48 protein-coding genes, 1 tRNA gene and 1 riboswitch (2 of these 50 running past the window's edge) are annotated in these 56,803 nt (G+C 68.8%); of the genes, 26 read left to right on the forward strand and 23 right to left on the reverse strand.

Translation table 11 applies throughout. The features are described from left to right. On the reverse strand, nt 1-642 hold the 5' portion of the coding sequence (locus H6A07_RS06750) for a hypothetical protein (protein ID WP_204814174.1). 306 nt of this gene lie to the left of the window's left edge; the window shows 642 of its 948 coding nt (coding positions 1-642); it begins with the start codon at nt 640-642; the stop codon falls past the left edge of the window. A gap of 99 nt (nt 643-741) precedes the next feature. Next, nucleotides 742-1,032: a hypothetical protein gene (locus H6A07_RS06755; protein WP_204814175.1), complete on the reverse strand. Its 291-nt coding sequence runs from the start codon at nt 1,030-1,032 to the stop codon at nt 742-744. 149 nt (nt 1,033-1,181) lie between these two features. Between H6A07_RS06755 and glpK the strand changes: the two genes are divergently transcribed. After that, on the forward strand, nt 1,182-2,672 hold the full coding sequence (glpK, locus tag H6A07_RS06760) for a glycerol kinase GlpK (protein ID WP_204814176.1): 1,491 nt from the start codon (nt 1,182-1,184) through the stop codon (nt 2,670-2,672). Nucleotides 2,673-2,690: 18 nt separating this feature from the next. Here the strand turns inward: glpK and H6A07_RS06765 are convergent, their stop codons facing one another. From H6A07_RS06765 to H6A07_RS06780, 4 genes are all read right to left on the reverse strand, one after another. Beyond that, nucleotides 2,691-3,896: a CapA family protein gene (locus H6A07_RS06765; RefSeq protein WP_204814177.1), complete on the reverse strand. Its 1,206-nt coding sequence runs from the start codon at nt 3,894-3,896 to the stop codon at nt 2,691-2,693. Between the two features lie 183 nt (nt 3,897-4,079). Further along, nucleotides 4,080-5,483 (reverse strand): asparagine--tRNA ligase, encoded by a 1,404-nt coding sequence (gene asnS, locus H6A07_RS06770; RefSeq protein ID WP_342636574.1) that lies wholly within the window; start codon nt 5,481-5,483, stop codon nt 4,080-4,082. A 76-nt stretch (nt 5,484-5,559) separates the two neighbouring features. Continuing rightward, nucleotides 5,560-6,111, reverse strand: coding sequence for a helix-turn-helix domain-containing protein (locus H6A07_RS06775; protein WP_204814179.1), 552 nt, complete (start codon nt 6,109-6,111; stop codon nt 5,560-5,562). Continuing rightward, the gene (locus tag H6A07_RS06780) at nt 6,098-6,904 is read right to left on the reverse strand and encodes a hypothetical protein (protein ID WP_204814180.1); all 807 of its coding nucleotides are present in this window, start codon (nt 6,902-6,904) and stop codon (nt 6,098-6,100) included. Before H6A07_RS06780 ends, H6A07_RS06775 begins: the two co-directional genes overlap by 14 nt. A gap of 121 nt (nt 6,905-7,025) precedes the next feature. Here H6A07_RS06780 and pyrE point away from each other — a divergent pair, with 121 nt between their 5' ends. Next, on the forward strand, nt 7,026-7,688 hold the full coding sequence (gene pyrE / locus H6A07_RS06785) for an orotate phosphoribosyltransferase (RefSeq protein ID WP_204814181.1): 663 nt from the start codon (nt 7,026-7,028) through the stop codon (nt 7,686-7,688). A 49-nt stretch (nt 7,689-7,737) separates the two neighbouring features. Here the strand turns inward: pyrE and H6A07_RS06790 are convergent, their stop codons facing one another. Together H6A07_RS06790 and H6A07_RS06795 are read right to left on the reverse strand one after the other, a co-directional pair. After that, complete coding sequence (locus H6A07_RS06790) at nt 7,738-8,982, reverse strand: polysaccharide deacetylase family protein (protein ID WP_204814182.1); 1,245 nt, start codon at nt 8,980-8,982, stop codon at nt 7,738-7,740. A 198-nt stretch (nt 8,983-9,180) separates the two neighbouring features. Further along, nucleotides 9,181-9,696: a nitroreductase family protein gene (locus H6A07_RS06795; RefSeq protein WP_204814183.1), complete on the reverse strand. Its 516-nt coding sequence runs from the start codon at nt 9,694-9,696 to the stop codon at nt 9,181-9,183. A 75-nt stretch (nt 9,697-9,771) separates the two neighbouring features. On the opposite strand from H6A07_RS06795, the gene H6A07_RS06800 reads away from it, so the two are divergent. Further along, nucleotides 9,772-12,363 carry a DEAD/DEAH box helicase gene (locus H6A07_RS06800; RefSeq protein WP_204814184.1) on the forward strand — a complete coding sequence of 864 codons (2,592 nt, stop codon included), beginning with the start codon at nt 9,772-9,774 and terminating at the stop codon, nt 12,361-12,363. 208 nt (nt 12,364-12,571) lie between these two features. Next, nucleotides 12,572-14,686 (forward strand): HelD family protein, encoded by a 2,115-nt coding sequence (locus tag H6A07_RS06805; protein ID WP_342636575.1) that lies wholly within the window; start codon nt 12,572-12,574, stop codon nt 14,684-14,686. 116 nt (nt 14,687-14,802) lie between these two features. On the opposite strand, the gene H6A07_RS06810 is transcribed toward H6A07_RS06805, so the two are convergent. After that, nucleotides 14,803-15,600, reverse strand: a complete 798-nt coding sequence (locus H6A07_RS06810; protein WP_204814185.1) for an HAD hydrolase family protein — start codon at nt 15,598-15,600, stop codon at nt 14,803-14,805. Between the two features lie 109 nt (nt 15,601-15,709). Here H6A07_RS06810 and H6A07_RS06815 point away from each other — a divergent pair, with 109 nt between their 5' ends. Beyond that, a complete protein-coding gene (locus tag H6A07_RS06815) occupies nt 15,710-17,074 on the forward strand; it encodes a DUF711 family protein (protein ID WP_204814186.1) in 1,365 nt (454 codons plus the stop codon). Nucleotides 17,075-17,168: 94 nt separating this feature from the next. On the opposite strand, the gene H6A07_RS06820 is transcribed toward H6A07_RS06815, so the two are convergent. Both H6A07_RS06820 and murB read right to left on the reverse strand, forming a co-directional pair. Continuing rightward, nucleotides 17,169-17,783, reverse strand: a complete 615-nt coding sequence (locus H6A07_RS06820; protein WP_204814187.1) for a hypothetical protein — start codon at nt 17,781-17,783, stop codon at nt 17,169-17,171. Between the two features lie 162 nt (nt 17,784-17,945). Continuing rightward, on the reverse strand, nt 17,946-18,866 hold the full coding sequence (murB, locus tag H6A07_RS06825) for a UDP-N-acetylmuramate dehydrogenase (RefSeq protein WP_204814188.1): 921 nt from the start codon (nt 18,864-18,866) through the stop codon (nt 17,946-17,948). Between the two features lie 76 nt (nt 18,867-18,942). Next, nucleotides 18,943-19,085, forward strand: a riboswitch (FMN riboswitch). 5 nt (nt 19,086-19,090) lie between these two features. Between murB and H6A07_RS06830 the strand changes: the two genes are divergently transcribed. The 6 genes from H6A07_RS06830 (at nt 19,091) to H6A07_RS06855 (ending at nt 28,738) form a co-directional block, all read left to right on the forward strand. Beyond that, the gene (locus tag H6A07_RS06830; RefSeq protein ID WP_204814189.1) at nt 19,091-19,672 is read left to right on the forward strand and encodes an ECF transporter S component; all 582 of its coding nucleotides are present in this window, start codon (nt 19,091-19,093) and stop codon (nt 19,670-19,672) included. Nucleotides 19,673-19,687: 15 nt separating this feature from the next. After that, on the forward strand, nt 19,688-21,412 hold the full coding sequence (locus H6A07_RS06835) for an ABC transporter ATP-binding protein (RefSeq protein WP_342636576.1): 1,725 nt from the start codon (nt 19,688-19,690) through the stop codon (nt 21,410-21,412). Further along, a complete protein-coding gene (locus tag H6A07_RS06840) occupies nt 21,412-22,206 on the forward strand; it encodes an energy-coupling factor transporter transmembrane component T family protein (RefSeq protein ID WP_204814190.1) in 795 nt (264 codons plus the stop codon). The genes H6A07_RS06835 and H6A07_RS06840 overlap by 1 nt, the downstream gene beginning before the upstream one ends. A gap of 222 nt (nt 22,207-22,428) precedes the next feature. Further along, nucleotides 22,429-26,175, forward strand: a complete 3,747-nt coding sequence (locus H6A07_RS06845; protein ID WP_204814191.1) for a phosphoribosylformylglycinamidine synthase — start codon at nt 22,429-22,431, stop codon at nt 26,173-26,175. Between the two features lie 184 nt (nt 26,176-26,359). After that, entirely contained in the window at nt 26,360-27,265 is a 906-nt protein-coding gene (locus H6A07_RS06850; RefSeq protein ID WP_204814251.1) for a DMT family transporter, read from the forward strand. A gap of 210 nt (nt 27,266-27,475) precedes the next feature. Beyond that, nucleotides 27,476-28,738, forward strand: coding sequence for a serpin family protein (locus H6A07_RS06855; RefSeq protein WP_204814192.1), 1,263 nt, complete (start codon nt 27,476-27,478; stop codon nt 28,736-28,738). 138 nt (nt 28,739-28,876) lie between these two features. Here H6A07_RS06855 and H6A07_RS06860 read toward each other — a convergent pair whose 3' ends face one another. Beyond that, nucleotides 28,877-29,050 (reverse strand): hypothetical protein, encoded by a 174-nt coding sequence (locus H6A07_RS06860; RefSeq protein WP_204814193.1) that lies wholly within the window; start codon nt 29,048-29,050, stop codon nt 28,877-28,879. A gap of 87 nt (nt 29,051-29,137) precedes the next feature. On the opposite strand from H6A07_RS06860, the gene H6A07_RS06865 reads away from it, so the two are divergent. Together H6A07_RS06865 and H6A07_RS06870 are read left to right on the forward strand one after the other, a co-directional pair. Further along, nucleotides 29,138-29,698: an RNA polymerase sigma factor gene (locus tag H6A07_RS06865; RefSeq protein ID WP_204814194.1), complete on the forward strand. Its 561-nt coding sequence runs from the start codon at nt 29,138-29,140 to the stop codon at nt 29,696-29,698. Beyond that, nucleotides 29,679-30,713, forward strand: coding sequence for a hypothetical protein (locus H6A07_RS06870; protein WP_204814195.1), 1,035 nt, complete (start codon nt 29,679-29,681; stop codon nt 30,711-30,713). The genes H6A07_RS06865 and H6A07_RS06870 overlap by 20 nt, the downstream gene beginning before the upstream one ends. A gap of 80 nt (nt 30,714-30,793) precedes the next feature. On the opposite strand, the gene H6A07_RS06875 is transcribed toward H6A07_RS06870, so the two are convergent. Together H6A07_RS06875 and H6A07_RS06880 are read right to left on the reverse strand one after the other, a co-directional pair. Further along, the gene (locus H6A07_RS06875; RefSeq protein WP_204814196.1) at nt 30,794-31,972 is read right to left on the reverse strand and encodes an NAD(P)-dependent malic enzyme; all 1,179 of its coding nucleotides are present in this window, start codon (nt 31,970-31,972) and stop codon (nt 30,794-30,796) included. A 363-nt stretch (nt 31,973-32,335) separates the two neighbouring features. Next, entirely contained in the window at nt 32,336-32,869 is a 534-nt protein-coding gene (locus H6A07_RS06880) for a hypothetical protein (RefSeq protein WP_204814197.1), read from the reverse strand. A 113-nt stretch (nt 32,870-32,982) separates the two neighbouring features. Here H6A07_RS06880 and galE point away from each other — a divergent pair, with 113 nt between their 5' ends. The 8 genes from galE (at nt 32,983) to pth (ending at nt 40,651) form a co-directional block, all read left to right on the forward strand. Next, nucleotides 32,983-34,038 carry a UDP-glucose 4-epimerase GalE gene (gene galE, locus H6A07_RS06885; RefSeq protein ID WP_204814198.1) on the forward strand — a complete coding sequence of 352 codons (1,056 nt, stop codon included), beginning with the start codon at nt 32,983-32,985 and terminating at the stop codon, nt 34,036-34,038. A 15-nt stretch (nt 34,039-34,053) separates the two neighbouring features. Beyond that, nucleotides 34,054-35,097 (forward strand): polyprenyl synthetase family protein, encoded by a 1,044-nt coding sequence (locus tag H6A07_RS06890; protein WP_204814199.1) that lies wholly within the window; start codon nt 34,054-34,056, stop codon nt 35,095-35,097. Between the two features lie 27 nt (nt 35,098-35,124). Next, a complete protein-coding gene (locus H6A07_RS06895; protein ID WP_204814200.1) occupies nt 35,125-36,042 on the forward strand; it encodes a peptidoglycan-binding domain-containing protein in 918 nt (305 codons plus the stop codon). A gap of 40 nt (nt 36,043-36,082) precedes the next feature. After that, nucleotides 36,083-37,363, forward strand: coding sequence for an AlbA family DNA-binding domain-containing protein (locus H6A07_RS06900; RefSeq protein ID WP_204814201.1), 1,281 nt, complete (start codon nt 36,083-36,085; stop codon nt 37,361-37,363). 86 nt (nt 37,364-37,449) lie between these two features. Continuing rightward, nucleotides 37,450-37,524: transfer RNA gene (locus tag H6A07_RS06905), tRNA-Gln, on the forward strand. 59 nt (nt 37,525-37,583) lie between these two features. Continuing rightward, nucleotides 37,584-38,978: a bifunctional UDP-N-acetylglucosamine diphosphorylase/glucosamine-1-phosphate N-acetyltransferase GlmU gene (gene glmU / locus H6A07_RS06910; protein ID WP_204814202.1), complete on the forward strand. Its 1,395-nt coding sequence runs from the start codon at nt 37,584-37,586 to the stop codon at nt 38,976-38,978. Then, nucleotides 38,979-39,977, forward strand: a complete 999-nt coding sequence (locus tag H6A07_RS06915) for a ribose-phosphate diphosphokinase (RefSeq protein WP_204814203.1) — start codon at nt 38,979-38,981, stop codon at nt 39,975-39,977. A 98-nt stretch (nt 39,978-40,075) separates the two neighbouring features. Further along, nucleotides 40,076-40,651, forward strand: a complete 576-nt coding sequence (gene pth, locus H6A07_RS06920; RefSeq protein ID WP_204814204.1) for an aminoacyl-tRNA hydrolase — start codon at nt 40,076-40,078, stop codon at nt 40,649-40,651. Between the two features lie 16 nt (nt 40,652-40,667). Here pth and H6A07_RS06925 read toward each other — a convergent pair whose 3' ends face one another. Beyond that, the gene (locus H6A07_RS06925; protein WP_204814205.1) at nt 40,668-41,390 is read right to left on the reverse strand and encodes a HepT-like ribonuclease domain-containing protein; all 723 of its coding nucleotides are present in this window, start codon (nt 41,388-41,390) and stop codon (nt 40,668-40,670) included. A gap of 245 nt (nt 41,391-41,635) precedes the next feature. Between H6A07_RS06925 and H6A07_RS06930 the strand changes: the two genes are divergently transcribed. Together H6A07_RS06930 and gltA are read left to right on the forward strand one after the other, a co-directional pair. Further along, nucleotides 41,636-42,478, forward strand: coding sequence for a sulfide/dihydroorotate dehydrogenase-like FAD/NAD-binding protein (locus H6A07_RS06930; RefSeq protein WP_204814206.1), 843 nt, complete (start codon nt 41,636-41,638; stop codon nt 42,476-42,478). Continuing rightward, entirely contained in the window at nt 42,466-43,866 is a 1,401-nt protein-coding gene (gene gltA / locus H6A07_RS06935) for an NADPH-dependent glutamate synthase (protein ID WP_204814207.1), read from the forward strand. The genes H6A07_RS06930 and gltA overlap by 13 nt, the downstream gene beginning before the upstream one ends. A gap of 331 nt (nt 43,867-44,197) precedes the next feature. Here the strand turns inward: gltA and groL are convergent, their stop codons facing one another. Together groL and groES are read right to left on the reverse strand one after the other, a co-directional pair. Further along, a complete protein-coding gene (gene groL / locus H6A07_RS06940; protein WP_204814208.1) occupies nt 44,198-45,835 on the reverse strand; it encodes a chaperonin GroEL in 1,638 nt (545 codons plus the stop codon). Nucleotides 45,836-45,880: 45 nt separating this feature from the next. Next, nucleotides 45,881-46,171: a co-chaperone GroES gene (groES, locus tag H6A07_RS06945; protein ID WP_075278909.1), complete on the reverse strand. Its 291-nt coding sequence runs from the start codon at nt 46,169-46,171 to the stop codon at nt 45,881-45,883. A 466-nt stretch (nt 46,172-46,637) separates the two neighbouring features. Here groES and H6A07_RS06950 point away from each other — a divergent pair, with 466 nt between their 5' ends. Next, nucleotides 46,638-47,204: a hypothetical protein gene (locus H6A07_RS06950; RefSeq protein ID WP_204814209.1), complete on the forward strand. Its 567-nt coding sequence runs from the start codon at nt 46,638-46,640 to the stop codon at nt 47,202-47,204. A gap of 17 nt (nt 47,205-47,221) precedes the next feature. Here H6A07_RS06950 and H6A07_RS06955 read toward each other — a convergent pair whose 3' ends face one another. Then, complete coding sequence (locus H6A07_RS06955; RefSeq protein WP_204814210.1) at nt 47,222-49,162, reverse strand: NAD(+) synthase; 1,941 nt, start codon at nt 49,160-49,162, stop codon at nt 47,222-47,224. A 154-nt stretch (nt 49,163-49,316) separates the two neighbouring features. Here H6A07_RS06955 and H6A07_RS06960 point away from each other — a divergent pair, with 154 nt between their 5' ends. Then, on the forward strand, nt 49,317-49,997 hold the full coding sequence (locus tag H6A07_RS06960; protein ID WP_204814211.1) for a zinc ribbon domain-containing protein: 681 nt from the start codon (nt 49,317-49,319) through the stop codon (nt 49,995-49,997). 99 nt (nt 49,998-50,096) lie between these two features. Here the strand turns inward: H6A07_RS06960 and H6A07_RS06965 are convergent, their stop codons facing one another. From H6A07_RS06965 to H6A07_RS06975, 3 genes are all read right to left on the reverse strand, one after another. Then, nucleotides 50,097-50,873 carry an amino acid ABC transporter ATP-binding protein gene (locus H6A07_RS06965; protein WP_275100622.1) on the reverse strand — a complete coding sequence of 259 codons (777 nt, stop codon included), beginning with the start codon at nt 50,871-50,873 and terminating at the stop codon, nt 50,097-50,099. A gap of 1 nt (nt 50,874) precedes the next feature. Then, the gene (locus tag H6A07_RS06970; protein WP_204814212.1) at nt 50,875-52,122 is read right to left on the reverse strand and encodes an amino acid ABC transporter permease; all 1,248 of its coding nucleotides are present in this window, start codon (nt 52,120-52,122) and stop codon (nt 50,875-50,877) included. Nucleotides 52,123-52,209: 87 nt separating this feature from the next. Beyond that, nucleotides 52,210-53,133 (reverse strand): transporter substrate-binding domain-containing protein, encoded by a 924-nt coding sequence (locus H6A07_RS06975; RefSeq protein ID WP_204814213.1) that lies wholly within the window; start codon nt 53,131-53,133, stop codon nt 52,210-52,212. 208 nt (nt 53,134-53,341) lie between these two features. Here H6A07_RS06975 and H6A07_RS06980 point away from each other — a divergent pair, with 208 nt between their 5' ends. After that, complete coding sequence (locus H6A07_RS06980) at nt 53,342-54,628, forward strand: L-cysteine desulfidase family protein (RefSeq protein ID WP_204814214.1); 1,287 nt, start codon at nt 53,342-53,344, stop codon at nt 54,626-54,628. Nucleotides 54,629-54,863: 235 nt separating this feature from the next. Here H6A07_RS06980 and H6A07_RS06985 read toward each other — a convergent pair whose 3' ends face one another. Next, complete coding sequence (locus tag H6A07_RS06985) at nt 54,864-55,403, reverse strand: methylated-DNA--[protein]-cysteine S-methyltransferase (protein WP_275100623.1); 540 nt, start codon at nt 55,401-55,403, stop codon at nt 54,864-54,866. Nucleotide 55,404: 1 nt separating this feature from the next. Further along, nucleotides 55,405-56,803, reverse strand: partial view of a tRNA (adenosine(37)-N6)-threonylcarbamoyltransferase complex transferase subunit TsaD gene (tsaD, locus tag H6A07_RS06990; RefSeq protein ID WP_204814215.1) — the 3' portion only. Its footprint extends 1,037 nt past the window's final position; only the last 1,399 of its 2,436 coding nucleotides appear in the window; its start codon lies beyond the right edge, outside the window; the stop codon is at nt 55,405-55,407.

Consider the following 56,803-nt stretch of genomic DNA (forward strand, 5'->3'; position numbering starts at 1 on the left):
GTCGTCCTCGCTCAGGGTGACGTCCAGGTCGGCGGTCTTCTCGACGCCCATGGCATAGAGGTCCTGGCCGAGAATCGCCTCGTCGGTGAACCGCTCGGCGAGCTCGTCCAGGGTGCCGTCATCGATGCCCGGGTCGTCCGGGCCGTCCGGGTCCTTCTCGTCCTTGTCGTCCTTGTCGTCAGCGACGTCGCCCACGTTGTCCTCGGGCTGACGGTCCATGTCGGGGACGTCCGAGGTCTTCTCGAAGACCATGGAGCTCCCGCCGCTCTCGACGGTCAGTTGCTCGTTCTCGAAGGGGGCCTCCACGGTGGCGTCCCCAATCTTGAGGGTAAGGGCGCCCTCGTCCTTGACCGACCAGGAACCCTCCTGCTGGTTGCCCGTCTCGTTGTAGATCAGGTTGCCGTCCTCGTCGAGGTCGAGCGTCACGAGCGTCCCCTTCTCGGCCAGCTCGTCGACGTCCTCCTCGCTGAGGGTCGTGCTCTCGGACTCCATGGAGACGAGCTCCCACGTGCCCACGAACTCGTCGCGCAGTTCGCCGAGGTCCGGGGTCGCCGACCCGCCGCCACCGCTCCCGCACGCCACAAGCGAGACGCTCAGCGCACACGCGCCCAGCAGCGCGCCCAAAGATCTTCTCATGCTCATGATCGGACACCTCCCGTACCGCGAATCATGCTCCGAGCAGCGTAGCTGAAAGAAAGCTGCGGGCGGGGGTACGCGGCGCGGGATTCGGCGGGCGGTCGGCTATTTGCCGGACTCGCGGCCGCGACGCCAGCCCCGGCGGTGCGGGACGCCATGGGCGTCGCGCGGGAGGAGGAAGCGCTCGCAGACGTTGGAGGTGCGCAGGTACTCCGCCCCAAAGGGGTCGATCGTGGGGACCAGCCCCTCCGGGCGCTCGGCGAAGTGGTCCTCCGGGCTCGTGCGCACGTGGGGGTTGGTGAGCGTGTACCCCCGGCTGCAGGCGCCCTGGTACAGGCCGGACTCCGGGTGGAACGTGAACGTTGCGTAGGCGCAGTCTGAGCAGTGAAGACCCATGGGACCTCCTCGCGTGCGGGACACCCCTGATGGTACTACTCCCGCGCGGACGGCTCGTTCTGACCGGCGGGCGGCGCGGGCGGGCGCGCGGGCGCCCGGAGGTGGATACTGCAAGGCACCGGCCGCCGCCAAACGACAGGAGGACGCGCATGGGCGAGAAGTGCGTGATCGCGCTCGACCAGGGGACCACGAGCTCGCGCGCCGTCCTCGTGGACCGCCGGGGCCGGATGGTGGACGTGGCGCAGCGGCCATTCCAGCAGATCTTCCCACGGCCCGGCTGGGTCGAGCACAACCCGCAGGAGATTCTCTTCTCGCAGCTGGGCACGCTCATGGAGCTCGTGGCGCGCCACGACCTCACGGCGGCTGACGTGGCCGCCATCGGCATCGACAACCAGCGCGAGACCACGATCGTCTGGGACCCGACGACGGGCGTCCCGGTGGCCAACGCCATCGTCTGGCAGTGCCGGCGCACGGCCGAGATGGTCGAGCGCATCTGCGGCGCGCCCGGGGTCCGCGAGCTGGTGCGCGCCAAGACGGGGCTGCTGCCGGACGCGTACTTCTCGGCCAGCAAGATCGCCTGGATCCTGGAGAACGTGCCGGGCGCCCGCGCGCGGGCCGAGTCCGGCGAGCTGCTCTTTGGCACCGTGGACACGTGGCTCGTATGGACGCTCACGGGCGGCCTGGTGCACGCCACCGACCCCACCAACGCCAGCCGCACCATGCTCTACAACATCCACGAGGGCCGCTGGGACCAGGAGCTGCTGGACCTCTTTGGCATCCCGGCGGCCATGCTGCCCGAGGTGCGCCCCAGCTCCGGCTTCTTTGGCGAGACGAGCTACCCGGGGCTGCCGGCGGGCATCCCCCTGTGCGGCGTGGCGGGCGACCAGCAGGCGGCGCTCTTCGGACAGTGCTGCTTTGCGCCGGGACAGGCCAAGAACACCTACGGCACGGGCTGCTTCATGCTGCTGCACACCGGAGGCGAGGCGCGCACGAGCGAGCACGGCCTGGTGACCACGATCGTGGCCGCGCCGCCGGGCACCGCCGAGACGCAGTACGCGCTCGAGGGCTCGGTCTTCGTGGCCGGCGCGCTCGTGCAGTGGCTGCGCGACGAGCTGGGCGTCATCCGAGACGCCGCCGAGACCGAGGCGCTCGCGCGGAGCGTGCCGGACACGGGCGGCGTCTACGTCGTGCCGGCGTTCACGGGGCTCGGCGCGCCCTGGTGGCAGCCGGACGCGCGCGGGGCGATCCTCGGCCTCACGCGCGGCACGGGGCGGGCGCACCTGGCGCGTGCGGCGCTCGAGGCCCTCGCCTACCAGATCCGCGACCTGGCGGACGCGATGGAGGCGGACGCCGGCGCTCCCCTCGACGTGCTCAACGTGGACGGCGGCGCCTCCGCCAATGACTTCCTGATGCAGTTCCAGGCGGACGTGCTGGGGCGCGAGCTGCGCCGGCCCGCCAACACCGAGACCACCGCGCTCGGCGCCGCGTTTCTCGCCGGGCTGGCCTCCGGCTTCTGGAGCGGCACCGACGAGCTGCGCGGCCTGCGGGCGGACGACGACGTGTTCCGTCGGCAGATGGACCCGGCGCGGGTCGAGGTCCTTCTCGCCGGGTGGCACGACGCCGTGCGCCGCGTGCTGTGACGTGACGCGCCGCCGGGCCTAGGGCTCCCAGACGAGCCGGCAGGACGCCGCGTCAAAGGCGTCCCCCAGGCGCTCGGCGCAGAAGTCGACGCACCACTGGAAGGAGAAATCGCCGCAGCCGGACATGCCGCGGATCTGGTTGGCCGCGGCCAACTCCTCCGTGTAGTCGGCGAGGCGGTAGGTGGTGAAGGCGGTGCCCGCCGCGCGGTGCGTGACGAGCGGCGTGAGCGCGCACGAGGTCACCTCGCAGGCGCCGTCGCCGTCGAAGCGCAGCGAGACCTGCGCCATGGCGCCCACCATGGTGTCCTTGCGCGGCTGGGTCGAGGTGAAGTTGCCCACGGACCAGAAGACGGGCACGGCGCGGCCCTCGGCGCTCTCGATCACCTCGAAGGGCTGCACCACGTGCGGGTGCCCGCCGATGATCACGTCGGCGCCGGCGTCCGCGAGCACCTGGGCCCACCGGCGCTGGTCGTCGCTCGGGACGGCAGCGTACTCGACGCCCCAGTGCGGGCAGGCGACGATGGCCTCCGCGCCCGCCTCGCGCACCGCGGCGGCGTCTGCGGCGATCTGCGCCTCGTCGAGCTGGCGGACCGCCCAGGGCTGCGGCAGCGGGATGCCGTTGGTGCCGTAGGTGTAGTTGAGCACGGCGATGCGATGTCCCTCTCGCTCGACGATGGGGAGGGCGTCAAAGGCCGCCTGGCTGTCGGCGATGCCGGTGACCAGAATCTCGGGGTGGGCCGAGCGCCAGTAGCCGAGCGCGGCCTCGATGCCCGCCATGCCCTTGTCGAGCGCGTGGTTGCTCCCGCAGAGGGCCACGTCAAAGCCCGCCGCGACCTCGGCGTCGCCGATCTCCTGCGGGCTGTTGAACGTGGGGTAGCCCGAGATGCCCAGCGCGTCGCCGCCGAGGATGGTCTCCTGCCCCACGAGCGCGAGGTCCGCGGCGGCCACGTCGTCGGCGACCTGCGCGAAGAGGTGGTCGTAGCTGCGCGTGCCGTCCGCGCGCTCGCCGCTCTGCCACACGCCCGTGTGCACGAGGACGTCGCCGACCATGAGGAGAGAGAGCTCGTCGGGGGCGGCCTCGTCGTAGACGGTCGCCCGCTCCGAGGCGCCTGTGTCCGGCGCGGCGGGCTCCGGCGCCGAGCAGCCTGCTAGCGCCCCCAGCCCCGCAAGGCTGGCCAGCGAGAGGAACTCCCGACGCGTGAGCTGCGGGTTCTGAGCGGCCATGGTGCCCCCTTCGACGCCGACAGCCCAACTCTACGTCATGGCGGACGGCCCCGACGTCAAAACCTCACAGGTGGTCTCTCTAAAATCGCTTTCTGACGAAGTTCTTATCGCCTTGCTTTGTAAGAGAGACAGGACCTGTGAGGTTTTAGAAGCGCGGGCGAGAAGAACGCGCGGCCCGGGCGCCTAGAACTCCGCGTTGCCGACGGTGCGCGGGTGCGGGATGACGTCGCGGATGTTGTCCACGCCGGTGAGGTACATGACCATGCGCTCGAAGCCCAGGCCAAAGCCCGCGTGCTCGCAGCCGCCGTAGCGCCGCAGGTCGAGGTAGTACTTGTACTGCTCCGGCTCCATGCCGAGCTCAGCGATGCGGCGCTCCAGCACGTCCAGGCGCTCCTCGCGCTGAGAGCCGCCCACGATCTCGCCGATGCCCGGCACGAGGCAGTCCACGGCCGCCACGGTCTTGCCGTCATCGTTGAGGCGCATGTAGAAGGCCTTGATCGCGGCCGGGTAGTCGGTCACGAAGGTCGGGCGCTTGAAGTGCTCCTCGGTGAGGAAGCGCTCGTGCTCGGTCTGCAGGTCGCAGCCCCACTCCACGGGGTACTCGAAGACGTGGCCCGCCGCCGCAGCCTCCTGCAGAATCTGGATGGCCTCCGTGTAGGTGACATGCGCAAAGTCCGAGGTGGCCACGTGCGTGAGGCGCTCGACGAGACCCTTGTCCACGAACTTGTTGAAGAACTCCATCTCGTCCGGGCAGGCGTCCATCACGTAGGTGATCACGTACTTGAGCATGTCCTCCACGCAGGCCATGTCCCCGGCGAGGTCGCAGAAGGCCATCTCGGGCTCCACCATCCAGAACTCGGCCGCGTGACGGCGCGTGTTGGAGTTCTCGGCGCGAAACGTGGGGCCAAAGGTGTAGACGTCACCAAAGGAGAGCGCGAAGTTCTCGGCCTGGAGCTGGCCGGACACGGTGAGGTTGGCCGCGTGGCCGAAGAAGTCCTGGCTCCAGTCAACGTGGCCGTCCTCGGTGCGGGGCGGGTTCTCCACGTCGAGCGTGGTCACGCGGAACATCTCGCCCGCACCCTCGGCGTCGGAAGTGGTGATGATCGGGGTGTTCACGTAGACGAAGCCGCGCTCCTGGAAGAAGCGGTGGATGGCGAAGGCCGCCACGCTGCGCACGCGGAAGACGGCGCGGAAGAGGTTGGTGCGGCTGCGCAGGTGCTGCTGGGTGCGCAGGAACTCGCGGGTCTGGCGCTTCTTCTGCATCGGGTAGTCCGGCGCGGAGGCCCCGGCCACCGTGATCTGGGCAGCCTGGAGCTCAAAGGGCTGCGGGCGCTCCGGCGTGAGAGCGAGCGTGCCCGTGACTACGAGGGCCGAGCCCACGCCCGTGGCGGCGATCTCGTCGTAGTTGGCGAGCTTCTCGCGGTTCATGACGACCTGCAGGTCCTTGAAGCAGGAGCCGTCGTTGAGCATCACGAAGCCAAAGTTCTTCATGTCGCGGACCGAGCGGACCCAGCCGGCCACCGTGACGGTGGTGCCGCCGAGGGCCTCCATGTCGGCAAAGAGCTGAGAGATGTGGGTGCGTTCCACGGGCGTTCCTCCGAGGTTCTTCTCGCCTGTTTTCCAGCCACTTACTCTAGCGCATCGCATGCGGCGACGCTGGCGCTCACGTGAACTCGACGCGCAGCTCCCGCCCCAGGGCGCGCGCCAGGCGCTCCAACGTGCGCATCGTCGGGTTGCCGCCGCCGCGCTCGAGCACGCTGATCGCCTCCTGGGAGATGCCGCTTCGACGCGCGAGCTCCTCCTGAGACAGCCCCGCTGCGGCACGCGCCGCAAGAAGCCGCCTCCCCAGCGATCGCCCGCCCAGGTACGGCTCGCCGACCTCCCTGAGATAGAACCCGTCCTGCGTGCTCCTCCCCCGTCCGCTGGCGAGAAGCGCGGCGGCGTCGTAGGCCTCCAGCCCATGCGAGCGCAGCACCTCGCCGACGTTCTGGCGCGAGGGCGGGGCTATGCGCTCGGCCACCCAGGCCTCGACCCAGCGGGCAGGGACCGTTCGCTGGCCGCGCGCGACAAAGGGGGCGAACATGGCCGGAACGTCACGCGACGTCGCGTCCGACGTCGCCACAAACGAGAAGGACCGCGTTGCGGGGTCATAGGTCAGCTCGCCGCAGGGACGCCTGGTCCGGCCCTCCCCGTTGATGACCTCAAAGCGACGCATACCAGCACCACCTCTCCCAGACGATCTGCCAGATCTTGTCGAGAAGAACCGGCGAGGCCGCGCCCTCGAGCCCCGCGAGCAGGAACTCCCGGTCCCGTGCCGCGAGGGGCCGCGCCACCTCGACGGGAGCCACGGACCTGACGTTCTCCTCGAGGGAGCGCGACCCGAGGAAGTTGGTGGTCGCAACCGGCATCAGCGGGTCAAACGCCGCGATACGCTCCACGTCGTCGCCATAGGGCGCCACGAGCGAGAGCCCGTTGTCGAAGATGGGCGCGAGGCGCGGCTGCCCGGCGCGGTCTATGAGGACCTCGATGTTGGAGCCGTGGCGGTCTCGGTTCGCGATGAGGTAGTCGACCAGCATCATCTGCGCGACACCGGCCGCCCAGCCCATGCGCTCGCAGAAGGACAGCGGGCTCTCGTCCTTCTCGCGGTAGAGCTCGTAATAGTTGCCAAGACCCATCTTCTGCTCCCCGGGCCGGCGGAAGTTCCGCGACGAGTTGAGCCAGGTCTCGTGCTCGGCACCATCGATCGTCACGCGCGCGTGCACGAGCCGATAGGGAACATGGTCGATGCCGAGGAGCTCCATGAGACGGCTCGCGACGAGCTCGTTTATGCACTCGGTCCCGTCTATGCGCGCCCCGTTATAGCGCGAGAGCTTGAGGTAGCGCGCCCGCGCGCCGCTCCCCACGCGCGCCTTGAGATAGGTCCCCGCCGTCCCGGAGCTGTTGACCCGCTCGCTCCAGAGGATGTCACGGTAATCCTGCAGGCTGGAAACAACGTCATAGCGCCTCATATCTCCACCTCATCACCATAGTGAGTCTTCACATAATATAATATATACATATGCACCATGTTGGACGGCGGGCAAGGGGATAGAATTACACTGACCCCGCCACGCCCCCGGAAGGAGCAGCATGGAAGCCTACAAGCGCGAGTTCATCGACTTCATGGTCGAGTCCCAGGTCCTCAAGTTCGGCGAGTTCACGCTCAAGAGCGGCCGTAAGTCCCCGTTCTTCATGAATGCGGGCGCCTACGTCACCGGCAGCCAGCTCAAGCGCCTGGGCGAGTACTACGCCCACGCGATCAACGACAACTTTGGCCTGGACTTTGACGTGCTCTTTGGGCCGGCGTACAAGGGCATCCCCCTGTCCGTGACCACCGCGATCGCCCTGCACGACCTCTTTGGCAAGGAGGTCCGCTACTGCTCCGACCGCAAGGAGGAGAAGGACCACGGCGCGGACAAGGGCGGCTTCCTCGGCTCGGCGCTCGCCGACGGCGACCGCGTGGTCATGATCGAGGACGTGACCACCTCGGGCAAGTCCATCGACGAGACCTACCCCAAGGTGACCGGCGCCGCGAACGTGGAGGTCAAGGGCCTCATCGTCTCGCTGAACCGCATGGAGGTCGGCAAGGGCGGTGTCGTGACCGCGCAGCAGGAGATCCAGGAGCGCTACGGCTTCCCGGTGGCGAGCATCGTCTCCATGGCCGAGGTCGTGGAGGCGCTCGACGGCACCGTGATCACGCCGGAGCTGCGCGCCGCGATCGACGCCTACTACGAGCAGTACGGCGTCAAGTAGCGAGAAGAACCGCGCCGCCGCGCCGCTTCCCTGCCACCCCGCCGCGCCGCTACTCGCTCGCCAGCTCCGTGGGCCAGACCGCGTCCTCGGGCATGACGGCGCTTCCGGACGCAACGTCGGCGGGGATGCGGCTGTCGGCGGCCATGAGCTCGTTGATCGTCACAAAGCGGTAGCCCTTCGCCTGGAGGGCCTCGATGATCTTGGGTAGCGCCTCGAGGTCCTGGTCGCGGTTGCCGCCTCCATCGTGCATGAGGACGATCGCGCCCGGGTACGCCCCGTTCGTGCAGTTGGACACGATCGCGTCCGGGCCGGGGAGGCGCCAGTCCTCGCTGTCCAGGTTCCAAATCACGGAGGCCGAGAAGCACCCGCCGGACGCGAGCCAGGTCTCGGGCGTGAGGTCACCGTACGGCGGGCGCAGGACCGTCGTCGCCGGGGCGCCCGCGCCGCTGATCGCCGAGAACGCGTCATTGACCTCGGAGCGCAGCGCGTCCGCGTCGAGGGTCGTGAGCTGCTGGTGGTTCTGGGTGTGCGAGGCGACCTGCGAGCCCTGGTCCTCGATCGCCTTCACAAGATCGGGCTTGGCCGCAGCGGCCGACCCCAGGCAGAAGAATGTCGCGCGGGCGTCGTACTTGCTCAGGATGTCGAGGTAGCGCTGCGTGTAGTCGCTCGGGCCGTCGTCGAAGGTCAGCGCGATCAGCTTGGAGCCGTCGTCGGGGGTCGGGTTGACGCTCTGGAGCACCGCGTTGCTGACGGGCTCCAGCTCCTCCCCGGGCACCGCCTCGCCCGAGACGTCGCCCACGGTGAACATCTGCCGGCCGGGGCGGCCCCACTGGGACACAAAGGTGATGGCGCCCACCTGCTCGTAGGGCTGGAGCTTGGGCATGACCACGCGCTCCTCCTGGTGGGAGGCCTCCGTCACGTCCGCGCCGTCCGAGAAGACGATCTCCTCGTTGCCCTCCGCGCGGAAGTCCTTCGTCTGCTGCTCGTCGAGCTCCTGCCCGCCCACCGTGGCGGAGAACGGCTCGCCGGCGCCCTCCGTGAGCACCGTGCCGCCCACCGAGACGAGGTCGCCGGGCGTGACCTCGATCTTCTCGGCCGCAAAGATGTCGGCGAGGGTCGCCTCGGCGCGCACCTGCGTGAGCGTGCCGTTGACGCGCACGCTCACCGTCCGGTTGGTCCACAGCAGCACGCCGCCGCCCACAAAGGCGACGAGGGCGAGAAGGGCCACGACGACGAACCTCCGGGCGCCCCGGGAGAGCCGGTGCCTGGTGCGCGAGGTGGGCCGACGGGCCATCCGCGACGTTGCGTGCGCTACCCGTCGCGTGGGCGCCGGGGCGCTGTGACGAGGTGTTCCATCCTTCTTCATGGGTCCATCCGTATGACGAGATCAGTTCGGCGGCTGCCGCCCTCCGGGGAGGCGGGACCCACAGCGTAGCAGCTCGTCCCTTTCAGCGGCGTGACGCTCCTGTCACTCAACCGCCGCTCACCGCGCTCACACCCGCGTCACGAGCTCCTCGACGGGCTTGCGCTCGAAGTGCTTGGCCGCAGGCTCCGCGTTTGCGGCGGGGTAGCCGATCGGGAAGAGCGCCACGAGGTCGTAGCCTGCGGTCTCCGGGAAGGCCTCGTGGACCGCCGGCGCGTCGAAGTGACCGACCCACGTGGTGCCCAGGCCCAGGTCGTGCGCCGCGAGCATGATGTGGGTGCCCACGATGGAGGCGTCCACGTCCGCGAAGTTGCGGGCGTCGTACTTGCGGACCCACGCCTCGTCCGCGCGGGCGCCCAGCATGAGGATCACCTGCGCGCCAAACGAGAAGCGCGTGAGGGCCGAGAGGCGCGCCACGGCCTCCGGGCTCTCCACGACCCACAGGTGCCACGGCTGCTTGTCGACCGCCGTGGGCGCGGCGACGGCGGCGTCCACGAGCGCGCGGATTTTCTCGGCCTCCACCGGTGCGTCGGAGAAGGCGCGGACGGAGTAGCGGTCGCGCGCGAGCTGCAGGAAGTCGGTCATGGGAGCCCCTTTCGTCGGCATGCCCCGAGTATAGTCCCGCCGCGCTAGAATGGATGCCCGCACGAGAGGAGTCACATGCCCGTAACACCCGCACCCGAGGCCGTCGACGAGGGCCCCAACGCCCCCGGCTCGCTGGGCCGCCTCATCCCCTGGCCCGACGACGAGACCTATCCCAACATCGGCGCCGAGGAGGCGCTCGACCTCTTCCTGGAGTGGGTGGAGTCGCGCGGCATCGAGCTCTGGCCGCACCAGGAGGAGGCGCTGCTCTCCCTTGCGGCGGGCGACCACCTGATCCTGGGCACGCCCACGGGCTCGGGCAAGTCCCTGGTGGCACTGGGGATGTGCTTCATGAGCGTCTGCACGGACCGGCGCGCCTACTACACCGCACCCATCAAGGCCCTGGTGAGCGAGAAGTTCTTTGACCTCGTGGACCTCTTTGGCCGCGAGAACGTGGGCATGATCACCGGAGACGCCGCGATCAACGCCGAGGCGCCGATCATCTGCTGCACGGCGGAGATCCTGGCAAACCAGGCCCTGCGCGAGGGCGAGACGTGCGACGTGGGCTGCGTGGCCATGGACGAGTTCCACTTCTACGCGGACCCGGACCGCGGCTGGGCCTGGCAGGTGCCGCTGCTCACACTGCCGAACGCGCAGTTCCTGCTGATGAGCGCCACGCTCGGGGACACGAGCGCGATCGCGGCTGCCCTCTCCGAGCACACCGGCGGGCGCACCGTGGACACGATCGCGGACGCCCCGCGCCCGGTGCCGCTCTCCTACGAGTTCGTGGACACGGCGCTGGAGGGGACCGTCGAGCTGGCGCTGCGCGCGGGCGAGGCGCCACTCTACATCGTGCACTTCTCGCAGGACGCGGCCCTCACGAGCGCGCAGAGCCTCGCGAGCTACGGCGTCTCCACCAAGGAGCAGCGCGAGGCCGTGAAGGAGGCCATCAAGGGCACGCGCTTCACCACGACCTTTGGCAAGACGCTGCAGCGCCTGCTGGGCTGCGGCGTGGGCGTGCACCACGCGGGCATGCTGCCGCGCTATCGCCTCCTAGTGGAGAAGCTCGCGCAGCAGGGTCTGCTGCCGGTGATCTGCGGCACGGACACGCTGGGCGTGGGCATCAACGTGCCGATCCACACCGTGGTGCTCACGGCCCTCTCCAAGTTTGACGGCCGGCGGATGCGCCACCTCAACGCGCGCGAGTTCCACCAGATCGTGGGTCGTGCCGGGCGCGCCGGCTTTGACACCGAGGGCCATGTCATCGCCGAGGCAACCGAGTACGACATCGAGAACGCCCGGGCACTCCGCAAGGCCGGCGGCGACCCGAAGAAGGCCCGCAAGATCAAGACCAAGAAGCCGCCCGAGGGTTTTGTCGGCTGGAACAAGCAGACCTTCGAGCGGCTGATCGCCGCCGTGCCGGAGCCGCTGCGCCCGCGCATGAAGGTCACGCACTCGATGGTGCTCGCCGAGGTCGAGCAGGGCGGGGACGCCTGGGCCCGCGTGCACGCGCTCGTGGAGGAGTCGGCGCAGCCCGAGGCCGAGAAGGCCGCGCTCGCCACCCGCGCGGACGAGATCTTTGCCACGCTGCTGGACGCCGGCGTGGTCACGCGCGAGGAGCTGCCGGACGGGAGCGCGGCATGGAGCACCACGGTTGATCTTCCGGACGACTTTGCGCTGGACCAGCCCTTGTCGCCGTTCCTGCTGGCGGCGCTGGAGCTCCTGGACCCCGAGTCGGAGACCTACGCGCTCGACGTTATCTCGATGGCGGAGGCCACGCTCGAGGACCCGTGGCAGATCCTGCGCGCCCAGCAGCGCGTGGCGCGCGACCGCGCGATGAGCGAGATGAAGGCCGAGGGCATCGACTACGACGAGCGCATGGAGCGCCTGCAGGAGGTCACGTGGCCCAAGCCGCTGGAGGACCTGCTGGAGCCCGCCTTCGAGCAATACTGCGAGGCGGTGCCCTGGGCGCGCGACTTTGCGCTCTCGCCCAAGTCCGTCCTGCGCGACATGGTGGAGACCGCGAGCGACTTCAAGGAGTACGTAGGCCGCTACAACGTGGCGCGCTCCGAGGGGCTGCTCCTGCGCTACCTCTCCGAGGCGTTCCGCGCGCTCGACCGCACCGTGCCGCTCGACAAGCGCGACGAGCGGCTGCGCGACATCATCGCGTGGCTGGGCCTCGTGGTGCGCACCGTAGACTCCTCGCTCGTGGACGAGTGGGCCGCCGCCGGCGAGGGCTCCTCGGAGGGGCTCGACGCCGCGCCGCCCGCTGCGGACGAGGTCGTGCGCGACCGGCGTGGCCTCACGCTGCTCGTGCGCAACGCCCTGTTCGCCCGCGTGCGGCTGGCTGCGCACGAGGCGGTGGACGAGCTGGGCAAGCTCGACGCCGAGTGGGGCTGGCGCGCGCCGGTGTGGCGCCGCGCGCTGGACCGCCTCTACGACGCGCACGAGGAGGTTCTCCTGGACGGCGACGCCCGCAGCGCCGCGTACTTCTCGATCGACGAGAAGGACGAGAAGTCGGCGCACGTCTGGCACGTGCATCAGGTGTTCCGCGACTCCGATGACGACCGCGACTTTGGCATCTGGGGCGACGTGGACCTCGATGCCACGCAGGACGAGGGCGCGGTGGTGTTCTCCGCGTACCGCGCGGGCTTTGTGGACGACGAGTAGGGCGACGGACAGCGGCACTTTTGGGTTACCCCAGGAAATAACGCGCACAGTTTGCCATGCGCGTTATTCTTTCCTGCTGATATATGCCGTTGAAGCAAACCGTGCGCGTTAATCTACACCCGACGGCACCCGCGCTCCTGTACCCGCACCTCGCGATGGCGTACCATTGATAGCTCGAAATTCCGCGCGTCAACGCCGAAGGAGCGCCATGCCCATGCAGGACCAGGACCCCATCTTCCAGGCCGAGCAGGACCACCTCTCCGAGCTCTACGCCAAGCTGCTGCAGATCCGCGACGCGATCTCCGCGGACCTGGAGTCCAACCACCAGGGCGCCAAGCAGGACCTCATTGCCATGAGCGAGGAGGTCCGCCTGGACTTTGGCGGCGCGGACGAGACCATCGAGACGCTCGCGGCCATCGAGACGCTCAACTCCATCATCGACGCGTACAACCAGTACCACGACTTCAACGTGGACAAGCTGCGCCGCGTGACGCTGCTGCTCATGCAGCCCTACTTCGCGAAGGTCACGCTCGAGATGCGCCCGGGCCGCCCGCCGCGCGACGTCTACATCGGTGCCGCCGGCATGACCGACGAGCGCAGCCGCCCGCTCGTGGTGGACTGGCGCTCCCCCGTCGCGGAGACCTACTACAACCAGCAGATGGGCCCCACGTCCTACCAGGTGGACGGCAAGACCCGCACCGTGAACCTCACGCTGCGCCGGCAGTTCGACATCGTGCGCGACGAGCTGCGCTCCTACTTCGACACCACGGTGGCGATCGAGGACTCACTGCTGCTTTCCGCCCTCAAGCGCCGCCACACCGAGAAGCTCCAGGCCATCACCGCCACGATCCAGCGCGAGCAGAACGAGGTCGTGCGCCACGCGGACGTGCCCGTGCTGCTGGTGAACGGCATCGCTGGCTCGGGCAAGACGTCGGTGCTGCTGCAGCGCATCGCGTTTCTGCTCTACCAGGAGCGCAAGACGCTCGACCCCAGCCAGGTCTGGCTCTTCTCGCCCAACGACGTCTTTGAGAGCTACATCGACACGGTCCTGCCGAGCCTCGGCGAGTCCAACCCGCAGACCGTGACCTGGCGCGACTTCGTGGCCGCGCAGGGTGCCGGCGAGCGCGACCTCGGCCTTGCCACCACGCCCGAGACGCTGCGGCGCATGGACGAGGCGGCGCGCACGCTAAAGCTCGAGCCGGACGACCTGCGCGAAATCCGCCTCGGCGACGAGACGCTGCTCCGGGCGACCCAGGTGGCGAGCGCGGTGGCCAAGTTCGCGGAGTTCGACGTGGGGCCCCGCTTCACCGCCCTCGTGAAGGAGGAGCTGCACGACCGCCTGAACCGCCGCCTGGCGCAGATGGCGCGCAACGACGAGCTCCAGGAGGAGATGCTCGGCCTGGACGTGGAGCGGCAGTACGAGATCTTTGGCGAGACGCTGGCACCGGACGACGAGGACGAGACCCTCGCCTACGCGCGCCGCTACGTGGAGCACCTCTACGCGCCGGCGCACGAGAAGATCGAGCAGCTCGCGTGGCTGCGCCTCGACCGCATCGGCATGCGCCTGCTGGACACGAACGCGCTCTCGGCGACCGAGTGGCTGTGGCTGCGGCTCATCTTCACGGGCATCGGCAGCCGCGACGCGCGCTTCGTCATGGTCGACGAGGTCCAGGACTACACCGAGGCCCAGCTCATGGTGCTCGCACGGTTCTTCTCGCGCGCGCACTTCCTGCTGCTGGGAGACGAGCACCAGGCTATCTACGAGGGCACGGCCTCCTTCGCGCGGATTGCGGAGATCTTTAGCGCCTCGCACGGCAGCGTGGACGAGTGCCGCCTGCTCACGAGCTACCGCTCCTCGCCGGAGATCACCGAGCTCTTCTGCGGTCTGCTGGAGCCGGACGAGCGGCGGCGCCTCTCCTCGGTGCAGCGCGCGGGCGTGGCGCCCGTCATCCGCGCGTTTGACGAGAAGGACGACTACCTCGCGGCGCTGCGCGCGGCGGTGGCCGAGCCCGGCGAGGGCCTCACGGCCGTCGTGGCCGAGAGCGACGCGCGCGTGAGCTGGCTCGCCAAGCAGCTGGGCGACGCGGCGACGGTGATCCGCGGCGGAATGTCGCTGCCGGCCGAGGGCGTGGTGCTGCTGCCGCTGCGCGTGGCCAAGGGCCTGGAGTTCGACCACGTGATCGTGCCGGACGCGCAGGCTGAGGTCTACCCGGACACGCCGCTCGCGCGCCGCCGGCTCTACACGGCGCTCTCGCGCGCGATGCACCGCGTGACCGTGCTGGCGCAGGGGCCGCTCACGCCGTTGCTGCGCGCGCAAATCTAACAGGTGGTGGATCTCTTCTCGCAATGCGTTTAAAAATTTAACCTGCAACGATTATTGCATTAAATTGACTTCCACCACCTGTGAGGTTTCAGACACAGAAGGCAGGGCGTGCGGCCCTAGATCAGGCCGAAGTGGCGCAGGGCCGTGACCACGCCGTCGTCGCGGACGTCGTCGGTGACGTAGTCGGCGTGGGCCTTGACGGAGTCGCAGGCGTTGCCCATGACCACGGCGGTGTCGGCCAGGCGCAGGATCTCGAGGTCGTTCTCGGAGTCGCCGAACGCGAAGACGCGGGAGGGCGAGAAGGGCAGCGCGTCGAGCAGGGCCCGGCCGCCCACGCCCTTGCTCGTGCCGGGGATGGTGAGCTCGTGGTTGCCGTCCGCCACGTCGAGGTGGACGTAGGTGCTCATGAGGTAGTCGCTCGCGAGGCAGGCCTCGAGGCACTCGTCGGTGAAGTCGATCTTGCCGAAGTCCATGCGCCCGCCGGCGCGCTCGTAGTCCTCCACGTTCACGACGTCGTCGCAGTAGGGCATGAGGCCGCGCCCGCAGCGCACCATGACGTTGCCGTAGGTGCCCTCGAACAGCGCCTCCATGCGGATCCGGCGCATCTCGTCCATCGTGCGGCGCAGCGTCTCCCGCCCGATCGTGCGGTCGTAGACGACCCGGCCGTCGAGGACCACGTGCGTACCGGCGAGCGTCACGTAGCCGGAGAAGGGCAGGTGGCGCAGGTCCTCCACGTTGAGGATGCTGCGGCCGGTGCACACCACCGCCACGTTGCCGGCGTCGACGAAGGCGCGCACCGCGTCCTGGACGGCCGCAGTGGGGACGACGTGCAGTCCGTCGTTGAGGTCGCGGCACGTGAGCGTGCCGTCCACGTCAAAGAACGCGACGACGGGACCCTGGTTCTTCTCGGCCACGCAGCCTCCTTGCTCTGGGGTTGTTCCGTGAGAGAGGATACCGTATCGCCCGGCCCGCACGCCTCTTCTATAATGGGCTGCCAGAATCCGCCACAACGAAAGGCCCGCCGTGGACATCACCCCGCAGGAAGTCGCCGAGACCCTCTCGATGGTCTCCGAGCAGAACCTCGACCTTCGCACCATCACGATGGGCATCTCGCTCGCGGGATGTGCCGACGAGGACATGGGGCGCATGTGCGACAAGGTCTACGACCGCATCACGCGCACGGCCGAGCACCTCGTGGAGACCGCCGAGGAACTGGAGGCGGAGTACGGCATCCCCATCGCCAACAAGCGCGTCTCGGTGACGCCGATCGCGCAGGTCGCGGCCGGCTGCGCCGACGAGGACCTTTCCCCGCTCGCGCACGCCATGGACCGCGCGGCGGAGACCCTGGGCATCGACTTCATGGGCGGCTTCTCCGCGCTCGTGCAGAAGGGCATGGGCGCCACGGACCGCCGCCTCATCGCGTCCATCCCCGAGGCGCTGGCCACGACCGAGCGGGTGTGCTCCTCGCTCAACATCGCGTCAACGCGCGCCGGCATCAACATGGACGCCGTGCTGCTCTCCGCCGAGACCATCCTCGAGTGCGCGCGCCGCACGGTGGACATCGACTGCTACGGCGCGGCCAAGTTCGTCGTCTTTGCCAACATGGTGGAGGACTCGCCGTTCATGGCGGGCGCCGTGCACGGCTCCGGCGAGGCCGACGCGGTGATCAACGTGGGCGTCTCCGGCCCGGGCGTCATGGCGGCGGCGCTGGCGGAGCTGCCGGAGTCCGCGAGCCTCATGGACGTGGCCGAGAAGATCAAGCAGACCGCCTTCAAGATCACGCGCGCCGGCGAGCTCATGAGCCGCGAGGCGTCGCGCCGGCTTGGGGTCGAGAAGGGCATCGTGGACCTGTCGCTCGCGCCGACGCCGGCGGCGGGCGACTCCGTGGCGCGCATCCTGGAGATCATCGGCGTGGGCGAGTGCGGCGGCCCCGGCACCACGTGCGCGCTGGCGCTACTGAACGACGCCGTCAAGAAGGGTGGCGTCATGGCGTCCTCCAGCGTGGGCGGGCTCTCCGGCGCGTTCATCCCCGTCTCCGAGGACGCCGGCATGATCCGCGCGGCCGTGGACGGCGCGCTCTCCATCGAGAAGCTCGAGGCCATGACCTGCGTGTGCTCGGTGGGCCTGGACATGATCGCCGTGCCCGGGGACACCTCCGTTGAGGCCATCGCCGGCATCATCGCCGACGAGATGGCCATTGGCGTGATCAACACCAAGACCACGGCGGTGCGCCTCATCCCGGCCATCGGCCGGGCGGAGGGCGACATGCTCGAGTTCGGCGGCCTGTTCGGCTCCGCGCCGGTCATGCCGGTCAACCGCTTCGCCGGCAGCGTCTTCGCGCACCGCGGCGGCCGCTTCCCGGCGCCGCTGAACTCGCTCAAGAACTAGCGGCGGGAGGTTCCTCTCGGCGCGTGGTTCTTCTCGCTCAAAACCCCACAGGTCTCGGAAGTCAATTTTATTGATTTCATGTTTACAGTTGCGTTTATAACGGTTTGCCGAGAAAAGAACCACCACCTGTGAGGTTTCGCACCCTCGGCATGAGCTGAAGGTAGAGCTTCCGCCGCCGCAGGTCCTGCAGCGGCGTCGTGGGCTCGAGCTCGGCGCCCAGCGCGTGGGCGAGCTGGCGCGCGAGCAGCGTCAGACCCGGAAGCGTCCCGAGCGTCTGCGCCGTGGCACGGAACACGCGGTAGCCGAGCGTCGTCAGCGTGTTCGCGCGCACGGCGTCCGTCTCGAGCTGCGTCGCGCCGCACTCGGCGTGAAACCTGACGCTGTCGTACTCGAGGGCGACGCCGCGCGCCGCCCAGAGGAAGTCGGGGGTCACGACGTCGCGATCGGACAGCGAACCGCGCTGCCCGGAGACGTCGATGGGATGGTTGAGCTGCGGCTTCTCAAGACCGAAGCCCCCGTAGTCGACCGGGAGCGTGAGCAGGAGCCCCAGCACGGTCTCCATGGGGGACGCGGACCCCTCGAGCATGAGCTCGCACACGCGGCGGGCGCGGCTCGTTCCCTGGGTCGTCCCGACCTCGTCGGCCGCGCCCGCCAGACGGGCGGCGCTCAGGAGGCGCGGGGCCCGATAGCTGACGTCCTTCTCGCCCACAGGAAGCCGATAGGTTCCCGCAAACTCGCAGGCAACTACCGTCGCAGCAACGAGGCGGCGAATGCGCTCCCAGTGAAGCGGGTGGTCGACGACCGGCCGCTCCGGCAGGTCGAGGACGGCCGGGCGAGAAGAACGACCCGGCGAGAAGAACGCCCGCGCGCCCTACCCCAGGAAGCGCACCTCGGGCTCCAGGCGCACGCCGAACTGGCGCTCCACCTCGTCCTGCACGTGCTCGATCACCGCGTGGACGTCGGCCGCCGTGGCGCCGCCCGTGTTGACCACGAAGCCCGCGTGCTTGCGCGAGACCTCGGCGCCGCCCACGCGATAGCCCTGCAGGCCCGCGTCCATGATCAACTTGCCGGCGAAGTGGCCCTCCGGCCGCTTGAACGTGCTGCCCGCGCTCGCCATCTCGAGCGGCTGCTTCTCCTCGCGCTGGCGCGTGAGGTCGTCCATCGTGGCGCGGATCTTCTCGGGGTCGCCCTTCTCGAGGGCAAACGTGGCCGAGAGCACCACTAGGCCATCCGACGCCACGCGGCTGCGTCGGTACCCCAGGGCAAGCTCGTCGACCGCGAGCGTCTCCTGCGAGCCGTCCGACGTGAGCACGCGCACGCACTTGAGCACGTCCGCCACGCACCCGCCGTAGGCGCCCGCGTTCATGAAGCACGCGCCGCCGACCGAGCCCGGGATCCCACAGGCAAACTCCAGCCCGGAAAGGCCCAGCTCGCAGGCCATCTCGGAGGCCTCGCGCAGGTCCACGCCCGCCTGGCAGGTCATCTCGGCGCCGTCCACGGAGACGCCCATGAGGCCCTCGCCCACCGCCACGATCACGCCGCGGTAGCCCTCGTCGGAGACCAGGAGGTCGGAGCCGCGCCCCAGCACAAAGCGCTCGACGCCCGCCTCGTCGCAGGCGAGCAGGACGTCACGCACCTCGTCGAAGCTCTCGGGGATCACGTAGAGGTCGGCCGGGCCGCCCACCTTGAACGTCGTGTGCTCGCTCAGGGGCTCGTCCACGAGGACGTTCTCCTCGCCAACGATGGAACGCAGGCGCCACAGGGGTTCTCGACCGCTCTCGCTCTCGGACATGTCGACCTTTCGTCGGGTTCAGGGCCAGGACCAAGTATAGACGGTTCTTCTCGCCAGGAAGTGATACGCTGGACGGGTCAAGTTTCAGGGCGGGGTGAAAGTCCCCACTGGCGGTGACGGGCGGCCGAGCGGCGCCCCCAGTCCGCGACCCGCGAAAAGGCGGCTGACCCGGTGCGACTCCGGGACCAACGGTCACAGTCCGGATGGAAGAAACGGAGGCCGTCATGGCTACTTCCACGCACGCACGCGCATCGCACGACACCCACTCCACCACCGCCGGCGGGGCCTGGTCCACCCAGCGGATCGCCACGACGGCGCTGCTCTGCGCGCTGGCGTTCGTGCTCACGTTCGTCGAGGTGTCGATCTTCCCGCCCGCGCCGTGGCTCATGTACGACCCGTCCGCGATTGTGGCGTTTGTCGCCGCGCTCATCTACGGGCCGAGCACGGGCGCGCTGGTCGTGGTGCTGCCGTGGGTGCTCAAGACCCTCTTCAGCTTCAACCCGTGGGGCCACCTCATGGCGATCCTGGCCGGCGTGGCGCTCATCGTGCCCGCCGCGCTCGTCGCGCGCCGCGTGGGCGGGGCGCGCGGGCTCGTCCTGGGCATGGTCGTCGGCAGCGTCGTGGCGGTGGCGGCATGCGTGGTGGGCAACATCTTTGTGACGCCGCTCTACACCGACACCACGGTCGAGGTGGTCATCCAGAGCATCGTCCCGGTCCTGCTGCCCTTCAACCTGCTCAAAGTCGTCATCACGAGCGTTGCCACGGCCCTCATCCACAAGCCGGTCTCCGCGCTCGTCAACCGCTAGGCCGCCGAGAAGAACGTGGCATCGCGGCGTGACATCCTGGTGCGGCTCTCGCACGTGAGCCTCTTCTACGAGGGGGGCGTCACGGCGCTGAACGACGTCTCCCTCGAGGTGCGGCGCGGCGAGCGGGTCTGCGTGCTCGGGGCCAACGGCTCGGGCAAGTCCACGCTCGCCTCCGTGATCTGCGGGCTGCTCGCGCCCGACGAGGGCGAGGTCGTGCTCGTGGGCGAGCGGGTGTGCGCGGACGGCGCGCCCGATCTCGAGGCGTACCGGCGCGCGCGGCGCTCGCTCGGCCTCGTGTTCCAGAACCCGGACGACCAGATCGTCACCACCGTCGTGGAGGACGACGTGGCCTTCGGCCCGGAGAACCTCGGGCTGCCGCGCGCGGAGATCGCCACGCGCGTGACGCGTGAGCTGCACCGCGTTGCCATGGACGACTATGCGCAGGCGGACCCGTCGCGCCTCTCGGGCGGGCAGCGCCAGCGCGTGTGCATCGCCGGTGCGCTCGCGATGGAACCCGCCGTGCTCGTGCTCGACGAGCCGGCGTCGCTGCTGGACGTGCGCGGGCGCTCGGCCATCCTGCGCGTGATGGGGCGCCTCGCCGCCGCCGGCACCACGCTCGTCCACGTGACCCACTTCATGGAGGAGGCGCTCGAGGCCGACCGCGTGATCGTGCTCGACCGCGGGCGCGTGGCGCTCGCGGGCACGCCGGACGAGGTCTTCCGGCAGGGCGAGAAGCTCATGGAGCTGGGCCTCGAGGTGCCGTTCGCCGCGCGGCTCTCCCAGCGCCTGGGGCTCCCCTGGACCTGCGACGAGCCCACCCTCGTCTGTGAATTGGGGACAGCCCCCAATTCACAGAAAAGTTTTATGCCAGCACGCCCCCATATCAAAAATGTGTGTGAATTGGGGACTGTCCCCATTTTACAGGTCGAGGGGGCGTCGTTCTCGTACGGGAGGCGCGCCCGCGCGCTCGAGGGCGTGTCGTTTGAGGTCGCGGCCGGGACCTCCACCGCGATCGTCGGGCAGACGGGCTCCGGCAAGTCGACCCTGCTGCGGCTGATCTGCGGCCTCGAGCGCCCGGACGAGGGGCGCGTCCTCGTGGACGGCAACGACACCTCCACGCGGCGCGGGCGCCGGGCGGCGCGGGCGGTCGTCGGCTACGTGATGCAGCACCCCGAGCGCCAGCTCTTCGCCGAGTCGGTCGAGAAGGACGTGGCGTTTGGCCCGCGCAACCTCGGCCTGCCGGAGGACGAGGTCGATCGGCGCGTGACGCGCGCCCTCGAGCTCGTGGGCCTCTCGGGCCGGCGCGCGGTCTCGCCGTTCAAGCTCTCCGGCGGCCAGCGCCGCCTCTGCGCGCTCGCCGGCGTCCTCGCCATGGAGCCGCGCGTGCTCGTGCTCGACGAGCCCACGGCCGGCCTCGACCCGCGCGGGCGCGCCATGCTGCGCCGCGTGCTCGCGCGTCTTCGCGAGCAGGGCGTCACGCTCGTCCAGGTCACGCACAGCATGGAGGACGCCGCACGAGCCGACCGCGTCATCGCGCTCGACCAGGCGCGCCTCGTCGCCGACGGCACGCCCGCCGAGGTCTTCTCGCGCGAGAACGAGCGCCGTCTCACCGAGAGCGGCCTCGGGATCCCGCGCGCGCTGCGCGTGGCCCGCGAGCTGGAGCGACGCGGCTGGCCACCCCTCGGCGACCCCCTCACCACCGACGAGCTGGTCGCCCGTCTCCAGGGGGGCGAGGCCTGATGGCGCTCAGGATAGAGATCGGCCAGTACTACGCCGCGGACTCCCCCGTCCACTCGCTCGACGCGCGCGCCAAGCTCTGCTGCGCGCTCGGGGCGCTCATCGCGCTGTTCTGCGTCTCCAACGCCGCGCAGCTCGCCGTCGCGGCGGCCTTCACCCTCGCCGTCCTCGTCGCCGCGCGCGTCCCGGCCGGCCGCGTCCTCGCCTCCGTCCGGCCGCTCGTGGTCTTTCTCGCCGTGCTCTCGCTCTTCAACCTCTTCTTCGTCCAGAGCGGCGACGTGCTCGTCCCCCTCGGACCGCTGGCGATAACCACCGGCGGCATCCGGGCGGCGGTCCTCTACACGGCGCGCTTCGCCCTCGCCCTCGTGCTCGGCTCGCTCGTCCTGCTCACCACCACGCCCACGCAGCTCGCCGACGCCTTCGACGCGATGCTCTCCCCGCTCTCGCGCGTGGGCCTGCCCGGCCACGAGATCGCGATGGTCTTCTCGCTCATGCTGCGCTTCGTCCCCACGATCGCCGACGAGACATCCGCCATCATGGACGCCCAGGCGCTGCGCGGCGGCGCCTTCGACGAGGGCGGGCCGGTGCGGCGCGTCCGCTCGGTCGTACCGGTGGTCGTGGCGCTTCTCGCCAGCGGCCTGCGTCACGCCGACGGCCTCGCCCGCGCCCTCGACGCCCGCTGCTACGAGGGCGGCGCCGGCCGCACCCACTACCACGAGCAGCGCCTCACCGTCCGCGACCTCATCGCCGCCGCCCTCACGGCCGCGTTCATCCTCGCGCTCGCCCTTCTCGGTTAACCCACTGCCTGCTTCCGGCCGGCACGGGGTCCCACCGGGGCCTCCCGCACGCAACGCCATCTCAACCTGGATGGGCCGTCCCGACGTTCCGCAGAGAAGTTCCGCGACAGCGCACTTCTCGGAGGAACGTCGGGGCGGCCACCCCACGGTACGCATGTCCGCCCTTTGCCGTAGAATAGAGGCCCCTATGGAACCCCGTGCACACACCGGAGGTAGCAGCGCATGGTCTCTCGCATCTACGTGGAGAAGAAGCCGGGCTTTGACGTGGAGGCGCAGCAGCTCAGAGCCGAGCTCGCCAACGTCGTCACCGAGGGGCTGGACCCCGACGCGCGGCTGCGCATCGTCAACCGCTACGACGTGGAGGGCACGAGCGACGAGCTCTTCGAGCGCTGCGTCCCCATCGTCTTCAGCGAGCCGCAGGTCGACGCCACCTCGCGAGAGCTCCCCGCCGACCCGGACGCCGCCGACGTGCGCGTCTTCGCCGTGGAGGCACTGCCCGGCCAGTTCGACCAGCGCGCCGACTCCGCCGCCGAGTGCGTGCAGCTCGTCTCCCAGGGCGAGCGCCCCACCGTGCGCTGCGCCAAGGTCTACGTGATCGAGGGCGCCTGCACCGACGAGGCGCTGGCCGCCATCAAGCACTACGTGATCAACCCCGTCGAGGCGCGCGAGGCGAGCCTCGAGGAGCGCGCCACGCTGCGCCAGAGCTACCCCGAGCCGGCCGACGTCGAGGTGCTGGACGGCTTCCTCGAGCTCGACCAGAAGGAGCTCCAGGCCATGATCGACCGCCTGGGCCTGGCCATGGACCTCGCGGACATCACCTTCTGCCAGCAGTACTTCGCGGGCGAGGAGCGCGTGCCCACGATCACCGAGATCCGCATGATCGACACCTACTGGTCCGACCACTGCCGCCACACCACCTTCGGCACCGCCCTCGAGCACCTGCAGTTCGACGACAAGGTCGTGGCCGCCGCCTTTGACCGCTACCTGGCCATGCGTCGCGAGCTCGGCCGCGACGACCGCCCCGTCACCCTCATGGACATGGGCACCATCGGCGCCAAGTACCTCAAGCACACCGGGCAGCTCAAGGGCCTCGACGAATCCGAGGAGATCAACGCCTGCACCGTCAAGGTCACCGTGGACGTGGACGGCGAGGACCAGGACTGGCTCTTCCTCTTCAAGAACGAGACCCACAACCACCCGACCGAGATCGAGCCCTTCGGCGGCGCTGCCACCTGCATCGGCGGCGCCATCCGCGACCCGCTCTCCGGCCGCAGCTACGTCTACCAGGCCATGCGCGTGACCGGCGCGGCCGACCCCACGGTCCCCGTGTCCGAGACCATGCCCGGCAAGCTCCCGCAGCGCAAGCTCGTGACCACCGCCGCGGCCGGCTACTCCAGCTACGGCAACCAGATCGGTCTGGCCACGGGGCAGGTGAGCGAGCTCTACCACCCCGGCTATGTGGCCAAGCGCATGGAGATCGGCGCCGTCGTGGGCGCCACGCCGGCCTCCCACGTGCGCCGCGAGTGCCCGGCGCCGGGCGACAAGATCGTGCTTCTCGGCGGGCGCACCGGCCGCGACGGCATCGGCGGCGCCACCGGCTCCTCCAAGGCCCACAACGTCGAGTCCCTCGAGAAGGACGGCGCGGAGGTCCAGAAGGGCAACCCGCCGATCGAGCGCAAGCTCCAGCGCCTCTTCCGCCGTGAGGACGCGTGCCGCCTCATCAAGCGCTGCAACGACTTTGGCGCGGGCGGCGTCTCCGTGGCGATCGGCGAGCTGGCCGACGGCCTGGACATCGACCTCGACCTCGTGCCCAAGAAGTACGAAGGCCTCGACGGCACCGAGCTCGCGATTTCCGAGTCCCAGGAGCGCATGGCCGTGGCCCTGGCGCCCGAGGACGTCGACGAGTTCATGCGCTACGCCCACGAGGAGAACCTCGAGGCCACAGTCGTGGCCACCGTCACCGAGGAGCCCCGCCTGCGCATGAGCTGGCGCGGCAAGACCATCGTGGACGTGAGCCGCGCGTTCCTGAGCTCCAACGGCGCACCCAAGTCCACCTCCGTGCGCGTGGAGGCCCCGACGGACTACGAGCGCACCTGGGCGGGCGACACCCTCGCCGAGAAGATGCGCTCCCTCGTGACCGACCTCAACGTGGCCTCCAACAAGGGCCTCTCCGAGCGCTTTGACTCCACGATCGGCGCGGCCACCGTGCTCATGCCGTTCGGCGGGCGTGCGCAGCTCACGCCGCCCATGGCCATGGTCGCCAAGCTCCCCGTGGACGGCGAGACCACCACGTGCTCCGGCATGGCCTGGGGCTTCAACCCCTACCTGATGAGCGCCAACTGCTACACCGGCGCCTACCTCTCCGTCGTGGAGTCCGTGAGCCGCATGGTGGCGGCCGGCTTTGAGCACGAGGACCTCTACCTCACGTTCCAGGAGTACTTCGAGCGCCTGCGCGACGTGCCCAGCCGCTGGGGCAAGCCCACCGCAGCGCTTCTCGGCGCCCTCATGGCTCAGGTTGACCTGGGCATCGCCTCGATCGGCGGCAAGGACTCCATGTCCGGCAGCTTCGAGGACCTCGACGTGCCGCCCACGCTGGTCTCCTTTGCCACGGGCCTCGGACAGGTGGACCGCGTGACCTCGCCCGAGTTCAAGGAGGCCGGCCACCGCGTCGTCGTGCTCGTGCCCGACTACGCCGATGACGGGCTCACGCCCGATACCGAGGCGCTTCTCGCCACCTATCGTCTGGTCGAGGAGCTGGTCGGTCGTGGCGACGCCCTCGCCGTCTCCACGCTGGGCTACGGCGGAGCCGCAGAGGCCGCGTTCAAGATGTGCGTCGGCAACCGCCTGGGCATCGAGGTCGCCCCGGCCTTCGGCGCTGACGCCCTCTTCTGCCCGTCCTACGGCAGCTTCCTCGTGGAGCTCTCCGACGAGGCGGAGCAGCCCGAGGTGCCCGCAGGCGTCACGGCGTCGTACTTCGGCACGACGACCGAGGTCTACGAGCTCGTCGCGGGCGACGAGCGCCTGGACCTTGCCGAGCTGCAGGACGCCTGGGAGGGCGCGCTGGAGTCCGTCTTCCCGTACCGCGCGGAGGGCGAGAAGGTCGAGGCGCTCTCGTTCGACGTCGCGAGCGCAGGGGTTTCTCGCCCGGCGCCGGCCGTCCGCGTGGCGCGCCCGCGCGTCATCATCCCCGTGTTCCCGGGCACCAACTGCGAGTACGACACCGCGCACGCCTTCGAGCGCGCCGGCGCCGAGGCGGACGTCTTCGTGATCAACAACCTCACGCCCGAGGCCGTGGCCGAGAGCACCCACGAGCTGGCGCGCCGCATCCGCGAGTCGCAGATCGTCATGATCCCCGGCGGCTTCTCCGGCGGAGACGAGCCCGAGGGCTCGGCCAAGTTCATCACCGCGTTCTTCCGCGCGCCCGAGGTCACCGAGGCGGTGCGCGACCTGCTGCATGCCCGCGACGGCCTCATGCTGGGCATCTGCAACGGCTTCCAGGCGCTGATCAAGCTGGGCCTCGTGCCCTACGGCGACATCGTTGAGGCCACGCCCGACGCACCCACGCTGACGTTCAACACCATCGGCCGCCACCAGAGCCGCCTCGTGCGCACGCGCGTGGCGAGCAACCTCAGCCCCTGGCTCTCCAAGTGCGCGGTCGGCGACGTCCACAACATCGCGATCTCCCACGGCGAGGGGCGCTTCGTGGCGGACGACCAGGTGGTGCGCGCACTCGTGGCCGCCGGCCAGGTGGCCACGCAGTACGTGGACGAGAGCGGTATTCCGGGCATGTCGCTCGACGTGAACCCCAACGGCTCCGTTCTTGCCATCGAGGGCATCACCTCGCCGGACGGCCGCGTCCTCGGCAAGATGGGCCACACCGAGCGCTCCGGCGCCGGGCTCTACAAGAACGTGCCGGGCAACGCGTACCAGCCGCTCATCGAAGGCGGGGTTGCGTACTTCACCGAGTAAGCTCACCTGTAAGGACGGCCGCCCCGACTTTCACGCAGGAACTGCGCTTCGCGGAAGATTCCTGCTTAGAAAGTCGGGGCGGCCTGCTGCTGACACGTTATTCGCACAGCTACAGCCGCCGCCGGAGGGTCTGGACGTGATTGCTGAAAAGAAAAGTGTGTCCTTTCTCGCCACGACGCCGGGGATGGTGTTGGCGTGCTTGGCTGCCTGCTTTTTGTGGGGGTCGGCGTTTCCGTGCGTGAAGATCGGCTACGAGCTTTTTGGAATTGATGCGACGGACGTGCCCTCGATCCTGGCGTTTGCGGGGCTGCGGTTCACGATCGCAGGGGCGATGGTGGCGGTGGGCATGAGCCTCGCCACACGTCGCGCGTACGTGCCCGAGCGTCGCGACCTGCCCGCGATTGGCGCGCTCTCGCTGGCGCAGACAATCGTGCAGTACGTCTTCTTCTATGTGGGGCTTGCGAACTGCGCAGGCGTCACGAGCTCCATCCTTGAGGCGAGCAACTCGTTTCTGTGCGTGCTCATTGCGGCGCTCGTGTTTCGCTTCGAGCGGCTCACGGGGCGCAAGGTGCTGGGCTGCCTCATTGGCTTTGCGGGCGTCGTGCTCGTCAACGTGACAGGCGAGTCGGGAGGGCTCTCGTTCTCGCTTGCCGGCGAGGGCATGGTGCTGCTCTCCACTGTTGCCGCCGCTGCGTCGAGCAACCTGGCAAAGCTCTTCTCGCGCGATCACGACCCAGTTCTGCTCTCTGGCTGGCAGTTCTTCTTCGGCGGGCTGGTCATGCTTGCTGTGGGTCTTGCGGCGGGCGGTCGCGTGGCACCGGCCGATCTTGCGCATCCCCTGCCAGCGCTCGTTCTTCTCGCCTACCTGGGGTTTATTTCTGCTGCTGCCTATTCGCTCTGGTCCGCGACGCTTGCCGTGAACCCCGTCTCGCGCGTGGCGGTCTTTGGCTTCATGAACCCGGTCTTTGGCGTCCTGCTCTCAGCCGTGCTGCTCGGCGAGACCAACGTGGTGAGCCCGCTTGTCGCGGTGGCGGCTCTGGTGCTTGTGAGCGCGGGCATCGTCATCGTGAATCGACCGGAACGAGCGTAGATCCAACTTGTCTGTACTTTTTTGCGCCAGCTCGAAGTACAGACAAGACGTGCGAAGCTGCTACCTGCGCTTTTTCCGACCGATTTCTCGTCTGTACTCTCCCATGCCAGAAAAAACTACAGACAAGTCAGGGGACGCTCGCCGAAAGGCAGTCCGCTGTGCCGCGCGCGGTGAGAAACTAGTGCACAAGGTCGTCCGGGAGGAGGGGTCATGTGCCACAAACGCCGCTCGTTCGTTGCTCTCGCCCTTGTTCCGCTCCTTGCGCTTGCATTGACGGCCTGCCGTCAAGGGGTACAAACCACCGCCGCGGAGCTCACCTCCGGCCGAACGCTTGCCGAGCAGGGATCGCTCGAGCTTGCGCCCGCCGATCCAGCCATCTACGACTTCTCGCTTGACCTGCTGCGCGCCTGTGCCGAGGAGGAGCCGAGCGAGAACACGCTCGTCTCGCCGCTCTCTGTGCTCTATGCGCTCTCGATGGTCGAGAACGGCGCCTCGGGCGAGACGCTTGCCCAGATAGAGACTGCCACGGGCATGAGCGCGGACGCGCTCACCGAGACGCTTCAGGCCCGCGCGCTGCGCGCCGCAGGCGACGATTCCCAGCTCTCGCTCGCCAACTCGATCTGGCTTCGCGACTCTGAGGAACTGTACGTGAGCGACAACTACCTTGACGCCTGCGCCGCAAGCCTCGGCGCACAGGCGTACGCCGCTCCCTTTGACGAGACCACGGCAGATGACATCAACGGCTGGGTGAGCGACCACACCCACGAGATGATTCCGAGCATCGTCGGGGACATTCCCGACGAGGCACAGCTCTACCTTGTGAACGCCCTTGCGCTCGAGGCGCCGTGGCAGGATCCCTACGATGCTGCGCTCGTTGTGTCAGACACCTTTACCTGCGAGGACGGGACCACGCAGACCGTCGACATGATGCTCTCGACGGAGCACTCCTATCTTGAGAACGAGTTGGCGACCGGCTTCGTGCGCCCGTACGAAGGCTATGAGTACGGCTTTGTTGGCCTTCTGCCCAACGAGGGCGTCACGATGAGCGAGCTGCTCGCGAGCCTCGATGGCACCAGCCTCCAAGCGCTGCTCGAGCCGCGCGACAACACCGTCGTGGACGTGGGGCTTCCTCAGTTCAGCGTCACCTACGACAACGAGCTCTCGGGGGAGCTTGCCTCTCTTGGCGTGACGGACGTCTTTGACCAGGAGCGCGCCGACCTCACGCGCATGGGCAGCTCCGACAACGGCCCGCTCTACGCAAGCGCCGTGCTGCACAAGACGTTCATTGACGTCAATGAGGAGGGCACGAGCGCCGCAGCGGCAACGGTCGTTGAGGTGGAGGCCGGCGCGTCGGCACCCGGCGAGCCACCCGAGGTCAAGGAGGTCATCCTCGACCGCCCCTTTGTCTACCTCATCGTTGATTACGCCACGATGACGCCGGTATTCATCGGCACCATCATGAGCGTCGAATAGCCCCATCGCGAAGGTTGGGTACTTTTTTAGACACACCCTGAGTATCGAAGCAATTGAGCCATGAGTTTTCGCAGGTAGAAAAATGGCACCAACGCGGTCGTACTTTGAGGCCCTACGAAAAAGTACCCAACCTTTGACTCAGCGACCCGGCCGTCGGTGCGTGAGGTGCCAACCGCCGCAGTACGGACACTCGTAGACGAAGATCTTGGGTGCGTCCTTGCGGCGCGAGCTCTTCTCGGCCGCCTTCTTGGCGTCCACGCGCGTGTCGTAGCGCTTCTTGCGTCCGCACGCCCTGAACTCCCGCTCGTCCATCGACCCTCCGCCACAATGCAAAATGACCCATGCTTCCGGGGAACATTATGCGACGCCGGCGCATGTAAGGGGCAAGGAGGTGAGGGCATGACCGACAAAAGGATCCAACGCACCGAGAGGTTCATGCGGCACGCGATGGCCGCGCACGGCAGCTCGGTCTACCTCGTGGCCCTCGCGCAGACGCGCTCCGAGGCCGACGCCCAGGACGTGGCCCAGGACGTCTTCTGCCGCCTGCTCACGGACGGCACGGCGTTCACCAGCGACGAGCACCTGCGCGCCTGGCTTCTGCGCGTGACCGTCAACCGATGCCGCGAGCTCTGGCGCGCGCCGTGGCGGCGCCGGGTGGAGAGCGCGGACGAGCTTGCCCAGCTGCCAGCACCAGACGCGCCCGCAGAGGACGCTGCCCTCCTTGAACTGCGCGCCAACCCGGTCTGGCAGGCGCTCCAGGCCCTGCCGGAAAAGCTCCGCGTGGTAGCGCTGCTTCACTACGTGGAGGAGTACACCACCGAGGAGATCGCCCGCATCGTGGGCAGCCCGCCGGCGACGGTGCGCACGCGCCTGCACCGGGCGCGCAAGCAGATGAGAGAGATGCTCGAGCCCCCCGCGAGCACCGCAAAGGAGGAGAACTATGGACAGGCACACGCTTGAGCAGTTCCGCACGCGAGCGCGCAAGGTCACGCTGCCCGAGGACGTGCGCGAGTCCGTGCTGGACGAGATCAGGGTCGATAGGGGCGAGCGCGCCCGCGGGCCGCGCAGGCCTCGCCGCGAGCGGCGGGTCGTCACGCGGCGGACCTTCGTGCGCGTGGGGGCCGTGGCGGCCGGCGGCGTCGTGGCGTTTCTCGGCGCGAACGCCCTGGTGAACCACGCTGCCGGCAAGAGGGGCAACTGGTTCGCGCTCACCGCCTACGCCGAGGGCACCGAGGAGCCTGACGGCTCGCGCCTAGCGCTCGGCGAGACGTTTGGCGGGCACATCAGCTGGGCCGGCGGCGTGGACCCAGAGAGCGACGGAGACGACCTGCTCATGGTGCACACCGAGCTCAACCTCTCGTGCACGGGCGACAACGTGGACACCCTCACGTACCAGCTCGAGGGCGACAGCGTTGGCCCCAGCGTGGACGTCTACTTCAAGCCCGGGATCTGGATCTTCCAGTCCGACTACGAGGGCAGCGGTCCCGTAGCCAACTTCACCGTTGACTACGACAGCCAGGACACTCAGAGTCTCCAGGCCCTTCTCACCGGGCGCCTTGCCTACTACGCCGTCTACGCCAACATTCCTGTCCCGGACGACCTCGTTCCCGTCTTCCTTGAGATGCAGGAGATCAGCGAGACCGTTGCCAAGCGCTCGGAGGGAAGCGAGACCATCATCGAGACGGACGAGGAGCAGCAGCGCAATACGGAGCTGAGGAACCAGGTGGGCGTGCGCGTCGCCGAGCTCTTTGCCGAGGAGCTCGCCAAGACCACGCTCGTGATGACGGCAACGTTCAACGACGGCAGCGAGCAGACCAAGCACTACTCGTTCTCCCCGCGCGAGGACTACACGCAGATCTACGCCGACTACCTCGAAGAGGACTGGGAGGCCTACCTCGCCGGCGACGATGCCCGCCGCACCGAGCTCACGCAGAACCCGCCGAGCCTCTACCTGATCACGGAGACGGCAGGGTAAAACGAGGTCGCCCCGACGTCCTTCTCGCGAAGGAGCGTCGGGGCGGCACATGTTACGAAGGGACTGTCCCTTCGTAACGTCTAGAGGCGGGCGACGCCGGACTTGCGGGCGGCCTCGGCCACGGCGGCGGCGACGGCGGGCGCCACGCGCTCGTCGAAGGCGCCGGGAATGATGTAGTCGGCGGCGCGGTGCTCGTCGTCGACGAGGCCGGCGATCGCGTAGGCCGCGGCCTCCATCATGTCGTCGTTGATGTCGGACGCGCGCACGTCGAGGGCGCCGCGGAAGATGCCCGGGAACGCGAGCACGTTGTTGATCTGGTTGGGGAAGTCGGAGCGGCCCGTGGCGGCCACGGCGGCCCCTGCGGCCAGCGCCTCGTCCGGCATGATCTCCGGCACGGGGTTGGCGCAGGCGAAAACAATCGGGTCGGCGGCCATCGTGCGGACCATGTCCTGGGTGAGCACGCCAGGGGCGGACACGCCCACGAAGACGTCGGCGCCGCGCACGGCGTCGGCGAGCGTGCCGGTGACGCCCTCGCGGTTGGTCCACGTGGCGATCTCGGCCTTCTCAGGGTTGAGGCCCTCGCGGCCCTCGTAGATGGCGCCCGTGCGGTCGCAGATGATGACGTCGTCGACGCCCATGCGCTGCATGAGCTTGGCGATGGAGATGCCCGCGGCGCCGGCGCCGGAGAAGACCACGCGCACGTCTGCGAGCTCACGCCCGGTGAGGCGGCACGCGTTGATGAGCGCGGCGCAGGTCACGACCGCCGTGCCGTGCTGGTCGTCGTGGAAGACGGGGATGTCGCAGGACTCCTTGAGGCGGCGCTCGATCTCAAAGCAGCGCGGCGCGGAGATGTCCTCCAGGTTGATGCCGCCGAAGCTGCCGGCGACGAGCTCGACGGTGCGCACGATCTCGTCCACGTCCTTGGAGCGCACGCACAGGGGGAACGCGTCCACGTCGGCGAAGGTCTTGAACAGGGCGCACTTGCCCTCCATGACGGGCATGCCCGCCTCGGGGCCGATGTCGCCGAGGCCCAGCACCGCGGTGCCGTCCGTGACCACGGCCACGAGGTTGCCGCGGCGGGTGTAAGTGTAGGAGTCCTCCACGTTCTCGGAGATCTTGAGGCACGGCTCGGCGACGCCCGGCGTGTAGGCCACGGCCAGCTCCTCGGGCGTGGTGATCGGCGCGCGGGTGATCACCTCGATCTTGCCCTTCCACTCGCGGTGCTTGTCCAGCGCGTACTGCTTGGCGTCCTCGGCCATGGATGCTCCTATCTCGCGGGCCGGCCCTGCCGGCGTTTTCACACCGGTTACCAGTGTAGTCTTGCCGGACCCGGCGGCGCGCAAGAATTCGCCGTGGCGAGCCGACGTTCTTCTCGGCGCACCTGACGTTCTTCTCGTCGCGTCCCGCCTGGGCCCCGGTGCTTGTCTGGGCAAAGAAGTTGAATCATATCGACCCAGATAGGCGGGCTGTTTTACGTTTTCCCAGCTAGTGGCGACCCAGATAAGCCGAGAAGAACCTGTTGGTTAAGAGTCTTTGCCCAGACAAGGCTGGGGGGCGGGGCAGGGCGGGGCCGGGCAGGGCAGGTGGGGCGGAGCCGAGAAGAACGTCGGACCCGCCGGCCGCTACGCCGCCAGGTCGACGGCGCCGAGCCAGCCCCAGCGCGGCTCGTCCGCCACGCCGTACGCGGAGAGCCACGCCACGAGGGGCACCCGTCGCACGCGCCCACCCGCGCAGTCCATGACGGCGCCATCCCCCACGTAGAGCCCCACGTGACCGTGGTCCCAGCCATCCGCCCCGTACGGGTGCCGCCCCACGGCGACGATCATCCCCACGAGCAGGTCTCGCGTGTCGGTGAGGTGGCAGAAGCCCTCGTGGAGCTCGCGCGCGTCCCCGCTCACGTACCCCATGCCCAGCCGGGAAAACGCGCGCTCGACCCACGCGGCACACAGGCCCTCGCCCATCGGCGCCGTCCCGTGCGCGCACTCCACCAGGCGGCGCTGGAGCGGCGTCGCGTCGAGCAGCGCCTGCGGCTCGTGGCCCGCCGCCACCTCGCGCAGCGCGGGGCGCCCGTAGACGGTCGTGACGCCGTCGTCGGCGAGAAGCCCGCGGGCGCACAGCGCCGTCAGCAGCCGCGACCGCATCTCGCTCTCGTCCATCTCACCCGCCCCTCGCCGATTGCCGGGAGCCCGAGGCATCCCGCCCGTCTCCGACGTATACTAAAAGATGCGGATATCGGAGCGGAACGCTCGTCACGGGGAAGGGACCCATCATGAGTGAGAAGATCGCGCCTCAGGACACCTGCGTGCTCGTGACCGGCGGCGCCGGCTTCATCGGCAGCCACACCGTCGTGGAGCTGCTCCAGGCCGGCTACCAGGCTGTCATCGTGGACGACCTCTCCAACGCCTCCGCCAAGGTGCTCGACCGCATCCGCACCATCGTGGGTGACGAGGCCGCCGCGCGCATGACCTTCTACGAGGCCGACGTCAACGACCGCGCCGCGCTCACCAAGATCTTTGACGCCCACCGCCCCGACCGCGTGATCCACTTCGCCGGCTTCAAGGCCGTGGGCGAGTCCGTCACCAAGCCCATCGAGTACTACTCCAACAACATCGGCAACACGCTCACGCTGGTGGACGTCATGCGCGAGCACGGCTGCAAGTCCATCATCTTCTCCAGCTCGGCCACCGTCTACGGCGACCCGGACTCCCTGCCGCTCACCGAGGAGAGCCCCAAGAAGCCGGCCACCAACCCCTACGGCTGGACCAAGTGGATGATCGAGCAGATCCTCACCGACCTCCACACGGCCGACCCGGAGTGGAACGTCGTGCTGCTGCGCTACTTCAACCCCATCGGCGCGCACCCCTCGGGCCTCATGGGCGAGGACCCCAAGGGCATCCCCAACAACCTCGTGCCCTACGTCGCGCAGACCGCCATCGGCAAGCGCGACGCCGTCCACGTCTTTGGCAACGACTACGACACCCCCGACGGCACGGGCGTGCGCGACTACATCCACGTGGTCGACCTCGCGACGGGCCACGTGGCCGCGCTCGGCTGGATGAACGGCCGCACCGGCGTGGAGGTCTTCAACCTGGGCACCGGCAAGGGAACCTCGGTCCTGCAGATCATCGAGGCCTTCTCCAAGGCGTGCGGCCACGAGATCCCCTACGTCATCGAGCCGCGCCGCGCCGGCGACGTCACGGCCAACTACGCCGACTGCACCAAGGCGCGCGAGGAGATGGGCTGGGAGGCCAAGTTCGACATCGAGGACATGTGCCGCGACTCCTGGAACTGGCAGTCCAAGAACCCCAACGGCTACGAGGGATAGGCGGACGAGAAGAACATGGCAGGCCTCTTCGTCGACTACCTCGCACGGCGGCTCCCCCTCGTCGAGCGGGCGCTCGCGGACTCCGCAGGCGCGCCCCTCACGTCGGAGGGCGTCGCGGGCGACCTCGCGCGCTACCTCTACGACCCGCTGACGCGCTTCACCGCGAGCGGCGGCAAGCGCGTGCGCCCCGTGCTCGCGCTGCTCGGCGCCGAGGCCGTGGGCGGCGCGCCCGAGGACGCGCTCTCGTGCGCGGTGGCCGTCGAGCTCTTCCAGAGCGCGGCCCTCGTCCACGACGACATCGCCGACGAGGGCGAGCTGCGGCGCGGCGAGCCGTGCCTGTACCGCACCGAGGGCACCGGCCTGGCGATAAACGCCGGCGACCTCGCGCTCACCCGCGTCTTTGAGGTGATTCTCGAGGACGGTCGGCTCGACGCCGACCGCAAGGCGCTCGTCCTCTCGGAGGTCGCCCGCATGGAGCGCCACACGCTCGAGGGGCAGGCGCTCGACCTCGGCTGGGTCCGCGACGGCCGCTGGGACGTGACGCCCGACGACTACGCCTACATGGTTCGCAGCAAGACCGCGTGGTACACCGTCGCGAGCCCGCTCGTCCTGGGCGCGCTCGCCGCCGGGGCCGCGCGCGAGGCGGCGGAGGACCTCGTGCGGGTCGGCATCCCCGCCGGGCTCGCCTTCCAGATCCAGGACGACCTGCTCAACCTCACGGGCGACGCCGAGGCGCAGGGCAAGGACTTCCGCTCGGACGTCACCGAGGGCAAGCGCACGCTCGCGGTGGTCTGGGCGCTCGCGCATCTCGGACCCGAGGAGCGTGACGAGCTCGTCGGGCTTCTCGACGCGCACGTCACCGACGCGCGCGACCTCGAGCGGGCGGTCGAGCTGATCGGGCGCGGCGGCGGCCTCGATCGCTGCCGCGAGCTGGCGCGGCGTCACACGGACGAGGCGACGGGCGCCGCCCGGGCCCTCGCACAGGAGGGTCGCATCACGGTTGAGGCTCGCGACCTGCTGTGCTCTATGGCAGACTTCTTCGTGGAGCGCGCCAGCTAGGCGCGCGGGCCACGGTCAGGAGAGACGATGGAAACGATACGCGAAGGGGCTACGGGCGTAGCCGTCGAGGACATACAGGAGCGCCTGGCGTCGCTCGGCTACGAGATCGACGCGACGGAGCGCGAGGGTCGCGCCTTCGGCCGCTCCACGGCCACGGCGGTCGCGCGCTTCCGTCTGGACCACGGCCTCTCGCTCGGCGACGCCGTGGACGCGCCGACGTGGTCGGTCCTCGTCGACGAGTGCTACCAGCTCGGCGACAGGACGCTCTACCTGCGCCTTCCCAACTTCCATGGCAACGACGTGCGCCAGCTCCAGGAGCGGCTCAACGTGCTCGGGTTCTCCTGCGGTCCGGTCGACGGCGTCTACGGCGTCCACACCGAGGCGGCCGTCAAGCTCTTCCAGGAGAGCATCGGCGCGCTCGCCGACGGCATGGCGTTCCAGGACACCTTCGACGCGATCGAGCGCCTGCGCCACGTCTGGGCCGGCAAGCCCGCCGACGGACCGCACCCCCAGGGCGCGATGGGCTTCGCCCGGGCCGCGAGCGTGCTCGAGGCGGCCGGCATCGCCATCACCGCCGACGACCCGATCTCGCGCAACGTGGCCGGGCGCATCTGGAACCTCGCCCACGCCACCGTCGACGACTGCGCGCTCGAGCTCGTCGACGCCCCCGCTGACGCCGGCGACGACACCCGCGTCCTCATCGTCCTCTCGACCGAGCCGCTCCCGGACAACGTGGCCGCCGGCGTGGGCAACCTCTCCCTCGACGACGTCGACACGCTGCCCCTGCGCCTGCGCACGGCGATCCAGAGCTCCGGCACCACGCCGCGCGCCATCCGCATCGAGCTGCCCGTCGGCTCCGCCGCCTTCACCATGAGCGACGCGCAGACCTTCGCCGTGCTCCTGCTCGACGCCATCTGCGCCGCCTTCGACCACCTCGACCTGTAAGCGGGTCGCCGGGGAGCCCCGGCGACAGACGGGAGGGCCCATGTTCAGCCCGTTCCGAGACGCAGACGGCACGCCCAAGGCCCTGGCCGAGGTGGCGTGGGACGACCTCTCCCAGCTCGCCGACCTCGACGAGGGCTTCGTGCTCGAGTTCAAGCGCGACTACACCTCATCCGTCCAGCGCAAGATACCCAAGATCATCGCCTCGTTCGCCAACTCGCGCGGCGGCTGGCTCGTGATCGGCATCTCCGACGAGGAGCACGCCGTCTGCCCCGTCGCGCGGCGCGACGCGGACTTCGGCCAGATCATCGGCGAGCTCTGCCGCCGCCATGTCTCGCCCGCTCCGCCCTTTGACGTGCGCTTCCTGCCCGACCCCGCCGACGAGGCGCGCGGCGTCGTCATCGTGCGCGTAGACGAGGGCGGGTTTCCGCCCTACATCGCCGACGGCGTGGTTGAGATCCGCGAGGGCTCCACGTCCGGCCCCGCCACGGGGGCGGCCCTCGTGGAGCTCTACGGGAAGGCGACCGGCCGGCGACGCGAGATCGCGGAGTTCTGCAACAGGACCGTCTTCTATCCCGCCACGGGCCCCGACGGTCAGCCGCTGCCGCTCTTTGACCTCTACCTCTACCGGATGGCGCGCCCCGAGGGCGTCCCCTCTCGCGAGGAGGTCGCCGTCCACGTGGGGGCCATGCGCGCCGCGTTCGCCCAGCAGGGCGTCACCTGCCACGTGAGCCACGCCCACGACTCCCTCATCCTCCGCACGGCCCTGCCCGCCGGCCCGCGCGACGTCCACTCCGCGATCGAGCTCCTTCCCGACGAGTCGATGAAGCTCACCGTCCCCGCCGTCCTTCTCGACGAGGGAGAGCGCGGCCGGGCCGTGACGCGCATGCGGAGCCTCGGGCTCTTCTCGCCCGAGGAGGGCCACCTCATCGACGCGCGAGCCACGATGCGCCGCGTCTCGCGCATGGCCTCGCTGCTCGACCGCTACGTCCGCGCGCGCAGGATCGCCTGGCAGGGCTACGCCGTGGCCTACGAGCTGGAGAACATGGCCGGCATCATCCTGTGGAGCGACTCCCCCGTCTACCAGGACTACATTGCCGAGAAGGGCGTGCTCTCGTGCGGGACCACGGACTGCCGCAGCCGCGTGCGCTACCTCGACGACGGCGCGCACGACTCGTTCCGCGCGCGGCAGTTCGCGGGGAGCCACTTCTTCGAGGCGTGCGGCCTGCCGCTCGGCTCCCCCGACCCCCAGGACGCCGCGCTCGTGGACGCGCTGCTCAGCACCGCGGGCGAGCCGCGACGCGCTGCCACGAATCCCGAGTGACGCGCGTTCTTCTCGCCGTTCCTGGCGCGCCTCGGCCCCCGGTACCGCCCGCGCGCCCCTTCCTGCTACAATGGCCCCGGCGGCACAGGGGTATCGTCCAATGGTTAGGACAGTGGTTTTTGGTGCCATCAATGTGGGTTCGAATCCTACTACCCCTGCCACCGCTGCCTCGCGTTATCATGTTTGTGTAAGGGACTCACGCGTCGCTTGGAGGCTACCTATGCCCATGACCGCGATCGTCCTCGCCGCCGGCGAGGGAACGCGCATGAAGTCCCGTCACCCCAAGGTTATGCACAAGCTCCTCGATCGACCGCTCGTCTCCTGGGTCACGCGCGCCGCGCGCGAGGCCGGGGCCGAGCGCATCGTCGTGGTCGTGGGGCATGGCGCCGACGAGGTGCGGGCACATCTTGCAAACGAGAAGGACGTCGAGTGCGTCGAGCAGACGGAGCGCCTGGGCACCGGCCACGCCGTGCGCGTGGCGCTCGAGGGCGCGGGCGTCTCCGAGGGCCCGCTGCTCGTCCTCAACGGCGACGGCCCGCTCGTGGAGCCGGAGACCCTGCGCCGCCTGATCGCCCCCGTCGAGGCGGGCGAGGCTGCGGCGGCGATTCTCACCTGGACGCCCGAGGACCCCACCGGCTACGGCCGCCTGGAGTTCGACGCCGAGGGCTCCGTCACGCGCATCATCGAGCAGAAGGACTGCACGCCCGAGCAGGCGGCGTCCCTCACCGCCTGCAACCCCGGCTTCTACGCCTTCGACGCCGCGCTTCTCGCCGCCCACATCGGCGAGCTCTCCACGGAGAACGTCCAGCACGAGTACTACCTCACGGACATGGTCTCCGTCCTGCGCGGCCACGACCACAAGGTTGCCGCCGTCTCCACCGACGACGCCGACGAGCTGCTCGGCGTCAACAGCCGCGCCCAGCTCGCCGAGCTCTCCGCCATCGCGCGCGACCGCATCAACGCCCGCCTCATGGCCGAGGGCGTCACGATGCTCGACCCCGCGACCACCTGGGTGGGCCCCGACGTCACCGTCGGGCGCGACACCGTCCTGCTCCCCATGACCATGCTCTGGGGCGCAACGACCGTGGGCGAGGAGTGCGTGCTCGGCCCCAACACGCGCCTCACGAACTGCACCGTAGCCGACCACGTCTCCCTGGAGGAGACCGTGGGCACGGACGTCACCATCGAGCGTGACGTCACCTGCGGCCCGCGCGCGTACCTGCGCGGCGGCGCGCACGTGCTGGCCGGCGCGCACGTGGGCACGCACGTGGAGATCAAGAACTCCACGATCGGCGAGGGCTCCAAGGTGCCGCACCTCTCCTACATCGGCGACTGTACGATGGGCGCGGGCGTCAACATCGGCGGCGGCTCCATCACCTGCAACTACGACGGCGTGCACAAGAACCGCACCGTCATCGGCGACAACGTCTTCGTGGGCTCCGACACCATGATGGTCGCACCCGTCACGATCGGCGACGGCGCGCTCGTGGGCGCGAGCTCCTGCGTCACCAAGGACGTCCCCGCCGACGCGCTCTACCTCGAGCGCAGCCAGGAGCGCATTGTTGAGGGGTACGCCTCGCGGCGGCTCGAGAGACTCAAGAGAGATGAGGCCTAGATGTACGAGAACCTGAGCGAGCCCATGCCGCTGAAGAAGGAAATCAAGCTCTACACCGGTACGGGCAACCCCGCTCTGGCCGAGAAGGTCGCGGACATCCTGCACCTCGAGCTCCAGGGCCTCAAGATCGAGAAGTTCGCCAACGGCGAGATCTACGCCCGCTTCGACGAGTCCGTCCGCGGCGACGACGTCTTCTTCATCCAGTCGCTCTCCGGCGTCAACGTGAACGACCTGCTGATGGAGACCCTCGTCGTGGCCGACGCGGCCAAGCGCGCCTCCGTCTCCAAGTTCACCGCCGTGCTCCCCCACTACTGCTACGCCCGCCAGGACCGCAAGGCGTCCGCGCGCGAGCCGATCACCGCGCGCCTCGTGGCCAACATCCTCGAGGCGGCCGGCGTCGACCAGGTCATCACCATCGACCTGCACCAGGGCCAGATCCAGGGCTTCTTCGACATCCCCGTGACGCACCTCACGGCCCTGTACCTGATCGGCGACTACTTCCGCGCCAAGGACTTCGACTGGGACAACACCGTTGTGGTCTCCCCCGACATGGGCCGCGCCAAGGTCGCCAAGCGCCTCTCCGACTACCTGGGCTGCGAGTTCGCCATCGCCCACAAGAGCCGCCCCAAGCACAACGCGTCCGAGGTCATGGGCATCATCGGCAACATCGAGGGCAAGACCTGCATCGTCAACGACGACATGATCGACACCGCCGGGACCCTCTGCGGCACCGTCCGCAAGCTCAAGGAGATGGGCGCCGGCGACATCTACGTCTCCGCGACCCACGGCATCTTCTCCGGCCCCGCCATCGAGCGCCTCGAGGACGCGCCGCTCGAGGAGTGCGTCGTCACCGACATCATCCCCTGCGAGGCCGCCAACAAGCCCGGCTCCAAGATTCGCGCCATCTCCGTGGCCAACGAGCTTGCCGAGGCCATCCACAGCGTCTACATGCGCCAGTCCGTCTCCGAGATCTTCGGGGGTCGCGGCGCCGAGATCTGATGGAAAAGGTGTTAATTGGGGACAGTCCCCAATTAACAGAAACGTTTGATGTTTGGCGGGGTCGCCTTCGGGCGGCCCCGCATCCCATGAGGAGCAGCATGCCCGCCCAGAAACCCGCAGCAAAACCCACCGCCATCAAGATTGTCTGCGGCCTCGGCAACCCGGACGCCGAGTACGCCCGCACCCGGCACAACGCCGGCTTCGCCACGATCGACGCCGTGGCCGCGCGCCGGGGCGTGCGCTACTGGAAGTCCGAGGCCGGCGCGCAGGTGGCCTCCATCACGGTGTCTGACAAGGACGGCGAGAGGCGCGAGGTCCTTCTCGCCAAGCCGATGAGCTACATGAACACCTCGGGCGGGCCGCTCTCCAAGCTGGCGCGCGCCCACCACGTGAGGCCCGCCGAGATCCTGGTGGTCCACGACGAGGTCGACCTGGCCGCAGGCGAGGTCAAGCTCAAGCTAGGCGGCGGTCTCAACGCGCACAACGGCCTGCGCTCCGTCGCCGACAAGCTCGGCAGCCGCGACTTCGCGCGCGTGCAGTTTGGCATCGGCCGTCCGCCCGGACGCATGGCCGTGGCCGACTACGTGCTGCGCGAGCTCAAGGGCTCCTTCCTCGAGGACTTCGAGCTCACCGTCGAGCGCGCCGCCGACCTCGTGGAGCAGACGCTGGCATAGGGGCCGCGCGGCAGGTCTAGGGCTTTCGTTTGGCCAGCTCCTCGCACAGGGCCGGAATGTCCCTGCTCACGATGTCCCAAGCCATCTCCTTGTCGGCTTGGTAATAGACATGTGCAAGCAGGTTGCGAAATCCTTTGATGTTTCTCCAAGGCTGGTCGGGGAGGGCCTCCTTGAGATCATCGGATAGCATTCCGGCATCTTCAACAATCTGAAGCACCAGTATCATGATGGCGTCATAGGCCAGCAGGACGGCTTCGGAATCATCGTTGATGAACGAATCGCGCGTCGTAGCGGTAAACGAGATGCGGGCAGCCAGGCGTTCGCCGTTCTTCACTATCCGGTCGATGCGTCGCTGGTCCTTATCGAGCATAGACGAGCACCTGCTCCCGCTCGATCTGCGCAAGAAAGTCGGCGTCAAAGTCCTTGTCGCGCGCGCGCGCACAACGTCTACGCTGGCGCCGCACTGACGGGAGAACTCCTCCCGTATCTCATCCAGGTCGCCAAAATCGAGACTGGCGCCCCGCTCGATGCGCAGGTCAAGATCGCTCTCGTCGGTGGCATCGCCGCGCGCTTGAGACCCAAAGACGTAGGCACGGGTCACATCAAAGCGCGGGAGAATGCGCGCCGCCGCTTCGGCATGGCACGTCTTTCTCTCTGCCCGCGCCCGGTCACCTTTGCCAAGAATCCCGAGTAGCGCGTACCCAAATGGCTCCTGAGGCGCGCGTAAACCCGGATTCATGGTCGTCCGGACAAGAATCCCGACTAGCGCACGGCGAGAAGAGCGCGCTACTCGGGATTCTTGGTAGCGCCGTCGCCGAGAAGACCGCACTTCTCGGCCGCTGCGGCGCACGCGGCGAACACGCCTCGCCGCCCGCCGCTCTTCTCGGCCGCCCGCGCCGGAATGCGCCAGCGCTAGGCTACAATGGCTTGTTGGAGGGGCCGCGCGGCCCCACAACGAGGGAATGCAGGAGAGGAGTGCGGTTAATGTACAAGATCCTCGAAAAGACGCAGTTCTCGGAGAAGGTGTTCAAGTTCCGCATCGAGGCGCCCCGGATGGCCAAGCACGCTCACGCCGGCCAGTTCCTGATGGTGCGCGCCAACGAGACGGGCGAGCGCGTCCCGTTCACGCTCGCGGGCTGGAACGCCGACGAGGGCTGGGTCGAGTTCATCTTCATGGTGATCGGCAAGACCACGGAGATGCTGTCCACCTACAACGAGGGCGACTCCATCAAGGACGTCACCGGCCCGCTGGGCATGCCCACCGAGATGGACGAGGGCCCCTGCGCGGTCATCGGCGGCGGCGTGGGCCTGGCCATCGCCTACCCCGTTGCCAAGCACCTGGTGGAGACCGGCCACGAGGTCCACGCCATCATGGGCGCGCGCACCAAGGACCTGCTGCTGCTTGAGGAGCAGTTCCGCGAGCTCCTGCCGGCCGACCACATCCACATCACCACCGACGACGGCTCCTACGGCGAGAAGGGCGTGGTCACCGCGCCGCTCGAGCGCCTGCTGCAGGAGAAGGCCGTCTCCCAGGTCTTCTGCGTCGGCCCCGTGCCGATGATGAAGTTCTCCGCCCTCACGGCCGAGAAGTACAACACGCCGATCACCGCGTCGCTCAACCCGATCATGGTCGACGGCACCGGCATGTGCGGCTGCTGCCGCGTCGAGGTCGACGGCCAGACGAAGTTCGCCTGCGTCGACGGCCCCGACTTCGACGCCACCAAGGTCGACTGGAACGACCTTCGCGCGCGTCAGGCCGCGTATCTCACCGAGGAGGGCCAGTCCCTCAAGGCCTACGAGGAGGCGAACTGCGCATGCCACAGGTAAACGGTCGCTTTGTTCCGGACATGAAGTCCCCGCGCACCCCGGACAACGAGGAGCCGGCCGCCGAGCGCGCGTGCGACTTCCGCCCCGTTGACAAGGGCTTCACCAAGGAGATGGCGCTTGCCGAGGCCGAGCGCTGCATGGACTGCAAGAAGCCGTTCTGCGTCGAGGGCTGCCCCGTCAACATCAACATCCCCAAGTTCATCGAGAAGATCCGCGAGGAGAAGTTCGGCGAGGCGCTGGACATCATCCGCGAGGACTCGATGCTGCCCGCCATCTGCGGCCGCGTGTGCCCGCAGGAGAACCAGTGCGAGGGCAAGTGCATCCGCGGCAAGAAGGGCGAGCCGGTGGCCATCGGCCAGCTGGAGCGCTTCCTCGGCGACCAGCCCGAGCTCGCCTCCCAGCCCAAGATGGCGCCCAAGAACGGCAAGAAGGTCGCCGTGGTGGGCTCCGGCCCCTCCGGCATCACCTGCGCCGGCGAGCTGGCCCGCAACGGCTTTGACGTCACCGTCTTCGAGGCCTTCTTCACCGGCGGCGGCGTGCTCGTCTACGGCATCCCCGAGTTCCGTCTACCCAAGGCCGTCGTCAAGCGCGAGATCGACGGCCTGGAGGAGATGGGCGTCAAGTTTGAGTACAACTCCGTCGTGGGCCGCATCACGGACGCCGAGGAGCTCTTCGCAGAGGGCTACGACGCCATCTACATCGCCACGGGCGCGGGCCTGCCCAAGTTCCTCAACGTCCCGGGCGAGAACCTCCCCAACGTCTTCTTTGCCAACGAGTACCTCACGCGCGTGAACCTCATGAAGGCGAACAAGTTCCCCGAGTACGACACGCCCACCAAGCACGGCAAGAACGTCGTGGTCTTTGGCGGCGGCAACGTTGCCATGGACGCGGTGCGCACCGCCAAGCGCCTCGGCGCCGAGCGCGCGATCATTGCCTACCGCCGCACCGAGGCCGAGATGCCCGCCCGTCGCGCGGAGCTGCACCACGCCAAGGCCGAGGGCGTCGAGGTCATGCCGCTCGTGGCGCCGCTCGAGTTCGTGAAGGGCGAGGACGGCGCCGTCTGTGCCGTGCGCGTGCAGAAGATGGAGCTCGGCGAGCCCGACGCCTCCGGGCGCCGTCGCCCGGTGCCCATCGAGGGCGCCATCGAGGAGATCCCCTGCGACGTGGCCATCTCCGCCATCGGCACCAACGCCAACCCGTTCGCCAAGATGATCGGCGACATCAAGCTCAACAAGTGGGGCTACATCATCGCCGACGAGGACGGCCGCACGTCCGACCCGCGCATCTGGGCCGGCGGCGACATCGTCACCGGAGCGGCCACGGTCATCCTGGCCATGGGCGCCGGCAAGACCGCGGCGGCGAGCATCACCAAGGCGCTCGTCGGGTAACACGGGCGAGAAGAACGCCCGACCGCACGGTTCGGCCCTCCCGGTTTCCAGAAACCGGGAGGGCCTTCTCTTACAGCGCGACGTTCTTCTCGCCAGAATTAACGCGCATCGTTTGCAGTGCGCGTTAATCTCACCTGCAGACATACGACATGAAAACAAACCGTGCGCATTACTCGATGCCCAACAACCCAAACCCCTCAAGGTAGAGGACCTTCGCGCCTGAACTAAACGAGAAGAGCCCCCGGGTGTTCCGGAGAGAAGTTCCGCGCAGCGCACTTCTCGAAGGAACACCCGGGGGCTCCCCGAGTCAGGTCAGTTCAGGCGCGAGCCTTTAGTACATGCCGCCCTGGCCGCCCTGGGCCGCCGCCGCAGAGATGGCCTCCTCGATGGTGGTGTTCTTGGGCTCGTCGGAGACGGTGGCCTCGGTGATGAGGATCAGCGACGCCACGGAGGCGGCGTTCTGCAGCGTGACGCGGCAGACCTTGACCGGGTCGAGCACGCCCATCTCGATCATGTCGCCGTACTCGCCGGTGGCAGAGTCGAGGCCCTGGCCGGCCGGGAGCGTCTTGATCTTCTCGGCCACGACGGAGCCCTCGAAGCCGGCGTTGTTGGCGATGGTCTTCACGGGCGCCTCGAGCGCCTTGCGGACGATCTCCACGCCGATCTTCTCATCCGAGTCAACGGTCTCGACGCCGTCGAGCACCTTGGAGGCCTCGAGGAACGCCACGCCGCCGCCGGCGACGATGCCCTCCTCGACGGCCGCGCGGGTCGCCTGCAGGGCGTCCTCGATGCGGTGCTTGATCTCCTTGAGCTCGACCTCGGTGGCAGCGCCGACCTTGATGACGGCCACGCCGCCGGCCAGCTTGGCCAGGCGCTCCTGCAGCTTCTCCTTGTCGAAGTCGGAGGTGGTCACGTCGTACTCGGCCTTGATCTGGGCGATGCGCTCGTCGATGGCCTGCTTGGAGCCGGCGCCGCCGACGATGGTGGTGTCGTCCTTGGTGATCTTGACGGACTTGGCGCGGCCGAGCATCTCGGCGGTGACGTCGGTGAGCTGGACGCCGAGCTCCTTCATGGCCACCTGGCCGCCGGTCAGGATGGCGATGTCCTCGAGCATGCGCTTGCGGCGGTCGCCGTAGCCCGGGGCCTTGACGGCGCAGACGTTGAGGACGCCGCGGAGCTTGTTGAGGATCAGCGTGGCCAGGGCCTCGCCGTCAACGTCCTCGGCGATGATCAGCAGCGGCGCGCCCTGCTTCTGGACGGCCTCCAGAATCGGCAGGATGTCCTGGATGTTGGAGACCTTCTGGTCGGTCATGAGAATGTACGGGGAGTCGAGCTCGGCCGTCATCGTCTCGTTGTTGGTCGAGAAGTACGGGGAGATGTAGCCCTTGTCGAACTGCATGCCCTCGACGGTGTCGATGTCGATGCCGAAGGTCTGGGACTCCTCGACGGTGATGACGCCGTCCTTGCCCACGACCTCCATGGCGTCGGAGATCTTGGCGCCGATCTCGGGGTCGGAGGCGGAGATGGTGCCGACGGAAGCGATCTGCTTCTTGGTGGAGACCTCCTGCGCGTTCTTGCGCATCTCCTCGACGACGGCGTTCACGGCCTTGTCGACGCCACGACGGATGGCGATGGGGTTGGCGCCGGCGGCCACGTTGCGCAGGCCCTCGTTGACGATGACCTGGGCCAGCAGCGTGGCGGTGGTGGTGCCGTCACCCACGGCGTCGTTGGTCTTGGTGGCGACCTCCTTCACGAGCTGGGCGCCCATGTTCTCGATCGGGTCCTTGAGCTCGATCTCCTTGGCCACGGAGACACCGTCGTTGGTGATGGTGGGGGCGCCGTAGGAGCGCTGGAGCGCCACGTAGCGGCCCTTGGGGCCCATGGTGGTGGTCACGGCGTCAGCAAGGGTGTTCACGCCCTTGGCGAGCTTGGCGCGAGCGTCGGTGCCAAAAAGAATGTCCTTAGCCATTTCTTGTTCCTCCAAGTTTGCGGTTCTTCTCGCTGCGAGCGATCGTTAGTCCTCGATGACGGCGTAGATGTCGTCGGCGCGGAGCAGCAGGAAGTCCTCGCCGTCGATCTTGACCTCGTTGCCGCCGAACTTGCCGTAGTAGACCTCGTCGCCGACCTTCACGTCGATGGCGATGCGCTCGCCCTTGTCGTTCATCTTGCCGGCGCCGACGGCCACGACCTGGCCACGCTGCGGCTTCTCCTGGGCGCCACTGGAGATGTAGAGACCCGTGGAGGTCTTCTCCTCCTTGGGAGCGGGCTTCACGAGGACGCGGTCACCAAGCGGCTTGAGAGTCATGTTCAAGTACCTCCTTCTTGTGCCCGAGGGCACGTCTGCGGCGCCGATGCGCGCCGCCATAGCCAACGTTGAGAATGATACCCACCCGCGCGGACTTATACCACTGAGATAGAAAAAATCTTCCAACACGCACTTAGATTTTCTGCGGCGGCGGCGCGCACGGCGAGCAGGCCGGACGGACCGTCGAGAATCGAGGCTCACAAAAGTGCCCGGACGAGCGGCGCCTAGAGCGAGAAGGCACGTTTTAGGCAGATTAATCCGGAACCCTCGGGTATCGAAGCGCCATCGCTCACAAAACCGCAGGCAGACGGCGTGACATTTAGGCGGTACTTCGGCCTCCCGCATCAATCTGCCTAAAACCGTAGCAAAGGTGAACCCCCGCACGCCCGCGCCATGGATGCCGCTCGCCGAGCGCGCGCCACCTCCAAGGCCCGACGGGTACCCTATAGGCGGGAGGCGAGCTGCCATGAAGCCCACGACATCTCGCAACGTTGCGATCCTGGCGATCGTGGCCATCTTTGTCGTCACGGTCGTCTCGTGCGTCACGCTGCCGAGCGCGACGCCGCCCGTCCCGGAGGCGGACGTCCCCGAGGCGCACCTCAGCGCCGTTGGCTCCAAGGACGAGCTCACCCTCACCTTTGGCAGCTACGACTGGAGCTACACCGTGGACGGCCAGGACTACGGGGCGCAGCTGCTGCAGGTCGGCCCGCAGCAGTGGGACGTGAGCGAGCTGGCGCAGCTGGACGCGGGCGGCACGACCCCCGTCACCGTGTGCTTTGACGAGACACCGATCACCGCCTATGTGCGCGGCTGGAACGAGGACGAGCTGGGCGCGGAATCGATCCAGGACTCGCCCCTCTTCCGGCGGGTCCGACCCGTGCTCAACGACTTTGACTCGCTGGGTGACGAGGTTCCCTCGACCTACAAGGACGGCCGGCTCGCCTTTGAGGTGGAGCCCGGCCGGCGCTACGCCGTGCGCACGACCTTTGGGTCCGGCAGCAACCACGTGGAGTACGTCTTCACCGTGCGGTAACCGCGACGCGGTCTTCCCTACAGCGCCTCCAGCTCCGCAAGCCAGAGCGTCGCGCAGGCGTCCGACGGCATGCGCAGGTCGCCGCGCGGGCTCACGGCCGCCGAGCCCACCTTGGGCCCGTCCGGCAGGCAGCTGCGCTTGAACTGCTGCGCGAAGTAGCGGCGATAGAAGACCTTGAGCCAGGAGAGGATCGTGGTGTCGTCGTACTTCTCGCCCAGGGCGTAGCGGGCCAGGCGGTAGACCTTGGCCGGGCTGGTCCCGCGGCGCAGCACCTCGTAGAGGAAGAAGTCGTGCAGCTCGTAGGGACCCACGAGGTCCTCGGTCCTCTGCGCGATCTGGCCGTCGCCCGTCGCGGGCAGGAGCTCCGGCGAGACCGGCGTGTCCAGCACGTCGAGAAGAACGGTCCTCTCGGCCTCGTCCCCGCAGGTGTCCGCCACGTAGCGCACGAGGTGGCGCACCAGCGTCTTGGGCACGCTCGCGTTGACCGCGTACATGGACATGTGGTCGCCGTTGTAGGTGGCCCAGCCGAGGGCCAGCTCGGAGAGGTCGCCGGTGCCGATGACCAGGCCGCCCTCCTGGTTGGCCACGTCCATGAGGATCTGCGTGCGCTCGCGGGCCTGGGAGTTCTCGTAGGTGACGTCGTGGACGGCCTCGTCGTGGCCGATGTCGGCGAAGTGCTGGCGCACGGCGGCCGCGATGCTGACCTCCCGCAGCTCTGCGCCGACGGTCCGAGCGAGCTCGCAGGCGTTGTTGTAGGTGCGGTCCGTGGTGCCAAAGCCCGGCATGGTCACGGCCACGACGCCCGCGCGGTCGAGCCCGAGCAGGTCGAAGGCGCGCACGGTCACGAGCAGGGCGAGCGTGGAGTCCAGCCCGCCGGAGAGGCCGATCACGGCGCGGCGGGAGCGCGTGTGCGCGAGGCGCTTGGCGAGACCGTGAGCCTGGATGGCAAAGACGTCCTCGCAGCGCTCCGCGCGGCGGGCGGCGTCGGACGGCACGAAGGGGTGCGGGTCCACCCAGCGCGTGAGCGGGGTCTCGCGCACGGCGACGTCCGCGCCGAGGGAGAAGGACGCCACGGCGTAGCCAGCCGCCTCGGGCGAGGGCGCGGCCTCGAAGGAGGACATGCGGGTGCGCTCCTGGGCCAGGAGGCGCACGTCGACCTCGGAGACGGCGCAGCCGCTGCCGAAGGGCGCGCCCTCCGCGAGCAGGCGGCCGTTCTCGGCCACGAGGTCGTGTCCGGAGAAGACGAGGTCCTGCGTGGACTCGCCGGCGCCGGCGCTCGCGTAGACGTAGCCGCAGACGAGGCGCGCGCTCTGGCCGCGCACCAGCTCGCGGCGGTAGTCCGCCTTGCCGACGACGGCGTTGGAGGCGCTCAGGTTGCAGATCAGCGTGGCGCCCGCCTGAGCGTGCGCGACCGAGGGCGGGGCCGGCACCCAGAGGTCCTCGCAGATCTCCGCCGCCACCACGAGCTCGGGAAGCTCCTCGCAGGCGAAGAGCAGGTCCGTGCCGAAGGGGACGTCCGGGTTGCCGGCGAACGAGACGAGCGTGACCTCGGCGGGGCCGGGGACGAAGTGGCGGCCCTCGTAGAACTCGTTGTAGGTGGGGATGTGCGTCTTGGGCACCAGGCCCAGGACCTCCCCGCGCGAGACGGCCGCCGCGCAGTTGTAGAGCTTGCCGCCCGCACGCATGGGCACGCCCACGAGCAGGAGCGCGTCGAGGTCGGCGGTTCGCGCGGCAAAGTCCGCGAGGCCGCGCTCAGCGGCGCGCAACAGCGCCTCCTGCCAGAAGAGGTCCTCGCAGGTGTAGCCCGTGATCGCGAGCTCCGGCAGCACGATGACGACGGCGCCGTCATTCTCGGCGGCCCGGCGCGCCGCGGCCATGCAGGCGTCCACGTTGAAGGAGACGTCCGCCACGCGAACCTCCGGCGTCACCGCCGCGACCTTGACGAACCCATCCCTCATCTGCGTCCCCTTCTCGCGCGACGCGCCTGCGGGCGCGCCGCCCTTCTCGCCGACCGCCAAAATCGTACCATGCGCGCCGTCCGACCACGCGTTGACGCGAGCGCGACAAACTTGAAAGTCGCATACTTAGGCCATCCGAACGAGAGGAGTCTTCATGTTCTGTCCCAAGTGCGGCAACCAGCAGCCCGACGGCACGCGGTTCTGCGGGGTGTGCGGCGCTCCCCTGGGCGCCCCGACCACCGGAGCGCCCGCCGGCGGCGCCCCGACCCCGGGTCCCTTCGTGCCTCCCCAGCAGCCCTTCTCGCCTGCGGGCGCGCGGGGCGCGTCGGGCGTGAACGTCTACGGCCTCATCGCCGCCGTCGTCGCGGTCCTGGCGGTCGTCTTCCTCAACCAGCCGTGGCTCACGGTGTCGGGCTTTGGCGCGTCGATGGAGCTGACCGTCGGCCAGATGAACGACTACGTCGGCCGCCTGGCGGGCCTGGCGTCGTCGTTCGGCGGCAGCAGCAGCTCCGAGGTCGGCATGGTCACGTTCTTCCTGGGCCTGCTCAACGTGCTCGTCATCGTGTCGATGATCGTCTGCGTGCTCTCCGCCGTCGTCCGCGTGGCCGCGCTCGTCCCCTCCCCTGATGTCCAGGGCCTCGTGGCGAAGGTTCCCGCCGCCCTCCACACGGCAGCCGGCTCCCTCGTCTGTCTCGACGTCCTCCTCTGGCTGGTGGGCCTGATGATCGCCGCTGAGGGCCTCGAGGCGTTCGAGGTCGTGGGCGCTGGCACCTACCTCTCCCTCATCGCCGGCGTCGCGCTCATCGTGCTGAACAACCTCGCCGCCAAGAAGTAGCTTCCTGCAAGTCCGGACGCAAAAGGGGCGCCGCCGCGCGAAGCAACTGCTCCTTCGCGCGGCGGCGCCCCTGTCTCTCGGCGCGTCTTCGACCGGTCGCTACCCCTCGAGGTAGCGGGCGAGGAACTCGCGGGTGCGCGGGTGCTCGGGCGCCGTGAAGATTTTCGACGGCGCACCCTTCTCGGCGATGACGCCCTTGTCCATGAAGACGACCTCGTCGGAGACGTTCTTGGCGAAGGCCATCTCGTGCGTGACCACGACCATCGTCATGCCCTCGGCCGCCAGTCGGCGCATGACCTCCAGCACCTCGCCCACGATCTCCGGGTCGAGCGCCGAGGTGGGCTCGTCGAAGAGCATGAGGTCAGGCTGCATGCAGAGGGCGCGCGCGATGGCCACGCGCTGCTTCTGGCCACCGGAGAGGTTGTTCACGTCCGCGCGCGCGAACTGCGCGAGGCCCACGGACTCCAGGTGGCGCAGAGCGACCTCCTCGGCCTCGGCCTTGCCCATTTTCTTGAGCGTCACGGGCGCGAGCGTGCAGTTGTCGAGCACGTTCATGTTGTTGAACAGGTTGAAGCCCTGGAACACCATGCCGATCTTCTCGCGCAGGCGGTTCACGTCCACGTGTTCGGCCGCGAGGTCGGCGCCGTGGAACCACACGTGGCCGGCGTCGGGCGTCTCGAGCAGGTTGATGCAGCGCAGAAGCGTGGACTTGCCGGAGCCCGAGGCGCCGATGATCGTGACCACCTGACCGGGCATGACGTCGAGGTTGATGTCGCGCAGGACCTCCAGGCTGCCGAAGGACTTGCGCAGGCCCTCGATGCGGACCATGGGCTCGGCGGCCGTTGTGGCGGCGCCTGCCGTTGCGGTGTGAGACATGCTAGTGCTCCGTCCTGTCGTTCTCGGCCTTGATGAGCTGCGCCTTCACGGGCTGGTCCGACGTGCTGCCGACGGCCTCCATCTTCACGTCAAAGCGGCGCGCAAAACGCCCGAGCAGCCACGACGCCACCATCGTGAGGATGAGATAGGCCACCGTGGAGATGAGGGCCGTCTGGAACTGCTGGTAGTAGATGCCGGCCACGGTGGTGGTGGCGAACATGAGGTCAAACGTGCCGATCACGGAGAGCACCGACGAGTCCTTGATGTTGATGACGAGCTCGTTGGAGAGGCCGGGGATCGAGTACTTGATGCCCTGCGGGAAGACGACCTTGGCCATGGCCTGCCACTGCGAGAGGCCGAGCGAGCGCGCCGCCTCCGCCTGACCCTTGTCCACCGACTCGATGCCGCCGCGCAGGACCTCCATCATGTAGGCGGTGGAGTTGAGCGTGATGGTCACCAGGCCGGCGAGAAACGTCGTCCAGATGCCGTTGATCTGCGTGGTGGTGAGCGCCGTCATGCGCAGGATGCCAAAGACGCCGTAGTAGATGATCATGGCCTGGACCATCATCGGCGTGCCGCGCACCACGGTGGAGTAGACCTTGGCAAAGCCCGAGCCCACGACCTTCCAGAAGCGCACGAAGTCGTTGTCCGGCCGGTCGACGGTCTGGATGCGCGCAAAGACCAGCAGCAGCGCCAGGAAAAACGCGATCACGGTACCAAAGACGGCCAGCTCGACGGTGGTGACAAGACCGGTGAAGAACGTGTCGCGCCCCTGGTAGAGGATGTAGCACATGCTCTCCAGCATGGGCTCCGGGCGCTTGGGGTTGGCCATGCTGGCGGCCGCCACGGCCACGTTCCAGGCGGAGGCCACGCCCATGACCACGCGGTCCACAAAGAGCACGAGCACCATCGCCCAGACCACGTAGGACGCGCAGCGCAGCACGCGCCGCACGGCGGGCTTGGCAAACGGCGAGACGGACGCGTAGTCGCGCCACTTGACGAGCTTCACCACGAGCGCGACGGCGCTCACCACGAGCCATGCCACGAGCAGGTAGTACATCACCAGCTCGACCGTGAACGCCTGGGCCAGAAAGCTCATCGCGGGGCGCGGCGAGCTCGAGAGCAGCATGCCCACGAAGGCCGCCGCGCTCGTTCCGAGAAGAACGTAGCGATGGTCGTCAAGGAAGAACGAGGCCACGCGACCGCGCGGTCTTCTCGTCGTCGGCTCTCCTGAGGGGGCAGAGCTCATGTTCTCTCTCCTTCTCGTTTCATGCGTGCGGGCGCACGCCGTCACCTGCGGCGTGCGCCCCTCATCTTACGTGATTGTGTGCCGTCGCTACGCGGGCTGACGGTCCATGCAGTCGTTCCACATCTGCTGGCGCTCGTCCTCGGGGATGCCGCCGATGATCTCGTTGATCTTCTCAAGCGCCGCGTCCTGGCCCTTGGCGATGGCCGCGTTGTCGGGCATGACCGAGCCCTCGAACTTGTCGGTCATCTCGAGCTCCACGAAGTCGGGGTAGGTCTCCAGCAGCTTGGGCACGGAGAGCATCGAGTAGGTGATGACGTCGCTCGTGCCGGAGGCGAGGCTCTCCACGACCACGGGCACGGTCTCGCCCGGGGTCATGTGGTTGATGTCGGGGATCTGGTCGATCACGGTGTCGTACATCGTGGCGGCCTGGCCCATGATCGAGGCGCCCGCGAGGTCGGCGAAAGTGGTGGCGCCGGCGTAGGCGGAATCCTTGGTGGTAATCATCACGATGTCGTCGTCGATGTAGGAGTCGGAGAAGTCCGCGGACTGCGCGCGGTCGGGGTCGACGGACATGCCGGCGCAGACGATGTCGATCTGACCGGTGTTGAGCGCGTCGATCAGGCCGGCAAAGTCGAGCTTCACGGCCACGGGTTCCATGCCCAGGCCCTCGGCGATCATCTTGGCCACCTGGACGTCGTAGCCGTCGGCAAAGGCACCGGAGACGTTCTCGATGGGGATGGTGTACTCGGACTCCTCGGAGACCTGCCAGTTGTACGGGGCGTAGGCCGCCTCCATGCCAACGCGCAGGGTCGCGCCGTCGCCGAGCGTGGCCTCGCCGGCGTCGGCGGCCGCGTCGTCGATCGCGGCGTCATCGGTGGTGGCATCCTGCGCGGCGGGGCCGCAGCCGGAAAGGACCATCACGCCTCCCATGCCCGCCACGAGGCTCGAGAGCTTGAGGAAGTCGCGGCGAGAGACTCTGTCAGATACGTACACGTGCGGGGTGGCCTTCATGGTGGTTCCTTTCCCTTGTGTGGTAATCCCCTTCCGCGCGACGCAACCGGAGGGGACCCATTCCCCTCCCCCTTGCAAGCGGGCCGCGGCACACGGCCCGATGCGAGAAAGTTACGCGCACGTCAGCAGAATAGCGTGGGGCGAGAAGGACCGCGAGCTGATAGACTGCTGAGAAACACCGCCGTAACGGGTCGCCCAGGAGGCCTTCATGGACCAGGAAACCTACGACGCCTACGTCGCCATTCTCGAGGAGGAGCTCGTCTGCGCGATGGGCTGCACCGAGCCCATCGCCGTGGCCTACTGCGCCGCGCTCGCACGCCAGACGCTCGGAGCGCTGCCCGAGCGCGTGGAGGTGGCCGCGAGCGCCAACATCATCAAGAACGTGAAGAGCGTCGTCGTGCCCAACACGGGCGGCGCACGCGGCATCGAGGCGGCTGCCGCGGCGGGCGCGGTCGCCGGAGACGCGGACGCCCAGCTCGAGGTCCTGGCCGGCGTCACGCCCGAGCAGATCGAGGAGATGCATGCGTTTCTCGCCGAGCACGAGGTCGCCGTGGCGCCGAGCGAGCGGCCGTGGATCTTCGACATCCAGGTGCGCGTCTCGGCCGGCGGCCACACGGCGCTCTGCGAGATCGCCGGCTCGCACACCAACGTCATCCGCGTGGAGCGCGACGGCGAGGTCCTTCTCAGCGAGCCCTTCGAGGAGACCGCAGGCGAGAAGGACGCCGGCACGGACCGCAGCTACCTCTCCATCGAGAGGATCGTCGAGTTTGCCGGCGCGGTGGACCTGGAGGACGTGAAGCAGGTCCTGGGCCGGCAGATCGCCTGCAACATGGCCATCGCGCGCGAGGGGCTCGAGGGCGAGTGGGGCGCCAACATCGGCAGCGTTCTGCTCTCCGCGTACGGCGACGGCGTGGCCAACCGCGCCAAGGCCTGGGCGGCCGCCGGCTCCGACGCGCGCATGGGCGGCTGCGAGCTGCCGGTGGTCATCAACTCCGGCAGCGGCAACCAGGGCCTCACGGCGAGCGTCCCCGTGATCGTCTACGCGCAGGAGCTGGGCGTCTCCCACGAGGAGCTGCTGCGCGCGCTCGTGGTGTCAAACCTCGTGACCATCCACCTCAAGACCGGCATCGGCCGGCTCTCCGCCTACTGCGGCGCCACGAGCGCGGGCGCGGGCGCGGCGGCCGGCATCACCTACCTCCACGGCGGGCGCGCGGACGAGGTGGCGCACACCGTGGTGAACGCGATCGCCATCGACTCCGGCATGGTCTGCGACGGCGCCAAGGCGAGCTGCGCGGCCAAGATCGCGAGCGCGGTGGAGGCGGGGCTTCTGGGCATGCAGATGCAGCAACAGGGCAAGCAGTTCTACGGCGGCGACGGCATCGTGGTCAAGGGCGTGGAGAACACGATCCGCAACGTAGGCGTGCTCGCGGCGCAGGGCATGCGCGAGACGGACCGGACGATCATCTCCCTCATGTGCGGGTCCGGCGCGTGCTAGGTCGCCATGGGGCGGCCGGGCGACAAGGTCCGGCGCTCGGACAGCTTGCCGCAAAACGCGCGGCAAGAACTCGCGGAGGGCCTTGTCGGCAAACCGCCGGTGGCGTTAGGCACCTTGGGCGAGAATCCTAGCCTGCACGTACGTCTGAGGTCGGCGCGACTACGAATCCCGAGTTACGCACGGCGAGAAGGGTGCGCAAGTCGGGATTTATGGTCTTTTGGACATGTTTCCCGAGCTACGCGCGCGAGGACATCAACCCGGGCGCGCGTAGCTCGGGATTCTTGGCGGACGGCGACGGGAGGATGCCCTCAAGCTCGAGAAGGGCCCGCTTGCGGCTGAGGCCGCCGGCGTAGCCGGTGAGGGAGCCGTTCGCGCCGAGCACGCGGTGGCAGGGAACGATCACGCTGATGGGGTTCTTGCCCACCGCAGCACCCACGGCGCGCGGCGACGAACCCAGCGCAGCTGCAAGCTCGCCGTACGTACGCGTCTCCCCGTACGGGATGGCGAGAAGCGCATTCCACACGCGACGTTGGAAGGCGGTGCCGTGCGGGGCCAGCGGCATGTCCGCAACATCGGGACGCCCGCCCGCGAAGTACGCGTCCAGCCAGCGGCGCGCGGCCGCCAGCGCGGGCGCCTCGGCCTCCACGTTCTTCTCGGCATCCTCCAGCCCACGCGCAAAGGAGCGCTGGCCATAGAACCATGCGCCCGTCAGGCTGGTATCATCGGCCGCGAGCAGCATCCGCCCAAGAGGGGACTCGTAGTCGCAGACGAACATCTCACTCCCACGTGGGCGGAACCGGGGCGTTGGGGGTGGCCCATGCTCCCAAAGGCGCGTTGGGGTCCGCGTCCAGCGTGAGGGGCGAGAAGGACCCGGCGTTGTAGCTCCGCAGGGCCGCGATGCCGATCATGGCCGCGTTGTCACCGCAGGCGCGCATGGGCGGCACGGTCACGCGCACGCCGCGCTTCTCGAGTTCGCGCTTGTACGCCGCGCGGAGTCCCGGGTTGGCCGCCACGCCGCCGCCGACGCAGAAGTCGGAGACGCCCGTCTCCTCCACCGCCGTCACGGCCTTGGCCACCTGCACGTCGATCACGGCCGCCTCAAAGCTCGCGGCAAGGTCGGGCAGATTGATGGCGCGCCCGGCGCGGTTCTCGCCCTCGATGTAGGTGATGACGGCGGTCTTGAGACCAGAGAGGCTGAACGAGTAGTCCCCGCTGTGCAGCATCGCGCGCGGGAAGTGAATGGCCTTGGGGTTGCCCTGCGCGGAGAGCTTGGAGATTACGGGGCCACCGGGATAGCCCAGCCCAAGCGCCTTGGCCACCTTGTCAAAGGCCTCGCCCACCGCGTCGTCGATCGTAGCGCCCAGAAGTACGTAGTCGCCCCAGGCGCGCACGTGGACGAGCATGGTGTTGCCGCCGGAGACGATGCTCGCCACGAAGGGCGGCTCGAGGTCCGGCGTCTCAAAGAGGTTGGCCATGAGGTGGCCCTCGAGGTGGTGCACGGCAATGAGCGGCAGGTCAGCGGCCGCGCAGAGGCCCTTGGCAAAGGCCACGCCCACCACGAGCGCGCCCACGAGACCCGGGCCCGCCGTCACGCCCACGGCCGCGAGGTCCGCCGGCGTCAGCGTGTCCACGCCAAAGTGCTCGCCGGCGCGCGCGAGCGTCTCCTCGAAGACGCCCACGATGGCCTCGGTGTGCTTGCGGGAGGCGATCTCGGGAACCACGCCGCCAAAGCGCGCGTGAAAGTCAATCTGCGTGGCCACGACGCTTGCGCAGACCACGCCGTGGCTGTCCGTCACGGCCATGGCGGTCTCGTCGCAGGAGGATTCGATCGAAAGGATGAGCGGACCGGCGGCGGCGAGCGCGGCCGTGGCCTCGGGCGTGCGCGACGCGGCCTCGATCGGCCACGGGCGGATGGACGGCGCCGGCTCCGGACGGCCGGTCGCGATCACGGCGTCCGCCGCGAGCGGCAGCGGGGCGCGCAGGATGAGGGCGTCGTGGCCGGCGCCGTAGTAGCCCGGGCGCCGCCCCTCCTCCGCGAGGCCGAGCGCGCCGTAGAGGGCACGAGCCGGCCCGTTCTTCTCGTCCACCTCAAGGGAAATCGTCTGCGCGCCGAGCATCTGCGCGTCGTAGGCCACGCGGGCAACCAGGCGCGTGGCGATGCCCTCGCGCCGGCGC

Origin of the sequence: Olsenella uli, from assembly GCF_016899935.1 — a bacterium.
Taxonomy (GTDB): domain Bacteria; phylum Actinomycetota; class Coriobacteriia; order Coriobacteriales; family Atopobiaceae; genus Thermophilibacter; species Thermophilibacter uli_B.

Bases quoted from the DNA above. Each gene is read 5' to 3' on its own strand.
- H6A07_RS06925 (WP_204814205.1), bottom strand. From the start codon at position 41,390: ATGAATCCGGGTTTACGCGCGCCTCAGGAGCCATTTGGGTACGCGCTA.
- H6A07_RS06975 (WP_204814213.1), bottom strand. From the start codon at position 53,133: ATGAAGGCCACCCCGCACGTGTACGTATCTGACAGAGTCTCTCGCCGC.
- galE (WP_204814198.1), top strand. From the start codon at position 32,983: ATGAGTGAGAAGATCGCGCCTCAGGACACCTGCGTGCTCGTGACCGGC.
- H6A07_RS06765 (WP_204814177.1), bottom strand. From the start codon at position 3,896: ATGGCCGCTCAGAACCCGCAGCTCACGCGTCGGGAGTTCCTCTCGCTG.
- H6A07_RS06870 (WP_204814195.1), top strand. From the start codon at position 29,679: ATGGACAGGCACACGCTTGAGCAGTTCCGCACGCGAGCGCGCAAGGTC.
- H6A07_RS06895 (WP_204814200.1), top strand. From the start codon at position 35,125: ATGGAAACGATACGCGAAGGGGCTACGGGCGTAGCCGTCGAGGACATA.
- glmU (WP_204814202.1), top strand. From the start codon at position 37,584: ATGCCCATGACCGCGATCGTCCTCGCCGCCGGCGAGGGAACGCGCATG.
- groES (WP_075278909.1), bottom strand. From the start codon at position 46,171: ATGACTCTCAAGCCGCTTGGTGACCGCGTCCTCGTGAAGCCCGCTCCC.
- H6A07_RS06780 (WP_204814180.1), bottom strand. From the start codon at position 6,904: ATGAGGCGCTATGACGTTGTTTCCAGCCTGCAGGATTACCGTGACATC.
- H6A07_RS06875 (WP_204814196.1), bottom strand. From the start codon at position 31,972: ATGGCCGAGGACGCCAAGCAGTACGCGCTGGACAAGCACCGCGAGTGG.
- H6A07_RS06970 (WP_204814212.1), bottom strand. From the start codon at position 52,122: ATGAGCTCTGCCCCCTCAGGAGAGCCGACGACGAGAAGACCGCGCGGT.
- H6A07_RS06790 (WP_204814182.1), bottom strand. From the start codon at position 8,982: ATGGCCCGTCGGCCCACCTCGCGCACCAGGCACCGGCTCTCCCGGGGC.
- H6A07_RS06775 (WP_204814179.1), bottom strand. From the start codon at position 6,111: ATGCGTCGCTTTGAGGTCATCAACGGGGAGGGCCGGACCAGGCGTCCC.
- H6A07_RS06755 (WP_204814175.1), bottom strand. From the start codon at position 1,032: ATGGGTCTTCACTGCTCAGACTGCGCCTACGCAACGTTCACGTTCCAC.
- H6A07_RS06850 (WP_204814251.1), top strand. From the start codon at position 26,360: ATGGTGTTGGCGTGCTTGGCTGCCTGCTTTTTGTGGGGGTCGGCGTTT.
- murB (WP_204814188.1), bottom strand. From the start codon at position 18,866: ATGTCCGAGAGCGAGAGCGGTCGAGAACCCCTGTGGCGCCTGCGTTCC.
- H6A07_RS06855 (WP_204814192.1), top strand. From the start codon at position 27,476: ATGTGCCACAAACGCCGCTCGTTCGTTGCTCTCGCCCTTGTTCCGCTC.
- H6A07_RS06795 (WP_204814183.1), bottom strand. From the start codon at position 9,696: ATGACCGACTTCCTGCAGCTCGCGCGCGACCGCTACTCCGTCCGCGCC.
- H6A07_RS06890 (WP_204814199.1), top strand. From the start codon at position 34,054: ATGGCAGGCCTCTTCGTCGACTACCTCGCACGGCGGCTCCCCCTCGTC.
- H6A07_RS06985 (WP_275100623.1), bottom strand. From the start codon at position 55,403: ATGTTCGTCTGCGACTACGAGTCCCCTCTTGGGCGGATGCTGCTCGCG.
- H6A07_RS06950 (WP_204814209.1), top strand. From the start codon at position 46,638: ATGAAGCCCACGACATCTCGCAACGTTGCGATCCTGGCGATCGTGGCC.
- H6A07_RS06930 (WP_204814206.1), top strand. From the start codon at position 41,636: ATGTACAAGATCCTCGAAAAGACGCAGTTCTCGGAGAAGGTGTTCAAG.
- H6A07_RS06915 (WP_204814203.1), top strand. From the start codon at position 38,979: ATGTACGAGAACCTGAGCGAGCCCATGCCGCTGAAGAAGGAAATCAAG.
- H6A07_RS06805 (WP_342636575.1), top strand. From the start codon at position 12,572: ATGCCCATGCAGGACCAGGACCCCATCTTCCAGGCCGAGCAGGACCAC.
- H6A07_RS06845 (WP_204814191.1), top strand. From the start codon at position 22,429: ATGGTCTCTCGCATCTACGTGGAGAAGAAGCCGGGCTTTGACGTGGAG.
- H6A07_RS06800 (WP_204814184.1), top strand. From the start codon at position 9,772: ATGCCCGTAACACCCGCACCCGAGGCCGTCGACGAGGGCCCCAACGCC.
- H6A07_RS06880 (WP_204814197.1), bottom strand. From the start codon at position 32,869: ATGGACGAGAGCGAGATGCGGTCGCGGCTGCTGACGGCGCTGTGCGCC.
- H6A07_RS06955 (WP_204814210.1), bottom strand. From the start codon at position 49,162: ATGAGGGATGGGTTCGTCAAGGTCGCGGCGGTGACGCCGGAGGTTCGC.
- H6A07_RS06865 (WP_204814194.1), top strand. From the start codon at position 29,138: ATGACCGACAAAAGGATCCAACGCACCGAGAGGTTCATGCGGCACGCG.
- groL (WP_204814208.1), bottom strand. From the start codon at position 45,835: ATGGCTAAGGACATTCTTTTTGGCACCGACGCTCGCGCCAAGCTCGCC.
- H6A07_RS06860 (WP_204814193.1), bottom strand. From the start codon at position 29,050: ATGGACGAGCGGGAGTTCAGGGCGTGCGGACGCAAGAAGCGCTACGAC.
- H6A07_RS06830 (WP_204814189.1), top strand. From the start codon at position 19,091: ATGGCTACTTCCACGCACGCACGCGCATCGCACGACACCCACTCCACC.
- H6A07_RS06840 (WP_204814190.1), top strand. From the start codon at position 21,412: ATGGCGCTCAGGATAGAGATCGGCCAGTACTACGCCGCGGACTCCCCC.
- glpK (WP_204814176.1), top strand. From the start codon at position 1,182: ATGGGCGAGAAGTGCGTGATCGCGCTCGACCAGGGGACCACGAGCTCG.
- H6A07_RS06900 (WP_204814201.1), top strand. From the start codon at position 36,083: ATGTTCAGCCCGTTCCGAGACGCAGACGGCACGCCCAAGGCCCTGGCC.
- pth (WP_204814204.1), top strand. From the start codon at position 40,076: ATGCCCGCCCAGAAACCCGCAGCAAAACCCACCGCCATCAAGATTGTC.
- H6A07_RS06960 (WP_204814211.1), top strand. From the start codon at position 49,317: ATGTTCTGTCCCAAGTGCGGCAACCAGCAGCCCGACGGCACGCGGTTC.
- pyrE (WP_204814181.1), top strand. From the start codon at position 7,026: ATGGAAGCCTACAAGCGCGAGTTCATCGACTTCATGGTCGAGTCCCAG.
- H6A07_RS06965 (WP_275100622.1), bottom strand. From the start codon at position 50,873: ATGTCTCACACCGCAACGGCAGGCGCCGCCACAACGGCCGCCGAGCCC.
- H6A07_RS06980 (WP_204814214.1), top strand. From the start codon at position 53,342: ATGGACCAGGAAACCTACGACGCCTACGTCGCCATTCTCGAGGAGGAG.
- gltA (WP_204814207.1), top strand. From the start codon at position 42,466: ATGCCACAGGTAAACGGTCGCTTTGTTCCGGACATGAAGTCCCCGCGC.